Consider the following 57,671-nt stretch of genomic DNA (forward strand, 5'->3'; position numbering starts at 1 on the left):
TTCATTGAGTCGTTATTTAGGAAATTTTCAGTCTAAATATGTCGGCAAAGGCGAGAAGGGCGGAATATTATCATTAGGCATACCCAGCGTATTATTTTCTGGGTATGCCAAGTAGGCGGTTAAACCAAGAACAGGGTGGCTAAGCCTAAGAAGATAAAGAAACCACCTGTGTCAGTGATAGCGGTGATCATTACACTGGAGCCGATGGCAGGGTCTTTACCAAGTTTAAGCATAATGAGAGGGATAAGTACCCCCATAATTGCCGCCATGAGTAAGTTTAAGATCATCGCGAGCGTCATTACGGCTCCCATTGCGAGGTCGCCATAGAGGAAATAGGTGATAACCCCCATGATCCCCCCCCAAACAACACCGTTAATAAAGGCAACGCCTAGCTCTCTGAGCATTAAGAATGAGAAGCTTCCGGTTTGGATTTGGTGTAACGCAATCGCACGTACGATCATGGTAATTGTTTGGTTACCCGTATTTCCCCCAATACCTGCAACAATAGGCATTAAGGTGGCTAAGGCAACCAATTGGGAAATGGTATCTTCGAATACCCCAATCACCCGTGATGCGACGAACGCAGTACACAGGTTGATGGCTAGCCATGTCCAACGCGTTTTGACGGCTTGACCGACAGGGGCGAACACGTCTTCTTCAGGGCTTAACCCCCCCATACGACGGATGCTGTTATCGTTTTCTTCATTTAAGTTATCAACGATATCTTCAACGGTTAAACGACCCATCAATAGACCACTGCTGTCAACCACCGCGGCGGAGATCAAGTCATAACGTTCGAACGCACTGGCTGCATCTTCGCCTTTTTCATCTGGCAAGAAAGTGACCGTGTCTGTTTTCATCACGTCAGCCACAATCCGCTCAGGGGACTGCGTTAATATGGTTGTTAGAGGTAATTCACCCTGCAAATAGTTATTATTGTCGACAACAAAGATTTTATCTGTTGCTTCTGGAATTTTACCGCGCTGGCGTAAATAGCGTTGAACGGTTTTTAGCGTGACATTTGGACGTACGGTGACAAATTCGAAATCCATCATTTGACCGACGCTGTCTTTTGCATATTGCAGAACTTCACGAATACGACTTCGTAAGCTTGGATCAAGATAGGTCAATAACCTACGCATGGTATCTTGTGGTAAATGCTCTGCAATATACGCTTGTTCATCAACATGTAGGTTAGCAACAGCGCGTAGAAGTTCCCTGTCAGACATATCCTTAATCAGGCTATCCCAAACAGCGACAGAAGCTTCGACTAACACCTCACCGCGTTCGGTGTTATCGATCAGATGCCAAAGTGCGAGACGTTCATCATAAGGCAACATCTCTAAAATATCGGCGATATCCGCGGCATGTAAGTCAATCAATAATTCTTTTACAGCATTGATTTTTTCACTTAATGCTTTATCACTCAAACTAACATGTTGGTCGTGCTCAATCAGAGCTTGGACGAACTCCTCGTCATCCAAAAATAGTGTTAGGATTTGCTGGCGGATATAGGCCAGTTTTTGAGAGTGCGGATTGATTGTTTGTACCGCATCGGTTGAAAAAGCAGTTTGTGACATTTTAATCCTTAAAGCTTTATAGGCACTTTTGTACCTTTTATGGGTCCATATTACAAATAAATACCTTTATTTTGCCATTTATTGTCCATTAACCCAAATAAATATTAATAATTATAACAAATGGGCGAAAACCGATTCATTATGAGTAGTGCAAAAAAACGCCATGTAGTGCATTAATATTATAACTAATTTGGCTCTTCGCGGATGTCTAATTTCCAGCCAGGGACATCCTCCCAGTAAGCGCTTTCTTTCTCAAGATCGAGCTGCATCAACGCATTCTGAGTCAAATACTGGGCAGGTAGATACAGTGTCCAGTGGCCATCATCGGTTTCTAAGCGTAATGATGATGGGGTAGTTGTTGATTGTCTTTGATTATTCAGAAGTATTGATAAGCGTAAAATTTGTATCAAGGGTAAAAATTGTTTTCTTTTATATAAATTAAATTTAGGGATATCATCAAATTTAATAGCACGCCGATGGTTACGAACCAGTGTTGCAAGTAATAGCTGTTGCTCCTGATTAAACCCCGGTAACGTAGTATTTTGCAAAATATAGGCGGAGTGGCGATGTAACCCACTTTGGTTGATATGTAGACCGACCTCATGCAGCATAACCGCCCAAATAAGGATAGACTCAAGTTGCGGGTTGGCTAACTTTGGATTTTGCTGGCTCCACTGGTGATACAGCTCCTCCATGGTTTTTAATACACGTCTAGCTTGCTCTCTATCGATATTATAATGCTCGGCAAGGCTAAGTGCCGTACGTTGGCGAATGTCTTGATGACGGAAACGGCCTTCCATTTCATAAAGCACCCCTTCACGCAATGCGCCATCTGAGAGCCGTAACTCTTTAATCTCTAATGTATCAAAGACAGCACATAAAATGGCTAATCCGGGCACAAAAACATGTTTACGTTCAACGGATAAACCCGGTAGATCCACTGCCGAAAAGGTTTTATATTTCAGCGCCATTTGCTTAATTTTTTCTAGCCGATCACGCGTAATGATACCGTCGCGCTCACCCATTTCAACAATCACGGCATGAGCCGCTTTAATCGTACCTGATGCCCCCATGGCAACATCCCAGTGCATACGCTTAAATTTTGTGGCGGTTTGCTCAAGTTTTAAGCAGGCCGTGAGGTAGGCTCGGTTGAAATTATCTGCCGTAATGGTTTCATTGGGGAAATAGTTACGCGCAAAGCTGACACACCCCATACGGCGGCTATCAATTAATAATGGTTCGAATTTCTCGCCAATGACTAATTCTGTTGAGCCACCACCAATATCTATTACCAGTTTACGGCCTTTTTCAGGCTGGGTGTGTTCCACCCCCATAAAAATCAAACGCGCTTCTTCTTGCCCAGAAATAATTTCAATGGGATAGGGAATTATTTTTTTTGCACGGTTCAAAAACTCTTCAACATTGGTTGCAACACGCAAAGAGTGAGTGCCTACGATACAGACGTTTTCTTCTGTAAAACCTTGTAGGCGTTCGGCAAAAAGCGCAAGGCAAGCCAAACCGCGTTCCATGGCTTCTTCACTAAGCTCATTGGTATCACTTAATCCGTCAGCAAGGTGTACCCGTTTTTTTAAACGCGTCAGGATTTGCAGTGCACCGTTGACAATACGTGCAATCACCATATGAAAGCTGTTAGAACCAAGGTCGATAGCCGCAATTTCTTGAGGCCTAGGCGTCGATATATTAGTTAATGGCATAGTATGTTAGGACCTTGTCTCAGGCGTTTCGAGTGATTTCAAATAGTCGTATATAGCAAGTTGCGCCTGAATTTTGCGCTTATTACCGCGGGGAACATAATGATTACTGAGATCTTTGTCAACATAACGTGCCTTGACGGTATCGTTAAATTGGAGCTCAAGGATATCTAAAACCCGTTGTTTGAGCCGGTCATCGACTAAGCGCACCGCCACTTCAATACGGTAATCAATATTTCGAGTCATCCAATCTGCCGAGGAGATAAAGACTTTTTCATCACCCGCATTAGTAAAGACATAAACGCGGTCATGCTCCAAAAAGCGGTCAACAATACTGGTGACTTGAATGTTTTCACTGTAGCCCGGTTGCCCTGCAACAAGTGAACACATCCCTCTTACTAGTAGACGAATTTTAACACCCGCATTGGAAGCATCATACAGTTTATCAGTCAGTTCTTTATCAACCAGATTATTAATTTTTAAGGTGATCCCACTGGGAAGCCCCGCTTGCGCATTAGCAATTTCTTGGTCAATTAGCGCATTGAGGCGGATCCGTGTATTTTGTGGTGAAACCATTAAATTATCAAAGGTGACAGGACGATATGGGTTTTCAATAAAGCTAAATACCCGACGAACCTCATTGGTGATCTGTTCATTTGCTGTTAACAACGAGTAATCAGTATAGAGGCGCGCGGTTTTTTCATTAAAGTTACCTGTACCGATATGGGCATAACGAATAATTTCGCCATCTTCCATTCGCGAAATAATAAAGAGTTTCGCATGGATTTTCAGACCCGGGGCCGAGAAAATGACGTGGACCCCAGCCTCTGTCAGCCGTTTCGCCCAATGAATATTCGCTTCTTCATCGAATCGAGCCTGTAATTCAACCACAACAGTGACTTTTTTGCCGTTATGGGCCGCATGGATCATCGAATCAATAATGCGTGAATCTTTTGCCACACGATAAATATTGATCTTGATAGATAATACGCTGGGGTCAAATGAGGCTTGCCTGAGCAACTCGAGCGTGTGCTCAAAGGTGTAATAAGGGTAGTAGAGCAGCACATCGCGTTCGCGAATGGCATCAAAACCGTTACGGAAGTTATCAAACCAGCGGTGGCGTAATCGTGGCAATGGTTTGTTTAAAAGGGTTTTATTGCCTTCGTTGGGGAAGTTAATAAAATCTTTAAAATTGTGGTAACGCCCGCCCGCAATAACTGAGTCATCATTGGATAATCCCAGTTTTTCACGTAAGACGGCAACCATTTCATCAGGCATATCGCGCTGATAAACAAAACGGACAGGCTCTGCGGTTAAGCGCTGTTTTAATGTCGATGACATGATTTCCAGTAAGCTTGATTCCATTTCGGTGGCGATGTCATATTCCGCATCGCGGGTCATTTTCATGGAATAAGCGTTTAATTCATCATAATCAAAGAAGCCCTTGAAGATTTCATCCAAGGTATAGCGCAAAATGTTGTCGATAAGCACCATTGATTTGCGCCGTTTGGGCATTTCCGGTGGCAGATTGACAAACCGAGGCACCTTGTCAGAGGGGATCTCTAACAGAGCATATTGCACATTACCGCCGTTAATAATTTCAACAGCCAGATAGGTATAGTCATCTTTGAGAAACTCGACTAGGTTGGTATCTGGATTAATCAAAATAGGGGTAATGTGTTGGCGCAAATGTTGGCGAAAGTATTGACGTAACCAAATTTGTTGGCGGGGCGATATTTGCCGCTCGTTAATTAAGAAAATTTGGTTGCGCGCCATTTCAAGCAAAAGGTCGTTATAGAGAATGTCGAACTCTTGATCTTGCTTGGCTACTTTATTTTGAATGCGCTTAAGTAGGTGGCGTGCACCGCTGGCGGAGCCACGCTCCTCATTGATTAAGATACGCCGTTTCACGTCTGCAAAACGGACTTTGTAGAATTCATCTAGGTTATTGGAATAAATGCCCAAAAAGCGCATACGCTCGATAAGAGGATTTCGCTTATCTGCTGCTTCTTGTAAAACGCGTTCGTTAAAAGCAAGCCAGCTTAACTCTTTTTCGTGGTATAGGCGTTCTTGGGACATTGTTGCTCCATATTGTACTAAATACATAAACTTAAAGGTGTATAACCTAGCGACAGCACACCTTAAGTTTTCGCCATATTATGGCTATTTTTATTCGCATGAGTTACAGATTTCTGTATTTCTCTGGCGACACATTTATCTTGTGTTTAGTTGCACCTCAAATAACGTCGCGAGGATAGAGCACTAAACTTGCTGTTTGATGGTCGCATGCGGGCTGACAACACTTTCAGGATGCGTTGACTGTGCTTTACTCGCAAAATATTGGTGCTGGAAAATGCACATACGGATCGCGGTATGATAACGTCCGTTGACAAAAAACTCGTCAATTAGTTCGCCTTCTGTGTGGAAGCCCAGTTTATTATAAATGTGGATAGCTTTGATATTTTCTTTATCTACAATGAGGTAAAGCTTATATAGATTGAGCACAGAAAAAGCGTAATCCATAGCCAATTTCGCAGCGCGAGTTGCATAACCGTGGCCTTGATGGCTTGGTGCGATGATGATCTGAAACTCAGAACGACGGTGAACATAATCGATTTCCACCAATTCAACTAAGCCGACTTTTTCACTGTCATTTTCAACAATAAAACGCCGCTCTGATTGGTCATGAATATGTTTATCATAAAGGTCACTCAGCTCGACGAAAGCCTCATAAGGCTCTTCAAACCAGTAGCGCATAACACTGGCATTATTATCAAGTTGGTGGATAAACGCTAAATCTTCACGTTCAAGTGGGCGCAACCTAAACGGATGAACTTGCCCGGTCGTCATATAACACCTCAGTTTTGTTTAAAAAGTAGATAGTTAATTATCGATTTTGCAGATCATCACGATAAATAACAGAGCAAATTTATTTTCACTCTCAGTTGATAAGGATACCACTAATTTACGATAAAATAATGACACAAAGCAGTGACTCTTTCTAACTGGTGAAGATTAATGCACTTTATTTATACTGCGACTTTTCGTGAACAGCAAAAAGGGCAGAGATTTCTCTTTGCCCTCAACATAAATCAATGTGGAAATAACCAAGTGTTATTCATTTACATAGCCTTGGGGCGGTAAACACTGACCATCTAAGTAAGCATGGTTGCCGACCATGGCCAAACGACCACTGACGAACCATTGTACAACTTGGGGGTAAATATTGTGCTCTTGCGCCTTTACCCGCTCAATGACCTCTTTTTCGGTATCATCCGGGAAAACAGGAACTTTAGCCTGTAAGATCACTGGGCCGCCATCCAACTCCTCGGTAACAAAATGCACTGATGTTCCATGCTCGCTATCGCCGTTTTCTATCGCTTTACGATGGGTGTGTAGGCCCGGATATTTAGGCAATAGAGAAGGGTGGATATTGAGCATTCTTCCTGCATAGTGTTTAACGAAGCCCGCGGTCAAAATTCGCATAAATCCAGCTAACACAACCAAATCAGGCTGATATTCGTCAATCATCCCCATTAGTGCAGCATCATATGCTTCGCGGTTAGCAAAAGCGCTCGTGCTGAGTGATAAGGCTGGGATCCCAGCCTTCTGCGCACGAATAAGCCCGTAAGCCTCAGGTTGATTACTGATCACTGCCACAACTTGCGCTTGAAGATCATGCGAAGTGGCATCCATCAGCGACTGTAAATTACTGCCGCTGCCTGAGATAAGCACGACGATTTTTTTCATTAGCGGATAACAACCTGCTCTTCACCAGCAGGCAATTCAGCAATGGTACCTATCTGCCATGCGGTTTCACCTAAACCATTAAGTAAAGTGAGTGCCGCATCGACTTCAGCTTGTGGCAGCGCGATGATGATACCGACACCACAGTTAAATGTGCGATACATTTCGTGAGTGGTCACGCTGCCCGCCGTTTGTAGCCAATTGAATACCGCCGGCCACTGCCAGCTATTTTCATCGATTTGTGCTTGGGTGTTTTCAGGTAATACACGAGGAATATTTTCCCAGAAACCACCACCAGTAATGTGCGCGATGGCGTGAATATCGCATTTTTCAATCAGCGCTAATACATTTTTGACGTAAATACGTGTAGGCGCTAACAGGTGATCTGCCAGTGATTGGCCTTCCAGTTGCGTGACCTCTGGGTTAGTTTGACTGACTTCTAAAATTTTGCGGATCAAAGAGTAGCCGTTAGAGTGAGGACCGCTTGAGGCGAGGGCGATCAGCGCATCACCAGCACTGACTTTGCTACCATCAATGATCTCAGCGCGTTCGACCACACCAACGCAGAAACCCGCTACATCGTAATCGTCACCATGGTACATGCCAGGCATTTCAGCGGTTTCCCCCCCCACGAGGGCACAACCTGATTGTTTACAACCTTCTGCGATACCTGTGATCACGCTGGTGGCAGTATCAACATCTAGCTTACCTGTTGCGTAGTAATCAAGGAAAAATAGAGGCTCAGCACCTTGGACAATTAAGTCATTAACACACATCGCCACTAAATCGATACCGATAGTGTCATGACGTTTTAGGTCCATCGCAAGGCGTAGTTTAGTGCCTACACCATCTGTACCTGAAACTAAAACAGGTTCACGGTATTTTTGTGGCAGGGAACATAATGCGCCAAATCCGCCTAATCCTCCCATAACTTCTGGTCGGCGAGTTTCTTTCACTACACCTTTAATTCGATCAACCAATGCGTTACCTGCATCAATGTCAACACCGGCATCTTTATAGCTGAGAGAGGTTTTATCAGTCACTACGGCCCCCAAGGCAATTGCGTTTCGGAAAATAAACTTCAATAAATACTATTCTAACAGGCAAAGCAAACGTTTGCGATAGCTTTGTGAATGAAAAAATGAGGGGATTTTGGCTGGTGGGAAATAAGGCATTGCCGTTATCTGGTTCCTGCTTTTTATGGCAAGAATTTATGTCTATCACATTAGGGTAAAATAATGGGATACATCTATAATCTTAAATTGAGATTGGTGTGCGTATTTATCATGGCATTGATATTGCTGCCATGTTCAATCAAACAGATAAAATAGTGGTGGATATACTTACAGTGTAATAATAAAAATAGGTTATTTCTGATTGTTTTGACATCAATCAAACGCTGCCTAGTGGCATCTTCTGTAAAAAGAGTTATAATCCCGCGATTTTTTTGTGCGCTGGCGACTAAAATAGTAGGAGAATCCCATGAAGATCGTTGAGGTAAAACACCCTCTCGTTAAACATAAACTCGGCCTGATGCGAGATCATGATATAAGCACTAAACGCTTTCGTGAACTGGCCTCAGAGGTTGGTAGCCTACTGACTTATGAAGCAACCGCTGACCTAGAAACTGAGAAAGTCACCATTGAAGGTTGGTGTGGTCCTGTAGAAATAGAGCAAATAAAAGGGAAAAAAATCACTGTCGTACCTATCCTTCGTGCCGGTATTGGTATGATGAACGGGGTTTTAGAAAGCATTCCAAGCGCACGTATCAGTGTGGTGGGTGTTTATCGTGATGAAGAAACCTTTAAACCTGTCTCTTACTTCCAGAAATTAGTTTCAAACATTGATGAGCGTATGGCGTTGGTTGTTGACCCAATGTTAGCAACGGGTGGTTCAATGATTGCAACTATCGATCTATTAAAAGGCGCAGGTTGTAAATCTATTAAAGTACTCGTACTTGTTGCTGCTCCTGAAGGAATTGCAGCATTAGAAGCTGCCCATCCAGATGTTGAGCTATATACCGCGTCTATTGATCAATATTTAAATGAACACGGGTATATTGTTCCTGGGCTAGGTGATGCTGGCGATAAGATATTTGGTACTAAATAATAATTAGCCGACTTTAGAAGTCGGCTTTTTTTTGATTATAAAAATATATTAAGGGGATGAAAAGAAATGACACGTCGTGCAATTAGTGTTGAAGAAAGGCCACCATTATTACAAACCATACCGCTTAGTTTTCAACATCTGTTTGCCATGTTTGGCGCGACTGTAATTGTACCGATCTTGTTTGGTGTTAACCCAGCAACTATTTTGCTGTTCAATGGGATTGGCACCTTACTTTATTTATTTATTTGTAAAGGGAAAATTCCTGCCTATTTAGGGTCGAGTTTTGCTTTTATTTCACCAGTCATGATTTTGCTACCACTCGGTTATGAACTTGCATTGGGTGGCTTTATTATTTGCGGAATACTGTTTTGCATTGTGGCCTTGATTGTTAAGGTGGCGGGTCGAGGTTGGATTAACGTCATGTTTCCTCCTGCTGCGATGGGAGCGATTGTCGCGGTTATTGGCCTCGAATTGGCTCAAACGGCCGCCGGTATGGCAGGGTTACTGCCAAAAGAAGGGGTCGCGGTAGATCCTAATACGTTAATTATTTCTATCACAACACTGTCAGTGACTATTTTGTGTGCTGTCGTGTTCCGCGGGTTCTTATCCATCATTCCTATTTTGATTGGTTTCTTAGTTGGCTACGCCTTATCCTACTTTATGGGCATTGTGGACTTTACGCCTGTTATTGAAGCACCATGGTTTGCAATTCCAACGTTTTATACGCCACGTTTTGAATGGTTCGCTATTTTGACTATTCTACCTGCCGCATTAGTCGTTATTGCTGAACATGTAGGCCACTTGGTGGTAACTGCAAATATTGTTGAGCGTGACTTATTGAAAAACCCTGGCTTACATCGTTCAATGTTTGCAAACGGTTTCTCTACGGTGTTGTCAGGGTTCTTTGGTTCAACACCTAATACCACCTACGGTGAAAATATTGGTGTAATGGCGATCACTAAGGTGTATAGCTCTTGGGTCATTGGTGGGGCAGCAATCATCGCAATTTTACTTTCTTGTGTGGGTAAATTAGCGGCGGCGATTCAGTTAGTGCCAGTACCTGTAATGGGAGGGGTGTCTTTGCTGCTTTATGGGGTGATCGGGGCTTCAGGTATTCGTGTGCTAATCGACTCTAAAGTTGACTACAATAAACCCCAAAACTTGATCTTGACCTCTGTGATCTTGATTATTGGTGTTAGTGGTGCGGTTATTCATATTGGTCAAGCCGAATTGAAAGGCATGGCATTGGCAACCATCGTGGGTATTGTCATGGCACTATTATTCCGTTTTATCACTTTTGTTCGTCCTGAAAAGCAGTTTGTAACCTCAGATATCGAAGAAGTTGATACGAAACATTCCACGAAATAAAACAGTTGTCTCATTGCCGATGTGATGAAAGCATCGGCAATTAAGTTTCTTCTTGTTCATTTATGCTTGAAATTTATGGTAAACTTGCAAGTGTTAATTGTTTTGCACAGTCAGAGGTGCTTCTGAACACACCATCGCAACTTTCACTACCACTGTATCTACCCGATGACGAAACGTTTGCCAGCTTTTATGCAGGCGAAAATGAGGCGTTGCTATCTGCTATTAAACTCGCCATTAACCAATCGCATGGTAGTTATATTTATTATTGGTCTCGTGAAGGGGGCGGTAAGAGTCACCTACTGCATGCCGCATGCGCTGAATTATCAGAACAAGATATGGCCGTGGGCTATGTTCCGCTTGATAAGCGTGCCTATTTTGTACCTGAAGTCCTTGATGGGATGGAACACCTTTCACTGGTTTGTATTGATAATATTCAATGTATCGCAGGCGATCCTGAATGGGAAATGGCCGTTTTCAATTTGTATAATCGCATTTTAGAAATTGGTCGAACTTGTTTGCTGATCACTGGTGATAGACCACCAAGACAAATCGATCTCTCACTGCCTGATTTAGCCTCTCGGTTGGATTGGGGGCAGATTTATAAACTCCATCCACTTAGCGATGAAGATAAAATTTGTGCGCTACAATTGCGGGCAAGAATGCGAGGGTTTGAATTACCCGAAGATGTATGCCGTTTTGTATTAAAACGGTTAGATAGAAAAATGGGAACATTGTTTGATATTTTGAACAAACTGGATCATGCCTCGATCGTTGCACAACGCAAACTGACTATCCCGTTTGTTAAAGATATCCTCCAATTATAAAGGCAGTGATCCACTGCCTTTTTTTGAGCCATTAGAGAACATCAAGAACCTGCTCTGGCGGGCGACCTAATTTTGCCGTTTTCCCTTTGACAACAATAGGGCGCTCAATTAATTTTGGGTTGTCATGCATGGCTTGAATTAATTGCTCTTGCGTTAAAGCGTCGTTTCCAAGACCCAATTCTTTGTAGATATCCTCTTTGCTACGCATTAATTGCCGTGCATCAGAGAAGCCTAATGCCTTTAATAACCGTTTGATTTCAGCAACGCTAGGGGGATTTTTTAAATACTCAACGATTGTTGGTGTGACCCCTTTAGATTCTAATAATGCAAGCGTTTCACGGCTTTTAGAGCAACGAGGGTTATGATAAATGGTAATTGTATCCGTCATGGTCATCATTCCTTACGGTTTAGCTTTACTGTCTCTTAATTGTAATTTTCTTAGCTCATCTATGCGAGCATCATAGCGTTGTTGCTCATAACTTCCCAGACGACTTTTTCGACTCGCTTCGCTGAGATAATTAATCGCGTTATCATAGTTACCTCGAAGCGCCATACCTTCTGCATAAGCGGCTAGCTCTTCATTACGCTTACCTGATTTCGCCGAGGCTTCAGCTAACAGATCCCAACCATTAGGATCTTCGGGATAATTGAAGGTATATTTGTTCAGTAATGAAATAGCCGTTTGATACTGCTTATTGTTAATTAAAGCGTTGGCAAGGTTGATTTGTAATACGGGGTTGCTTGGTGATTTTTTTAATGCATTTTGTAAACGAGTCACCGCTTGGGCTGCACGATTTTGCTCAATATCCAAATCTGTCATAACATCGATAAACCAAGGATTATCGGGTTGTTTTTCCAGTAGGTTGCTCATGATCTTGGTCGCTTCGGCATATTTCTTATCTTGCGATAACTTCAAAGCACGACCATAGTCAGCCGCTATCCTTTCTTGAGGAGTGCCTCGACTATAATTATCCAGAATTTGATCTAATGCATGCTGTTGTCCTGACGTATACATGGATAAAATACGAACACGGGCTAGCATAAAGTCTTCTGATGAAGGTATGGTAACCTTTGGATACTGATTAGAGCGGTTACGCGCATCCGCTAAACGGCTATCTGGTAGTGGGTGAGTCAGCAATATTTCAGGGGGTTTTGACATATAGCGGGTTTGATCTGACATCACCTGCATAAAGTCGGCCATAGAGTGAGGATCAAAACCTGCTCGCCTTAAGGTCTGTAAGCCAATACGGTCTGCTTCTTGCTCGTTGGCTTGAGTAAAACTGATCATTCCTTGTTGGACGCCTGCCATGGTTCCCGTTAAAGCGGCGAACCCTGCTTGTGGGTTTGCCATAACTAATAATAACGACCCAATCGTACCGGCAATCGCAAGGGGAGTGGTGCTTTTTTGGTCTTCCATCATGCGTGCTAAGTGACGCTGCGTTACGTGAGAAATTTCGTGCGCTATGACAGAAGCTAATTGGCTCTCATTTTGGCTATAGCGAAATAGTGCGGAGTGCAGCACCACATTCCCCCCAAAATAGGCATAGGCGTTAATATTGGGGTTATTCACCAAATAGAATTTAAAGGGCGTTCTCACGGAGTCGGCACTTTTCACTAACCGCATCCCCAGCTTATTGATGTATTGATTAAGCAGTGGGTCGTAAATCAATGGTGTACTGGCACGGATCTGGCGAGTGATAGCATCACCCATAATAATTTCTTGATTGATGCTCAGTGTACCACCCGCTGTCGTACCGATATCAGGAAGTGTGTCCTCAACGGCACTGTAAGCAGGGAGCACAGCGCCGTTGACGCACGCGGCTATCAATAAAACTAGAAGTGGATTTTTCAGTTTTTTATTCATGAAACAATTGCATCCCGTACAACGATTAATTTTGAGATCAATCCATGATAGCAAAAGCTACCGAAATGTCTGTTAATTGGTATAATTTTCGATAATTTAGGAACTGTCTTTAAAGCATTAATTTCCAAGGAGCTAATAAATGCTGGAAATGTTATTACAATGGTATCGGCGACGTTTTGCTGATCCACAGGCTGTTGCACTGTTTACGTTGCTCATTGTCGGCTTCTGTATCATCTTTTTCTTCAGCAATATCTTAGCCCCTTTATTGGTCGCGATAGTATTGGCTTATCTCCTTGAATGGCCAACACACTTACTTGAGCGTATCGGTTGCTCGCGTGTTGTTGCAGTCAGTATTATTTTGACCTTATTTGCTGGAATTAGTGCCATGGTTATTTTAATTATTGCACCAACGGCGTGGCAACAAGGGATCAATCTCGTTGGTGACTTACCTAAAATGGTAACGCGTTTTAACGAGTTCGCGCAAACATTACCAGAGCGTTACCCAGCGTTGGTTGATGCGGGTATTATCGATATGATGGCAGATAATCTCCGCAGCCGTTTATCTGGAGTGGCGGAATCGGTGGTTAAAATGTCGGTGGCCTCGCTCATTGGCGTATTTACCTTGGCAATTTATACCGTACTCGTGCCTTTAATGATGTTTTTCTTATTAAAAGATAAACAAAAAATTATCAGTAGCGTTCAAAAGGTATTGCCAAGAAACCGCTTGTTGGTGGGGAAAGTTTGGGTCGAGATGAATCAGCAAATCACCAACTATTTACGCGGCAAAGTGACCGAAATGGTGATTGTCGGGGTCTGTACCTACGCTGGGTTTGCCTACTTTGATTTGCGCTATTCAGTATTGTTGTCAGTGCTGGTTGGGGTTTCAGTTTTGATCCCCTATATTGGTGCGGTGGCTGTGACGATCCCGGTGGTATTGGTGGCGCTATTCCAGTGGGGAATCGGCAGTGATTTTTGGTCATTAATTATTGTTTATCTTGTTATTCAAGGGTTAGATAGTAATTTATTTGTTCCATTACTCTTTTCTGAAGCGGTTAACCTTCATCCGTTAGTGATTATTTTATCGGTCGTGATTTTTGGTGGCTTATGGGGTTTTTGGGGCGTTTTCTTTGCTATTCCATTGGCAACGCTGATTAAGGCTGTTATCAATGTGTGGCCAGAGGATACGTCCGAGAGTCAGCAAAAATTGGAATGATGGAGAGGGAAATGCAAACTCAAATTGAACTACAGCAAGGTGATATCACGAAAACTGCCGTCGATGCGATTGTTAATACCGCGAATCGTGCTTTACTCGGTGGTAGTGGCGTTGATGGCGCGATTCATCGCGCGGGTGGTAGTGCAATCCTTGATGAATGCCGGCAAATTAGAGCAAAACAGGGAAGTTGTAAGCCTGGAAACGCGGTGATCACCACCGCAGGTAAGTTACCTGCTAAGTATGTTATCCATACGGTAGGGCCTGTTTGGCAAGATGGAACCCATGAAGAGGCGCAAATCTTAGCCAATGCGTATTTATCTAGTTTGAGGTTGGCGAGCAAATATCAAATCGAAACCATCGCTTTTCCCAATATCAGTACAGGCATTTATCGCTTTCCTAAGCCATTAGCGGCACAGATTGCCTGTGAAACTGTGGCTAACTATCTCGCCGCCAATAGCTTGCCAAAGAAAGTTATTTTTGTTTGCTTCGATGAGGAAAACTACCGTTTATACCAACAACAGCTTCAACAAGTCTAAGTTGAACCTGTATTTGGCTATCTTTTCTATCTTCCCTTTCATTACCATCAGTATGCCATTTAACTCAAATGATTCAGTCAATCAGATGACTAAAAATCTTTTAGCTTTTAGGTTAGTCAGTAATGAAAGATATAAAGGGAAGGGGGATGAGAAGGGTTGCATAAAGCTAAACAACCCTATCAAATTAAATGTTAAGCGTGAGTATTTATGTACTCGAGAACAATTTCATGGTGATTGCTTGTTTTGAAATTATCGAATACATGTTCAATAGTTCCATTTGCATCAATGAGAAAACTAATGCGGTGAATGCCGTCATAAGTTTTACCCATGAATTGTTTTTCACCCCATACACCAAATTGTTCACATACTTGATGATCTTCATCTGATAATAGTGCGAAGTTCAATAGCTCTTTTTCAGCGAAACGAGACAATTTTTCGGGTTTATCTGTGCTAATGCCTAAAACTTCAACACCCTTTTCTCTTAGTGTCTCCATTTCGTCGCGCAGGCCGCATGCCTGAACGGTACACCCTGGGGTCATAGCTTTAGGGTAGAAGTAAACTAATACGCGTTGACCCTGATAATCTGAAAGATTGATGATTTCACCATCTTGGTCAGGAAGGCTGAATTGAGGCGCCTTATCACCGGCTTTCAATGGGTTCATTACATATATCTCCGTTAACTCTGCATTTTGGGATTATTTACAATGCTTATGTTGCCTTTAGCGTTGAGCATTGTACATAGTTGTTGAAATTTATTCTTTATAATTATGCCATTATCATCCAATGGATGATGTGCCGTGATTTGTATTTCAAGTTGCGCCGGCATACCATTACTTGCAGGCTGTGTTTTTGACACAAGCTCCGCGATATTACATTGCTGGGTTGTAAATAAATTCGTAAATTGTTCTACGATGCGTGGTGCATCATCGACGACGACATTGACGGTTACCGTTGATGGGTAATCTGTCGTCTGTACGCTCTGCGTCCGTTTCATCACAATGAGTAACTCTAATTCAGCCCCTTTTAGTGGCAAAATAGCCTCAATTTGTGCAATCGCATTCCAACTACCCGAAAGCATCATAATAAAGGTAAATTCTTTACCAAACATCGCTAAACGGCTGTCTTCGATGTTGCAATCACATTCACTCACCAATCGAGTGATGGTATTCACAATGCCCGGACGATCGGTACCCAGCGCAGTAATTACAAGAAATTGCTGTTCAGTCTTAGGCAAAGTCTGTTCCTTATTTTTTAATTTGCAGATTCGCTTTTTTGCTCAATGTTTTCAAGCACAAAATCTGCTTGATGATGATGGTAAGGAAACCACAAAAATAAGAATCTGCCAAGAGGGCAGATTCACTCTTGCGAGTCATGATCGAGAATTATTACTTCTATTTAAGTTAATCCTAGCGGTATTAACAAAATTCATTAAAAACCTGTGGTTGGGTGGTTTTCTTCTTTGAAATGAAAAAGTACCATGGAGACTAAACTATTTAGGGGGTATAGCTATGTCTCACTCAAACACAAACTATAAACAATTTTTAACTGGCAGTATTGTTGCGGTAATTACACCAATGGATTCAAATGGTCGTTTGGATAAACAAAGTTTGAAAAGATTAGTTGATTACCACGTTGAGAGCGGCACTTCTGCGATTGTGTCTGTTGGGACAACGGGTGAGTCTGCCACCTTAACTCATAAAGAACATGTTGAAGTGGTGCATACAACTCTAGAACTGGCAGACGGACGCATCCCCATCATTGCAGGAGCTGGCGCAAATGCCACTGCAGAAGCTATCTCTCTGACAAAAGAGTTTGAAAATTCAGGTGTTGTTGCTTGTCTGACAGTCACACCTTATTATAATAGGCCTTCACAAGAAGGGTTGTATCAGCATTTTAAAGCAATATCAGAAAACACGAGCTTGCCACAAATTCTCTATAATGTACCATCACGTACAGGTTGTGACTTATTGCCTGAAACGGTAGGTCGCTTGGCTAAATTGGCGAATATTGTTTCAATTAAAGAGGCGACAGGGAACTTAGCAAGGGTTCACCAAATCAAAGAACTGGTTGATGATAATTTTGTGTTGCTCACCGGTGATGATGCAACGGCACTCGACTTCATGCAGTTGGGTGGTCAGGGCGTTATTTCTGTTACAGCTAACGTTGCAGCCGCACAAATGGTAAAAATGTGTGACTTAGCGCTTGCGGGCAAATATACTGAGGCTCGTGAATTAAACAAACGTCTGATGGGTCTGCATCATCAGTTATTTGTTGAGCCTAATCCAATTCCAGCGAAATGGGGCTGCCACCGTCTTGGCTTGATTGCTGACGCTACATTACGGTTACCAATGACACCGTTAACAGAGTCAGGCCAACAAAAAGTGGAGCAGGCCCTGAGATTCGCTGGGCTACTGTAAAATTTAGGGAATTTTAATGGCAACATTATTGCAAAAATCGAAGGTTATGAAGGTTGCTGGCCTGTCACTCGTTGTGTTACTGGCAGCCTGTTCCAGCGATCAGCGCTATAAACGTCAGGTCAGCGGTAACGAAGATTATCTCGATGCCGCGCCATTGAAAGTGTTGAATATACCTCAGGGAATGACATTACCATTGCAAAATGGCGAATATGACGTCCCTAAAGTTGCCTCATCTGGCCCAGTAGGTAAAGCACTCGATATTCGCCCTCCTGTACTGTCTATTTCGCAATTAGCGGGTTCACGTACTGAAGATAGCGCGGAAGCAAGCCGCTTGTTGCTTGAAAATACACCTGAGAATAGTGCGCTATGGTCACAAGTCACTATGATTTTGGAACAGCGTAATATTCCAGTCACGACAAAAGACGATGGGTCGCGCTCGATTGAAACGGATTGGGTAAAATGGGAACGTGCGGATGAAGACGTTCCATTAGAAAGCCGTCATAAAGTCACTGTGCAACCTCAAGGGGGCATGATCGCGCTGACGGTAACGAATTTAGGCCTACGTCAAGGTACAGAAGCGGTGACGGATCAGGCTGAAATTCAGCGTTATAACAAATTATTGCTAAATGAGTTAACCGATAGCCTGTATGCTTTACGTGATACATCCAATAAAAATAGTATCCAAAGTGCATATGGCATTATTGATGTTCAATCTGGCAGTGATGCCACGGGCTTGCCTGTTGTCATCGTACGTGCACCATTTGATGCTGTTTGGGAGCGTTTACCACGTAAACTGGAAAGCATCGGTATGAAAGTGGGTGATCGCAGTCGTTCAAATGGCTCTGTGATGGTAACTTATAAAGGCCTGAGCAGTTCAGAATGGCAAAATTTAGGGATTGATGACCCATCAATTCCAGAAGCGGATTATAAAATTCAAGTCGGTGATTTGAATAACCGCAGTAGCTTGCAGTTTATTAATACTAAGGGTACACCACTGACTCAGAAACAAAATGATGAGATGGTGTCTGCACTGAAAGCGGCTTTCAGTAAAGTCGGCGACAAGTAATTATTACTTTGTTATGGAGCCGCAGCCTCTATTTGAGGTTGCGGCTTTTTTGCATTTAAGTCATACCTACAACCTTTCTTTATGCCAATCGATTAATAGCTTCATTTTTATGGTCAGCGAAATGGACAAAAAACCAGTGTTTAAGCTTAAGTAATCGTTTGCGTCTGTGCGTGGATTTTATTATTATAATTAGGTACAGTAGATAAAATATTGAATATCAGTTAGTTAGCTTGTCAGGTTCTTTTATTCAATAACTTATTGAAACAGAGCAGAAAAGTAACGGTAAAAGGGTAAATTTCAACCATTTTATTGTTACTTATCTGGATCTGCAGACACAATTTTGCAGGTTGATACCCTAATTGAATAATCCCATCTCTGGAGTGTGTAAGATGCAAAAGAAAGCTGAGTTGTATCGTGGTAAGGCGAAAACGGTCTATACCACTGAGGATCCTGACCTTTTAATTCTGGAATTCCGTAATGATACATCAGCACTCGATGGCGAGCGTATCGAGCAGTTCGAGCGTAAAGGGATGGTAAACAATAAGTTTAACCATTTTATTATGAGCAAATTAGAAGAGGCGGGTATTCCAACACAGATGGAAGCGTTGCTCTCTGACACAGAAGCATTGGTAAAAAAACTGGATATGGTGCCCGTAGAGTGCGTTATTCGTAATCGTGCAGCAGGCTCTTTGGTTAAACGTCTTGGCGTCGAAGAAGGGATGGAATTAAATCCACCATTGTTTGATTTGTTCTTAAAAGATGATGCAAAACATGACCCGATGGTGAATGAGTCGTATTGTGAAACTTTTGGGTGGGTGAACAAAGAAAACTTGGCGGAAATGAAGCGCTTAAGTTATAAAGCCAATGAAGTGTTATCAAAAATTTTTGCGGATGCAGGGCTGATCCTCGTTGATTTTAAATTGGAGTTTGGCCTGTTCAAAGGCAAAGTCGTACTTGGTGATGAGTTCTCTCCAGATGGTAGCCGCCTGTGGGATAAAGAGACCCTCAATAAAATGGATAAAGACCGTTTTCGTCAAAGCCTCGGTGGCTTAATTGAAGCTTACGAGGAAGTTGCGCGTCGTATCGGCGTAAAATTAGATTAATTTGTTATCTAATCGGTTTTAAAAAGTCGCTTAGAGTGCTGACAAAGCCTTCGCTGTTTAGTGAGGGCTTTGAACTAATCAGTATGAATAATGCACTAAGCGGCAACCTAAAAAACCTTCCCCTCAATGATGTCAGTTCGAAACCATGGCATTAGGTCGAAAATCATCTCACTCGCAAAATCGATGCTGTGATGCTGTTGTACACCGACACACCCCGAAGAACGACCACCTATCAACTATCGTGTCGTAGATGAGAAACATGGCATTACAATGGACACGCATGTTGCTCATTTTTCGTTTTCAAGGAATTTCCTTTTTCTAAAAATCATGGTGTAAAGGGCGAGTTGATTACGTCAGCGATGAGTTGGTTTGGTGCCTTTAGCTGCTCATCTGTTATTCATGGGCGATAAGGAGAATGATGGCTGTCTTATCAACACTTTTAGCTTTGAAAATACGATGCGCAACTTTGCGAATACACTCGACATTCGATTTTTTGGACGAAATGCCCTTAAATGAGGGGGATGTCAGAAAGCTAAGCCGCTATTATTGGTGCTATTTTTTGTTGGTCGTAAGGTCATGAGCAGCCGCAGATGGATTAAGATCTTTGCCTTGCTCTGCTAACCATAACTGTAGTTGCTCAGTGGCAGGTATCAGGTTATAGGCTGAATGTGTGGGTTCAATATGCTTTTCACCATACTCTACCAATTTGTTATCAAGGAAAATAAAGTGTTGATCAGTATTTTGCATTTTAAGCATGGTGGGGCGCTTGGTATAGAGCAATAGGGTGGCATTTTCTATCGTTGCTGAATCAGAAGGTTCCCCCATAATAGAAACCACTTGTTGCGAAGTCATACCTGCAATAACTAAGGTTAACTTATTGTCAGCAGAGTATCCTATCACCGAAAATAGTAGGGAGAAGATACAAAATAGCGTTTGGATTGCCCGCATGATTAAACCTTAGTCATCTGTTCGAAGATCAGATCATAGAATACAAAGTGATATTTAAGGAATTCATATTTTAGTTTCATACATATAACACAGATAATTGTGACCACTTTTCATTATACAACTGTATTGACGCTTTAACTAACATCTTGGCGTTTAGGTTATCGGTTTTACTGAGCTGTTTTAGCGGGGAAGTTGCATAATGGATGTTTACAGCTTTTACTTAGGAAGATAATTAGTTTTCTGGTTTTAATTCGTCTATACAGCCAAAGTTCTCTTACGGGTTATTTATATACATCGGACCTATCATGCTACAAATAATAAAACAGAGCAGCATGACACACACTTGCCCAACCTTGACTCGGGATAGTTTACCATTAACATGGCATTTTTTACCTGTCTGATATCGATATCTAGATATAAGCTAAGACGTTATCACCGCAATAAATCAAACCTTAGTGTTGATATCAAGGGTCGACAACCATATAAAAACTGATAACGTTCAAGCTGAAAAGTCAGATTGGCTCGCGGCTAATACGGATAAATTTATCAGCCCAACGTTTAGGGTCGCTTTCTAACGCGATATCCAATGCGTGACTCAATGAATACAGTGTTGGTGTTGGAAGCACGGATTCTGGTTGTAAATCAGGGTGGTTAAGTACGGTTTCAGGCGGACCATCAGCAATGATTTTACCTGCTGATAGATGAATAACCCGCTTGAAATGGCGAGCAACAAAATCAAGATCATGGCTAATGGCGAGTAGCGTCGTGCCCATCGTACGCTGTAATGCCAACCAACGCTCAAAGCAAGCGAGCCAACGTGCATCAAAGTCACGAGTAGGTTCATCTAATAGCAGCACTTTGGGGGAAATCGCACTCAGGCTGGCGACAGCCACCATACGCCGTTGACCTGCATCTAAATCAAGAGGGTGACTATTGGCAACATCTTGCAAATGGCAACATTCAAGGGCTTCCAACGTCCGTTTTTCTATCTCTGATTGAGATAGCTTTTGTCGTTTAAGGCCGAATGCGACTTCATCTTTTACTCGACTATGGAAAACTTGTTTTTCGACCTCTTGGAATAAAACACCAATTTGACTGGCACGTTGTATAGCGTTCAGTGCGGCAAGTTTTTGGTGATTAAAGTGGATCTCACCTTGTGTTGGGCGCAATAGACCCGCAGCAAGCCGCAGGAGTGTCGATTTTCCAGCACCATTGTCACCAACTAATGCAACCCATTCGCCCGCTTCGAGACGCAAACAAAGCTGTGAAATGGTCTCTTGGGTACTTTTAGGCCAACGATAATCAATATGTTCAAAAAGTAGCATAATACTCCTTAAATGCCTTAAGTAATGCGTTGTTATCATTGGGAATGTCAGTAGGCCAAGCATTTTGATTGATTAAATAACCAAGTGCACGCCAAGCATCGGGCATATTAATGGTGGTTTGTGCCGCCGAAAAAAGTTTTTTTCTATCAGTACCTGTGGCGATGACGTTACCTGCATCTAATAACATCAGTTGCTCACAAAAACTCATCGCAGGAAGTAGTTGGCGCTCAAACAGGATCACACTGCAATTGGTACGTTGAGAATAGCGTTTCAACGCAAGTAGCAGGGTATGGGCGGCTTTTGGTGTGAGGCGACTAAATGCCTCATCCAATAATAATAACTTAGGCTGCATGGCGAGTGCGCTTGCGATGACAACGCGTTGGGCTTCTCCACCTGATAAGGTCGCGGGGTGTCGATGGCGTAAAGCTTCGCAGTCCGTAAGCGCAATGGCTTCGTTAACCCGCTGCCTGATTTGTGCTTCAGGTAACCCAAGGTTTTCAGGGCCAAAGGCAATTTCTTGTTCCACATTGAATGTGCAACCGGATAATTGTAATTGTGGTGATTGTTGGATCAGTTGGCGTTGCGCACTGAGTATTGCTAAGTGGCCTTGTGATATGGGTTGTGATAAAACCTCAGCGACACCACTAAATTCACCTGTAATCAATTCAGGTAACCAACCACAGAGCAGTTGAGCGAGTGTACTTTTACCGCTACCGTTGCCCCCTAAGATGGCAAGCCACTGTCCTGCTGCTAATTGTATATCAATAGGGCCTAAGGTGGTTGATCCCGCACCTTTGTGGGTAAAACATAGTCGTTGTAAATTTACCACCACCAGTCGATCCCTCCTTCAATGATGATAATGACTAAAATGGCATAACGACAAATGGCTTGAAAGAGGTTGTCTTTTGGGGCGCCCAACGTTGTTCGCTGACTCACGGCACGAAAACCACGCATATCCAAGGCAGCTCCACGGATAGCCAGTTCACTGAGTGCTTGGGTCGCGAGTGGCAGTATCAATGCCGGTAATGACATAAATCGTTGTAACAGATTGCCATCAAGGGGGACACCTCGTGCCAACTGTGCCTCTTTGATACTGCTGATTTGTTGCCGTAGTTGTTCAACAAACAAGAGTGGCCCAGCTAATAAATATGAAAAGCTGGTTGGTAAACGGCTAGCAAATAGCGCTCTAATCAATTTTTCAGTCGACACATACTGTAGCCACAGTTGTGCACTACTGATAATGGCTAAAAGCCGAAACCATAAAGCCAAGGCTTTTTGCTGCTGTGTCGCAACAGAAAACTCGCCTGTCAGCCAGTAGGTTAGCCAACCACTATGGATCAGCCATAGCCCTAATGCCATTGGTAGCATCAAGCCAATAACATAGCGATAGCGGTAACGTGCTTGGCTCCATGCGAGTAGCATAGCAAAAGTCACCAGGCTGACGACAATTAACGGCCAGTCAAATGGTAATAGAACAACAGTAAAGCTGAGCCAGAACCATAATGTCAGCGAGGTAAAAGGATGCATATTTATCTTACTCGCGCCATATTTGGAAAGTTTTGTTGTGCACGCAGCGGTAAGCGACGCACTAATAACCACGCAATGAGTGCCGACACTATTTTATCTGCAATGTTGGCTCCTAATACGGTAATGGCAACAGATTCAAGTAGGTTTTCTCCCACAGCATGGAAGTAAGCGACGAAAAAATCGGCTCCGCTACCTGTTGTACCTGCAAATAAATAAGTACGGATAGGCACAGCAACTAACATCAATGCTAATGTAATGACGATGCCGGAAAAGATAACTCTAGGTAACGTCCGAAAAAATCCAGCATGAGCGAGTAACCCTGCACTGAGGCCTATCATCATCGCAACAGGGGCAAAAGCGGCGGCAATTGGGCCACTGAGTAATCCCCATAATAGATTGGTTAATAATCCGGTTAATGCAGCGATCCAAGGGCCGGCTAATAAAGCACAAATGATTGTGCCAATTGAATCAAGAAAAATTGGCAACTTAATGCTTGAGCTTATTTGCCCAACTAACATGTTAATAGCGATTGAAAAAACAATTAACGCTAAAGTACGGCTCGAAAGAGTAGATGATTTTGGCATGAATACACCGCTCCTTAGCGATGAACAGAAGAATGGGAGTTGTGGGGCGTGCGTTCAGAAACTGCTAATTCGTCATATCCAGATAATTCGCAATATTGACGAGTGAAAGTGATATGCTCTAATTCCCCAATAACAAGCTCTAACGTTGTTCTAACGGTACAGTCAAGCATCATATGCCCCCCTTGCACATGACCATTTTCATCTGAAATGGCTAAATGCAAATGTTCGCCTTCGCTATCTAATGTGCCGATAAGTGAAACAATTTCGTATCGACCAACAAATTGATCGGTTGTCTCTTTTCCTGCAAAACGCAAATTAACGCGAGTTAAGCTACCAACACAGCCAGCAATGAAAGCGGCTTTTAAGTGGTTCTGCTGAATAAAATGACGCAGTGTTGGAATAACATCCTCGCCGGGCCGTAATCGCAGGGCAAAATAGCGCGCATTGGAGGCGGGAGGGAAAGCTACATTCATATGAGTGATCCTAATTATATGACGACTTGAATATAAGGTGATTTGTCAACTCGGCGAAATACAGTGATATCGTCAGTGATAATAATTTTATATTGACCTCATATTATTATAAGTAACAATCAAGGAGATATCAGTAACGAAGTGTTTTCTATCGCTTATTTAATTGGAATTGCGATTAATTTGCGTTAAGTGAAAAACAATCAGTTAAAAAACAATATATCCACTTAATTAATAAGGTTAAAATGTTGAACATCTGTGTTAGTTCAGAGTGCTAAGCAGGCGATGACATGGTATGAATAAAAATAATTAAGTCAATTGTAACGATTTTGAGTTTAAACTGTGACTAAACCGTTTATTTGCTGATTATAGAGGTGATTATGCGTTGGCAAGACCGTCGTCGTAGCGACAATATTGAAGATAGAAGATCAGAAAATTCATCAGGGGGTTTTCAAGGCAATGGTCGGGGGATGCGAATTCCATTACGAGGAAAAAGTGGCGTTGTTATTCTGATTGTTATTGTCGTAGCTGGCTATTATGGCGTTGATCTCACGGGGTTAATTACCGGAGAGCCTATCGGTAATCACTCTTCGCAACAAGCCCAAAATCGTACCATTAGCCCACAAGAGGCACAGTTAGCCGACTTTACGTCAGTGATGCTTGCTTCCACAGAAGATGTTTGGCAAACGGAATTTAAAAAGCTAGGCAAACAATACCAGCAGCCTAAATTAGTCATTTATCGCAATGGTACTTCGACAGCGTGTGGGCAAGGTAAAGCATTTATGGGGCCGTTTTATTGTCCAGCTGATAATAAAGTTTATATCGACCTGTCATTTTATAATGACATGAAAACCAAATTAGGGGCTGGTGGTGAATTTGCCCAAGGGTACGTCGTGGCTCATGAAATCGGCCATCATGTGCAGCACTTATTAGGCATTGAGCAGCAAGTAAGAAAATTACAGCAAGGTGTAAGTACAAAAGAAGCCAATAAACTGTCGGTGAAACTTGAATTACAGGCCGATTGTTTTGCGGGTGTTTGGGGGCACAATATGGATAAAGAGGGCATCTTAGACGATGGCGACTTACAATCCGCGTTGAATGCGGCTCAGGCAATTGGTGACGACAGATTACAGCAGCAGAGCCAAGGTCGCGTGATCCCAGATAGTTTTACGCATGGCACCTCACAACAGCGCTATTTTTGGTTTAAAAAAGGGTTTGAGACGGGAGATATCAATAGCTGCAACACCTTTTCAGCGCAAAATACATTTTAAGGAGGCTCAGATGAAGCTCAGCCATAGCGTTAGTGGGGCGATTAGAACTTTCAGCTATTTTATGGCAAGTGGTTCACATTACATGCTCGAGGGGATTGATTATTTGTCGCTGTATGGCGAGGAGCCGAGTGCTATTGAACAAGCGTACGCAATATTTATCAATACACTGGAAATTGATGAGGCAGGGGAAGTATTGAATTTTACTCATGCGCAGAAAAGAGCAACGGATTATATTCGAAGTTACTGTGATGCTTCTTTTAACGTTGACCCTCCTTTTGAAGAGTGGGAAGTCGCTCTATATTAATGTATGGCCTGCCCAAATATCATTTAAAGATAGAGGTTAAAGTGTTTCATTTGACGCGTACCATATTGATAACCACGCTTTTATTTTTCGGGTTGATAAATGCGTCAGCGAAAACCCATTATACCATTGATGATCTATCAACGGAGGGGATGTTAACGCTCTCCATGGATTTACCTAAATCCGAGCAGGAACAAAAATTGATCGTGAGAGGGGAAGCGTGGGGGTTAAAACCGCAAATTAACCATCCTCAGTGCCAAGGTACGTTGTTAAAGAAAAATACCGAAAATGAATGGATTGTGCCTATAGGTTGTGAACGGGTTTCGTGGCATGTCCTCCCTAATAAAGTTGCAAAAGGGCATGTTGACGCCTCGAAGCAAGCGACTATTTTCATTACCAGTGAATATCAAAACAAAAAACAGATATTGCTTTCTGAGCCTACGTCATTATTGCGCTTAGTCAATGATGAAGAAGGGATTATTCGTGCTGCCGATGGGATCGCTATCTATGGCGCGAAAGCTGAAAATACAAGCGCGTGGTCGGTTCCTGCCTATTATAAGGCGCCTGAATTTTATTTAGTGGGGGATATTCGATTGCAACAAGTGGACTTAACGAATATGAAAGTTCGCTATTTTAGTGACAACGTCACGTTAACCGATCAATATCAGCTAAATGGTTATCACCAACAAGCCTTAAAGTATTTAACCAAAGCGTTATCAATTTCACCTCAAGACAAGCGTGATAATACATTGTTGGTGATTTGGCTCGGCAGTAATGAAAAAAATGGCTTTATTGGTGGGGCGGCGGGTGGTCGCAGTTTCGTGGCTAACTATTTATATTCTGATAAAAAGGATGATAAAAACATTAATCTCAATAATGCAAAAACCCAACTTGTTATTGCCCATGAGCAATTTCATCAACTTATTGATATGGTAAGGGAAAATAAATCAACGCAGCCAGCTTGGGTTGAGGAAGGCCTTGCCCAATATTATGCTTTGAAAGCATTAAAACAGATGGAAAGCCAGCCACAAATTGTTTCGTCAATTGAATCTGCAATGATGCCATTAAATGCTCCAGTGACACATACTTTTATTGAACTAGATAAGCGATTTAAAGCAGGGGATCGCTCTGTTTATGCTGAGTTCTATTCTCAAGGCGCTACATTTTGGCGAAAATTAGATACTATTTTACAGAAGGTCGCCAATAATCCATCAGGATTAGACCCGTTCATTACTGAATTAATGACATTACCTTCCGAGTCGAATGGTGATTTACCCGCATCTTTCAAAAATAAAATGATCGCTATCGGAGGAGAGCCTGTAAATATCTTATTTCAACAATATATCGGGCAATAATATGCCGTGACGTTTGCTTCTTATTCGGTGAGCCAATAACATAAGCCGTACTTTTTATCTTTCGCTAATTTTATAAGCAAAAGCAGCACGTTTTACAGGGAATACAATATGAGTCAAGTCGATCCTACCTTGATAATTTTACTGGTTTTAGCGGGTCTTGGGATCATCAGTCATAATATGACGGTGACATTAGCTATGTTATTTTTGCTGGTGGTGCGGATCACACCTTTAAATAATTTCTTTCCTTGGGTAGAGAAATATGGGTTAACGATTGGGATATTAATATTAACTATTGGTGTGATGGCTCCTATTGCTAGCGGTAAAATTTCAGCACAAGATGTATTAGGTTCCTTTTTAAATTGGAAATCACTGCTTGCTATTGTGATCGGGGTGTTAGTTTCTTGGTTGGGAAGCCGTGGTGTTACGTTAATGTCACATCAACCTTCAACAGTTGCAGGCCTACTTGTTGGCACGGTTATCGGCGTAGCACTCTTCCGTGGTGTTCCTGTTGGTCCTCTTATCGCAGCAGGGATCTTGTCATTATTGATCGGTAAATCTTAGCGGGTATATGAATTATTCACTTCCTAAAATCTGTGCTCAACTTAATGATTGTGGTCATCGGCGCTTGTTGGTGCTCTCTGGTGAGAGCTTGTGGATAGATAAACGATTAAATGAAATTCAATCAATTATCGCGGGTGATTGGCAGGCCCTTTCATCAACAATAACGGGGGCATTGCCCGTTAAAAATGCACATTTATTATTAGGCAGAGAGTTTTTACATGGGGTCTTTGATGCAAGAGAAGGTTTGCATAGCGAGGCTCTCGCTATGCTTGCTGGGGCATTAAAGGCTGGGAGCTTGCTGGTTTTATGTACGCCACCACAAACTGAGTGGGCGTATTCATTGGATAACGATAGTATTCGATGGAATGAGCAAAATGGCATGATCGCCACGCCTAATTTTGTGCATCATTTACAGCAGTTGATACAGGCGCAATCTGACGTGCTGGTTTGGCAACAAGATAAGCCAGCGCATTTTTCTCTTTTACCCGAAAAAGAGCATTGGCAACCACCTTCGGGTGAGGCGACACCGGCTCAGCAATATGTACTGGAACAGTTGTTATCCGCAAATGACGGTGTTTGGGGGATCATCGCTCCCCGTGGGCGAGGGAAATCGACCCTTGCAGGAATGTTGATCCGCAACTGGCAAGGGGAGTGCTGGTGCTGTGCGCCTGCTAAAGTCGCGATACGAACACTAGAAAAATCAGCCGGTCAGCCGCTCAATTTTTGGGCGCCAGATGAATTATTACGTTACTGTAAGAAGAATGGTGACATAAAAGCTGACTGGTTGATTATTGATGAAGCGGCAGCGATTCCAAGTTATATTCTGCGCCAACTGGTCAATTATTTTCCACGTGTTTTATTAACGACAACGGTGGATGGCTATGAAGGAACAGGGCGAGGCTTTATCAATAAGTTTTGTGCGCAATTGGGCGGTTTTACTGCTCTCGATTTAGTCGAGCCTATCCGCTGGGCTAAGCATGATCCCCTTGAACATTGGCTCAATCAGGCATTATTACTAGAAGAGCCTGAAGGTGTAAACGATCACTCGCCATTACAGCTAATTGAGCCTATCAGCCAGCAACAATTAGTTGATGATCCTAAACAACTGAAAAGTTTTTATGGATTACTCACCAGTGCACATTATCGAACATCCCCTCTCGATCTTCGTCGGTTACTTGATGCAAGTCGCCAGCAATTTATGTTGGCCAAATCGGCGACGCAATTGATTGGAGCCTTATGGATGGTTGAAGAAGGTGGGTTAGATAGCCAACTAAGTTGGCAAATTTGGGCTGGTCTCCGCCGCCCTAGGGGGAGTTTAGTGGCCCAATCCCTTGCTGCTCATTATTACTTCCCTGAGGCGCCTCAGATGTCATCACTACGTGCAACGAGGATCGCGGTTGAGGCTGCTTATCGCCGACAAAAAATTGGCTCACAACTGCTTGACGCTCAAAAACAGCAGGCCGTTTACCAAGGCAAAGATTTTTTATCAGTGAGTTTTGGTCTGACACCGGAGTTATTACGTTTTTGGCAACAAGCGGGTTATCAATTAGTACGTGTTGGTGAACACCTTGAAGCAAGCAGTGGATGTTACACGGCGATGGCGATTTTACCACTATCATCACAAGCACAACGCATGTGTGAGCAAGCCAAACACAACTTGCCAAGGGATCTCTTTTGGCGTCGTGACCTTGAGCTATTTCACTTGCCGACATGTGACAAACAGCATTTAACGTCTGAAGATTGGATTGAACTGGTTGGATTTGGCTTTTATCATCGTACGTTGGCAGCGAGTAGTGCGGCGATACAACGTTTATTAGCGCATCAAGAAGGTGGGTTGAAGCTGCTGCGTTTCTATTTTCAACTACAGTTATCTTTGGAAGAGATTTGCCAACAGCTATCATTAACGGGGCAAAAAGCGTGGTTACAACAAGCAAGGGCAGAAGTTAAAGACGTTGTGCAACGTGACCACCCTGAGCTTGTTAAAACGATAGCGCAAAAAATTAGCCCTTCTTATCTTTAGGCCAATCATCGTTATCATCCCAAAGATGATTGTTATCTTTATGAGGGGGAAGCTCGGGTTTATTATCAAGAAATTTTTTATGATCTACTCGCATCATCTCTTTGATAGAATTCCAGATGACGCCAACTAAAATCAGTAGGATCACCCACCAATAATCTGCTAACCAATGCATATGTCGCCTTTGTGCTTGCTAATAAGAGGTGATTAAAAAGGTGGATGAAAAGTTGAAACTTTTACAGGCACACATTTGGCATCACATTACTATTTGAATTTCGATAGGGTATACCCTAGTCATTGGGTTTATTTAATCATGTTTTTGAAGCCGTTGGGAGAGCCATTTTGAATATAAAAAAAGGATTGTTGATCCTAATAGGTTGGCTCGCGGTAATATTAGCATGCTTAGGCGTTGTATTGCCGGTACTGCCAACAACCCCCTTTCTCTTATTGGCGGCATGGTGCTTTTCTCGCTCATCGCCGCGTTTTCATCACTGGTTACTTTATCGTTCATGGTTTGGTGGCTATATCCGACATTGGCAAACGTATAAAGGTTTGCCAAAAGGCGCTAAACCTAAAGCGATAGCCGTGATATTAGTTACGTTTACGATTTCAATTTGGGTTGTGAACTTTTGGTGGTTAAAGTTAGGTCTATTTGTCCTGTTATGCTGGCTAGTGATTTTTATGTATCGATTACCGGTGATAGATAAACCTGTACCGAATGATAATAAAGCATGATGGTGTTAAATGAAAAAGCGCCAAGAGATTTGGCGCTTTTTGAGGCTATTCTGGAATTTTAATGTAGCGATTAAAAACATATTCTAGATTCGCTAATAGCCAATCTTTACCCAAGATAACTTCTTCTTGTAAAACAGATTGAACCACTTGAGGGGTCAACAGTTGCTCAGCGTCATGGGATAAGGGCCAATAGCTAATATGCCAAGGTTCATAGGCAACACCTGCATTTTTAGCGGTGAAAGGGCGGTAGAAGTCATATGTGGCCATATTGTCACTTAACCACTGATTCAGCTCAGCAAAATAGCCGCCTTGTTCGTATTCCCATGGCTCAAGTTGCAGTGATTGCCCTTCAGGGAGACGCAATGGGTCATAGACGTCAATTTCCGTGCCCCAATGGTGGCGGCTTGCGCCCGGCAGGGCGGACCAATGCAAAATAGCTTCACATAATTCGCCTTCGCTTAATACGCTAATATCTAGCGGATTACTTTGTTTATCAAGAATGGGGCGCTTTCCGGTAAACTTCTCATTCCAAATCAGTTGCTGACGTGAAAAATCACGGAATGCACTGGCGGATTGGAGCTTGAAGCCAGCCTTCGCCGCCGCTTGTTGCATGGACAAAAATGCTTTTGTCGCATTAAATTGTAGGCGGTGATTACCGCCTAATGTCACGAGATGGTCGGTTGAACGGCCGGTGAGCATGGCGATGGTCATCATAGTAACAGTAGCTCCATTATGCGTTCATAAATCCGTGCCAGTTGCTGTAGGTCATGTACACTGACACACTCGTCAACTTTATGAATAGTGGCATTGAGTGGCCCTAATTCAATGACCTGTGCCCCCATCTGAGCAATAAAACGCCCATCAGATGTCCCACCACTCGTTGAGAGCTCTGTAGTGCGCCCCGTGAATTCATGAATGGCTTGCACGGTGGCGTCGACTAATTTCCCTGTACGGGTTAAGAAAGGCTGGCCCGAAAGCTTCCATTCAATTTCATAGCGTAATTGGTGTCGTGCTAGCATCTCTTCAACACGCTCACGGATGATTTTGTCGGTTAATTCTGTGCTAAATCGGAAATTAAACTGAACGAAAAACTCACCCGGAATAACATTTGTCGCACCAGTACCCGCATGAAGATTGGCGATCTGCATACTGGTCGCGGGGAAAAATTCATTACCTTGATCCCACTGTGTTGATACAAGTTCTTGTAAAAAATTTGTCGCTCGATGTACTGGATTATCGGCAAGGTGTGGATATGCGACATGCCCTTGCGTGCCTAAAATCGTTAAATTCGCTGTGATAGAGCCTCGGCGGCCATTTTTAACGATATCACCGAGTTGAGTTTGGCTAGAAGGCTCGCCCACTAAACAGTAATCTAACCGCTCATTACGTTGCATCAACGTTTCAACGACCTTAACCGTACCATTTGTCGCCTTTGCCTCTTCATCGGATGTGATTAAAAAGGCTAACCGACCACGATGATCGGGATGTTTTTGTACAAAACGCTCGGCAGCGACGACCATAGCTGCAACGGAGCCTTTCATATCCGCTGCACCACGACCATAAAGGTGTTGGTTGATAATGGTTGGTATGAAAGGGGGCGTTTGCCATTTTGTCTCATCCCCAGCGGGAACGACATCCGTATGGCCTGCAAATGCTAAGGTCTCGCCGTCGGCACCTCGATAAGCCCAGAAATTAGCCGTATCATCAAATAACATTTTTTCAACGGTGAACCCTACTTTTTCGAGTCGTTCAATTAATAATGCCTGACACCCTTGGTCATCAGGGCTAATTGATGGGCGAGAGATAAGCTCTTGAGCGAGTTGTATAACAGGACAATCCATCACTGCGCTCCGGCTTATTGAGTAAATTGTTGATATTCATCAGCGGAAAAACCGACAAGATAGCGGTTGTCTGCTGAAACGAGAATTGGGCGCTTGATCATCGCAGGTTCAGCCAATAACACTTTTTTGGCGCTTTCAGCATCAACAACGGCATTTTTTTCAGCATCACTGAGTTTACGCCAAGTTGTGCCTCTTTTATTAACTAAAACTTCCCAACCGAGCTGAGCGATGAACGTCGATAATAAGGCATCATCAATCCCCTCAACACGGTAATCATGAAATTGATAATTAATGCCATTATCTTCCAAGTAGCGACGCGCCTTTTTGATCGTGTCACAATTTTTAATACCATACATAATGTAAGGGGAAGAAGTGCTGTTTGACATAAAATTTTCCTTTGATGATTTACTGTTAGCCCTACATAATGCGCGAAAATCTATTCAGGATCTAGCTTTCTGTGGGAAAGAAAAGTTAATCTAATGATTAAATTAATAGTTAATTAAATTATTTCATAATAAATTAATTATAGTAAATATATTATTTTGCTCTCATGTATATTAGACTTGCTTCTAATCGGGAGCGTACATTTAGTTTTTTAAGTAAATTACGGATGTGCACTTTTACTGTTTCTTCTGAAATAAAAAGTAATTGGGAAATTTCCCTATTTTTTAATCCAGCCGCCATTTCATGCAATATTTCGCATTCTCTGCGCGTTAATGATGATAATGGGTCATTAATTTTATGGCGATTAACGAGATATTGATAGACTTTTTCGCTAAATACATGGTGCCCAGCCGCTGCTTTTCGCATGCTATTCATCAGCATATCAAGTTCACTATTTTTAAGCAGATAGCCTTGTGCGCCTGCATCAATAGCATTGTAGATATCTGTTTTTAAAGCTGAAAATGATAAAACTAATAAATACGACTTAAGGCAGCGTTTACGTAATAAGCGAATTGTTTCGAATGTTTTAGTACCATAAATATTGATATCAGTTAGTATTATGTCAGGTTGTAGTTTGTCAGCAATATCAAGTGCTTCAGAGCAATTACAGCATTCAGCTGCGACAGTGAAATATGCATCTGAGTCGATAAGGTGCCGTAAACCATAGCGATAAATAGGATGTTCATCAATAATCATAACGGTTTGGGAAGACATAGTAGATTCCTTTTTATGCCTGACAATAATAAAAGAGGACAGCTTAATAGCAAACACGCCATTACATTAAATATGTTATAGCCTTCAATTTTCGCCTTTATTACTATTTTTTAATGCTCATTGTATTTAATTATTAATTTATATAATTAATATTCAGAACCCCGAAATAGAAAACCAAAAAAATAATAACTCGATTTTTATATGATTAAAATTATCAAAAGTAATTATATCTATAATATATAATTGGCCTTCAAGTATATTGATTGAGTGAGAGTTTGAGGTGATATTTTAGGCTAACTCGTATTACTAACTGATGTAACCGAAAGAATTTTCTGGAAATTGTCATCAAGATCATGATTTGCTTGTCTGAACTGTTTATACTGTTTACTGCTTTTACCCTACCTACTTTGAAAGGACTTGATGATGGATGATAAATTAAAACAAAGTGCTCTTGATTTTCATGAGTTTCCTCATCCAGGAAAAATAACTGTAACACCGACTAAACCATTAACGACTCAACGCGATTTAGCTCTTGCATACTCACCAGGGGTTGCGGTTCCATGTCTTGAAATCGCCTCAGAGCCACTATCAGCGTATCGTTATACCGCGAAAGGGAACCTTGTCGGTGTGATCTCAAACGGTACAGCGGTTTTGGGATTAGGTAATATTGGGGCCTTGGCGGGTAAACCCGTTATGGAAGGGAAAGGGGTGCTATTTAAGAAGTTTTCTGGCATTGATGTGTTCGACATCGAAGTTGATGAAACCGATCCCGATAAACTTGTTGATATTATTGCTTCTCTTGAGCCAACTTTTGGGGGTATCAACCTAGAAGATATTAAAGCGCCTGAATGTTTTTATATTGAGCAGAAGCTGCGCGAAAGAATGAATATCCCTGTGTTCCATGATGATCAGCACGGAACCGCAATTATTTGTACGGCGGCGGTGATCAACGGCCTTCGTATTGTTAAAAAAGATATCGGTGATGTTCGCCTAGTCGTTTCAGGTGCAGGTGCAGCGTCAATTGCATGTATGAACCTGCTTGTTGCACTAGGCTTAAAACACGAAAATATCACAGTCTGCGACTCCAAAGGGGTGATTTATAAAGGCCGTGATGAAAAAATGGATGTCACAAAAGCCGCCTATGCCATTGAAGATAATGGCGCAAGAACCCTTGCGGATGTGATCCCAAATGCAGATATTTTCTTAGGTTGTTCTGGTCCTGGTGTGCTGACCCAAGACATGGTGAAAACCATGGCGAAAGACCCGCTTATTTTAGCACTTGCTAACCCTGAACCTGAAATTTTACCGCCATTAGCAAAAGAAGTACGTCCAGATGCCATTATTTGTACAGGCCGCTCTGATTATCCTAACCAAGTGAACAACGTATTATGTTTCCCGTTCATCTTCCGTGGCGCGTTGGATGTTGGCGCAACGACCATCAACGAAGAGATGAAACTCGCTTGTGTTTATGCAATTGCTGATTTAGCGTTGGCAGAGCAGAGTGAGGAAGTTGCTTCTGCTTATGGCAACCAAGACTTATTCTTCGGCCCTGAATACATTATTCCGAAGCCTTTTGATCCACGTTTGATAGTTAAAATTGCGCCAGCAGTGGCAAAAGCGGCGATGGATTCAGGGGTTGCTACACGTCCAATTGCAGACTTTGATGCTTATATCGAAAAACTGAACCAGTTTGTCTATAAAACAAACTTGTTTATGAAGCCTATCTTTTCACAAGCCAAAAAAGAGAAAAAACGTATTGTTTTGGCAGAAGGGGAAGAAGAGCGCGTATTACATGCGACACAAGAGTTGGTTTCCCTTGGCTTAGCATTCCCAATTCTAGTTGGACGCCCAAGTGTGATTGAGAAACGTATTCAAAAACTTGGCCTGCATATTGAGCTAGGGAAAGATTTTGAAGTGGTTAACAATGAAAACGACCCACGTTTCAAAGAGTACTGGCAAGAATATTACCAAATCATGAAACGCCGTGGTGTTTCACAAGAGATGGCACGTCGTGCGGTGATAGGTAACCCCACTTTAATCGGCGGTATCATGGTACTTCGTGGTGAAGCGGATGGTATGATCTGTGGAACCGTTGGTAGTTACAGCGAACACTATAGCGTAGTAAAAAATCTGTTCGGTTTCCGTGAAGGCGCTCATGCAGCAGGGGCGATGAACGCACTATTATTACCAACGGGTAACACGTTTGTTGCCGATACCTATGTGAACGAAGATCCAACACCAGAAGAGCTAGCGGAAATTACCTTAATGGCAGCCGATACGGTGCGCCGTTTTGGTATTGAACCGAAAGTGGCACTGTTATCCCGTTCCAGTTTCGGCTCTTCTGATTGTGCATCCGCACAAAAAATGCGTGATACATTAGCGCTGGTCAAGGCTCAAGCACCGCATCTTGAAATCGATGGCGAAATGCATGCCGATGCTGCATTGATTGAATCTATCCGTAAAGATGTCATGCCTGATAGCCCACTAAAAGGGTCAGCAAACTTGTTGATCATGCCAAATATGGAAGCGGCACGTATTAGCTATAACTTATTACGTGTAACAAGCTCTGATGGTGTGACGGTAGGTCCGGTGTTAATGGGGGTTTCAAAACCTGTACACATTCTCACCGCGATAGCTTCTGTACGTCGTATTGTTAATATGGTGGCATTGGCTGCTGTTGAAGCACAAACACATCCACTATAATTTAACTTAATATCTAAAGGCCTCTAAATTTTAATATTTAGAGGCCTTTTTAATTGAAAATCATTCTCATTATCTGTATTTTGGGTAATCCTGTACTCAATAGATGGAAAAGATAATGATATCAGTAACATTGAAGGCAAAGTCCTCCCTTATCGCAATGGCGCTATTGTTGGTTGCGGGTTGTGCACAGCAAATAGAACAAAAGCCGGTAGAGCTAGATAGTCAGCTTACCGGACAAGGGCAAATCATTGACTTACAATCAGGTCAATCCATTACACCTCAACAGCTTATTGAGCAGTTATCTCAATCATCTCGCGTTATTGTCGGTGAAAAACACGACAATATGTATCATCACCAAATAGAGCAGTGGCTGGCTCAAGAGATGCACAAAACGCGTCCACAAGGCTCAGTGTTACTTGAAATGCTCCAACCAGATCAGCAAAAAAGTATTAACTCAGTGAAAGCACAAATGCAGGGAGATCCGTATATTCGCGATGAAAAATTGCAGTCGTCAATTAAATGGAACAGTGGATGGCCGTGGGAGCAGTATGGCGAGTTGACTAAACAACTATTAAAAGCCCCGTACCCACTACTTTCAGCAAATTTGAATAAGGAAGAGGTCAAGGAAGCATACAAAAATCCGCCAGTATTAAATGGCGTATATTCGACTCAACCTGTCGTGCAGGAGTTGATCAGTAAGACGATTGAAACCTCTCATGACGGCAAATTAACACCGGAGCAGGTTGAAAAGATGACGGTTATTCAACAAATGCGTGATCGTCGTATGGCTAAATCACTGTTACAAGCACCAACCCCAGCCTTGTTGTTTGTGGGGGGATATCATGCGACACGAGCTATTGGTGTACCGTTACATGTGCAAGATCTGGCTCCTGATGCTGAATTTACTGTGCTGATCATTTCAGAAAAAGGGAATGCTATCGATAATCTTCATGCGGATTATGTTTGGTATACGCCTAGTGTAAATCAAGCGGTTGAAAAATAATCATTTTATAATTATTTGTAATGTAATTGTGATAATGAAACAAATTTGAATAAAAATAGTTTTCATTTGCATATGTAATTGATTATCATTTGAGTTTTTGGCACAGCAAATAAGATTAAAATGAGTACGATTACATTTGAGCACTACCAGAACCAAAGTATGAAAATGGGTAGTGCGGTTATTGTTGCAATTGCATTACATTTTTTAGTTATTGGACTTTTTTTACGCAGCTTTGACGATCAACAGTGGGATAATCCCGTGCCACCACCATCCGTTGTGGTGGAAGTTTCCATGGAAGCGGAAGCTAAACAGGTCACAGAAGTGAATATCGGCCAAGTGCAGGAGGTCTCTGTAGCAAGTAAAGCCCAAGAAGCTGAACCTGAGCAGTCTGAGCTACCTACCGCACCCGTAAATGAAAATGCTGAACTGTTAGTAACCAAAACCGAAAAGAAAAAGCCGCAACCGACGCCTAAAAAAGAGAAGAAAGAACCGCCTAAAAAGCCTATTAAAAAGCTTGAAAGTGATAACTCAAAATCAAATTCAGCGCCTGTGACTAGTGATGCTGCTGCATTGAAACAGAGCAATAAGATTGCGGCTGATTTCAATAGTCAATCACAATCGCAACTGGATGCAGAAAAAGCGTGGCAGGCTCTCGTTCTCGGCCAATTGAATAAATTTAAACGCTACCCTGATGATGCTCGGCGACGTAACCGCACAGGAATTCCTGTGGTTGAATTTGACGTTGATGCGCAGGGCTATGTTATTAAAAGCTCACTGATTAAAGGGTCAGGAACTCGCTCTCTTGATAGGGAAGCCGAAAAAGTCCTTTCTCGAGCACAACCACTTCCCATCCCTCCAGCCGAAATGCTTAGGAATGGCAAAGTTACGGTAAGAATGCCAATAGACTTCACACTTGAAAACTAACGGTTAATCAGGGTAACAGAATGATTATAAGAACAGATTTATTGTCAGTATCCACTCGAATCGCTAAATTCTGTCTAATAGCATTTATTGGACTACATGCAGGCCATGCCCTTGCGGAGGAACAGATGTCAGCACCAAAAGCGAAAAAGCAGCCATATACAATGACGACACACGGTGATGTGCGTGTCGATAACTATTATTGGATGAGAGACGACCATAGAAAATCACAAGAAGTTATTGATTATTTAGAAAAAGAAAATGCCTATAGTCAACAGCAACTGGCGTTGGGCCAGCCATTAAAAAAACAGATTTATGATGAATTACTTTCACGCATGAAACAAGATGATGAGTCTGTACCTTATGACTTTAATGGCTATACCTATCGTAGCCGATTTGAAGCAGGTAAAAACTATCCTATTTATGAACGCAGACCTGTGAATAGCGAAGGAGAGTGGCAAACACTGGTTGATGGTAATCAACGAGCGGAGGGGAGCGAGTACTACCGTTTAGGTGCGCTCACCGTTTCACCAGACAATAAAATCGTGGCGATTGCGGAAGATAGAGAGGGTCGTAATAACTATGCGGTCTCTTTCCGTTCATTAGACAGCCAAGCGTGGAAAAATGATGAGTTAACGAATACATCGGGCAATATTGTTTGGGCCAATGATAGCAACACTTTATTTTATGTAAATAAAGACCTACAAACCTTGTTGCCATATCAAGTGTTCCGCCACCAAATCGGTGAACAACAGCATCAAGATGTCATGATGTATGAAGAAAAAGATGATACTTTTTATGTCAGCATCTCTAAATCAACTTCCAAAGATTATATTTTTATTGGAATCACAAGTACTGAGACGTCGGAATATCGCTTAATTGATGCAAACAAGCCACATAATGAGGCTAACGTTTTCCAACCTCGTAAAACGGGCGTTGAATATTATCCTGATCATTTTCGCGGTCAATTTTATATTCGTTCGAACCATCAACACCCATTGTTTGGTCTGTATATCACAAGTCATGATGGCAAAAGCGATTGGGAGACTTTAGTCGCTCCACGTGATGATGTGGATTTGGAAGATTTTGAGCTATTTAACCAATGGTTAGTACTGGAAGAGCGGCAAAACGGTTTGGTTAATCTCCGTCAAATTAATTGGCAAACCAAAGCTGAAAATTATGTCCGTTTTGATGATCCCGCTTATATGGCATGGATTGATAACAACCCAGAGTCTGATACCGATAAGTTGCGCTATGGCTATTCATCAATGACGACACCTTCTTCTGTGTATGAAATTAATATGCAGACACAAGAAAGGCAGTTATTAAAACAGCAAGAAGTGAAAGATTTTGATAAATCCAAATATCAAAGTGAACGTTTGTGGGTGACGGCACAAGATGGTGTGAAAGTTCCTGTTTCATTAGTTTACCGAAAAGATTTATTTAAAGAGGGGCAAAATCCATTATTAGTCTATGGCTACGGTGCGTATGGTTACAGCATTGATCCCTCATTCAGCTCTTCACGTCTGTCACTGCTAGATAGAGGCTTTGTGTATGCGATTGCCCATATTCGCGGTGGTGGTGAACTGGGTAAACGGTGGTATCTACAAGGGAAAACAGTGAATAAAATGAACTCATTCACTGACTTTATTGACGTGACAAACGCACTGATAAATCAGGGGTATGGAAAACAAGGCCATGTCTATGCCATGGGAGGAAGTGCAGGTGGACTGTTAATGGGAGCCGTGGTGAATATGGCGCCTGAACTGTATGAAGGGGTTGTCGCTTCTGTTCCATTCGTTGATGTGGTGACGACAATGTTAGATCCATCAATTCCATTGACCACCGGTGAATATGACGAATGGGGTAATCCTGAAAATGAAGAGGCATATTGGCGTATTAAGGCTTATAGCCCTTATGATAATGTCAAAAAACAAAAATACCCTCATATATTAGTGACAACGGGCTTACATGATTCTCAAGTGCAATATTGGGAGCCGGCAAAATGGGTGGCAAAATTGCGTGAATATAAACAAGGAGATTCATTATTATTGTTAGAGACAAATATGAATGCAGGGCATGGTGGTAAATCAGGCCGCTATAATGCATTGGATGATATTGCCCTAGATTACAGCTTTATTTTAATGCTGGAAGATAAAAAACATTATTTTCCACAATTGAAAAACGAATATACTAATAACTAATTATTGTAAAATGGTTCGGCTATTGTTTCTTAACGATAGCCGAACAGTTGCATGGCAAAATTAAAGCATTAAATTTTATTTGGATGCATGTGAGCGCATGTTTAATTATCGCGTTTACAGGAATGGTTTAATGAATAATAAATTAAAAATAGTAGGAGCCAGCTTATTATGTGCTGGGCTTCATAGTATTGCTTTTGCAGAAGATACACAGCAACAACAAAATAAAGGTATCGTACAATTTAGTAAATTAAAAATTTCAGGTACTGAGAAACAAACGCCATTAGTTAAAGCCTTGGAAAAGCCTGGGGCATTTAGTGCAGTAGGTACGCAAAATAAACTGGAAGGATTAGATAAAATTATTCGTACTATGCCGGGAACCTACACCCAAATGGACGCGAGCCAAGGTACAGTCAATGTCAATATCCGCGGTTTGAGTGGATTTGGTCGTGTTAATATGATGGTGGATGGTATTAGCCAAACATATTATGGCATTTCACCGAGTAACTACACCCATGGTCAACAACCAAACAATGATTTTGGGGCATTAATTGATCCCAATTTTATTGTTAAAGTTGAAGTTGAAAAAGGGCAGTTAAATGGTGGAGAGAGTGTCAATGCACTTGTAGGTAGCGCTAATTTTAGAACTATCGGTATTGACGATGTGATTTTTGATGGCAACTTATATGGCTTAAGAAGCAAAGCCCGTTGGGGGGATAATGGATTAGGCTATAATGGCATGGTTGCCGTTGCAGGGAAAACACCAGTTAATACCAATGATGGATACTTAGGTGGCTTAATTGCAGTCAGTGGTCATAATATCCCCGCGAATTATAAAAATGGAGCAGGTTATGATAGTGATGATTTTGCCACTGATCATACTTTTAAACAAAAACCCCAATCGCAACTCACCAAATTGAAATATAAACCTGATGATAGCCATGAATTAGAATTTAGTGGGCGTTTTTATCAAAATAAATTAACTCGCCGTAAAATAAATAGCGAGGATTATTATCTTAAATATAAATATACGCCACTTAATGAGTTAATTGATACTGAGCTTATTATTAGTCATGGAGAGAGTAAGCAGACATTTGAAGGGGATTCATTGGGTTGGGCATTACGTCAAGGTGAATCCAAAAATAATGCAGATGGGATCAATCTTGCCAATACGAGTCGTTTTTCTTATGGGGAGACGGACTATGAATGGAAAATAGGTTCTAAGCTGTTAAAAAATAAATATGAACGTAAAGTAAGTTCGGTATCTGACCAAAATACAATCATTTATAACCAGTTCTCACCCAGTGGCACATTAGACTTAATGAGTTTGTATACGCAATTCAATGCTAAATATGATATTTACTCAGCCACTTTTAATCTGAATTATGCACATTACAAGCTAAAAGGGTTTAAACCCGCTTGCGATGATGACGTTAAATGTTTTCCTCAAGGCGACGCATCAATAAACTTAAAAGAGGGAGGCTTCAACCCGGGGGTATTGCTTTCGGCAGAAATCATTCCTGAATTTCAACCTTTTGTAAGTTACGCACACTCAATGCGAGCACCAAATTCCCAAGAGGTATTTTTCTCTCAGAATGGCGGTAACTCAATGAACCCATTCTTAAAAGGAGAAAAAGCGCAAACATGGCAAATTGGTTTCAACAGCATGAGACCTGATCTCATCGTGCAAGATGACCAATTCACGATGAAAGCGCTTTGGTTCCATACTAGAATTAAGGATTATATTACCAGTAAGCCTTATTTGTTGTGTCGACCAAGATCATACGCTGAATTTACATGGTGTTTGATGAATGAAAGTGTCTGGGATAAAGAGTTCCCGGATTTTATGCAGAAAAGTTATATCTATATGAACGATCCACGCGAGGTCAACTTACGGGGTTATGAATTACAAGCTAATTATGATGCAGGCGTTTTTTATTCAACATTATCTTATACCAAAGAGACGGGTGACCAGCCTAATTCGATAGCCAGCGTTGCTGATTTTAGCGCGGGGGATTTTACTGAGTTACCAGACTATTATTTGACGCTAGATACAGGTGTTCGGTTATTAGATGAAAAGTTGACATTAGGCTCAGTCATTACTGTTACAGGGCCAGCAAAGCGTATTGGCGTTGAATCATTAGTTGATAATAATGGTGATGCATTGAAAGATAAATATGAAAAGCAACCGACAGTTATTGACTTGTATGCTGATTATGAAATCAATAAAAATGTCACATTGATGTTTACAGTGAATAATGTGACCAATGAGGTTTATTCTGACGCCTTGAACCGTTCAAATTCGACGGCCATTATGGAAGTGCGTGGTAATAATAACGCAACGGCAAGAGGGCGTTCATATATGCTAGGTGGTGTCGTTCGCTTCTAACTCGTAATCAATATCAGGGTATCAACGTGTTGATACCCTTTACGCCTATTTTAAAACAGAACGAGGTGCACGTTTCATTTTCATTTTAGTGATATCAGTGACTTCACTTTCTACCCACCCATCATTTAGGCGTGTTTTAAGCTTTTGGCCTAATTTCACCTGAGAGGTTTTTTTCAATACTGCACCGTCAGAGGTTTCACTAATACTAAAGCCACGAGCCAATGTAGCCAGTGGGCTGACCGTTTCCATTTTTGAACAAGCGACCGCAAAACGCTGCTTATAGCTATTCAGTAACTCGGTCATCATATTCTGTAAATGGTATTGTGTCTGTTGTAGCGACCGATGTTGCCGTTGTAATTGAGGCCGCAAGTCTTGTTGTGACAGCCGACGTTGCAATTGGTCATGACGTAGCTGAGCGGTTTGCAACCGCCTTGTGATAGTTTGGGTCAGTTTCTGATTAAGCAGGCTCAATTGATGTTGTTGCCTTGCTAAACGGAGTTGTGGATGTTGTTGCTGTAAGCGATGCTGTAAACGACTAAAACGTTGCTGCTGCCCTGCAAGGTAATAATCCATCGCCATTTCAAGACGCTGTTGAGCAGAATGTAATTGGCGAATTAATTCCACTTGGTTACGGCTAACCAATTCAGCGGCAGCCGAAGGCGTCGGAGCGCGAACATCGGCCACAAAATCGGCGATCGTGATATCCGTTTCATGACCTACCGCACTAACAATAGGTAATCGGCTAGCAAAAATAGCTCTAGCGACAATTTCTTCATTAAACGCCCACAAATCTTCTAATGAGCCACCACCACGCCCCACAATCAGTACATCACACTCCCCTCGTTTATTGGCTAACTCAATCGCTCGGGCAATTTGTGCAGGAGCTTGATCTCCTTGAACGGCTGTTGGGTAGATCACAACTGGGAGTGATGGGTCACGGCGACGTAAAATATGCAGAATGTCGTGTAATGCAGCGCCTGTTGCTGAGGTAATAACACCAATGCGTTTTGCAGGGGAGGGTAAAGGCTGCTTATGTGTTACATCAAATAAGCCTTCTGCGCCTAACATTTGTTTGAGTAACTCAAAACGCTGCTGTAGCAGACCTTCGCCAGCCGGTTGCATGCTTTCAATGATAATTTGATAGTCACCACGAGGCTCATAAAGTGTGACACTTGCCCGTACTAAAACTTGTTGACCATTTTGTGGACGAAATGTGACGCGTGCATTTTGTCCGCGAAACATAGCCGCACGAACCTGAGCTTTGTCATCTTTTAATGTGAGATACCAATGACCAGAGCTAGGTTGCGAAAAGTTTGATATTTCGGCTGTCAGCCATATTTTACCCATTTGGCGGTCTAGAAGTTCACGGACAGCTTGATTGAGTTTGCTGACAGAATAAATTCCACTATTTTGTTGAGTCGACATGTGAGCTAGATCAAATTCTAAAACAATGACTTAATTGGTTGATACTAACCTAGTCAGAGGAGTTATCAAGTTTTTTTTCAAAAAAGGACTGGAGGCAATCGGTTTCGGTGTGTATAATGCCGCGGCAATATTTTATACCTTTCCATAACGCTGCCTGGTGAGATATTGCCTATGTTACGCATAAAAAAAGAAGCTCTAACTTTCGACGACGTATTGCTCGTTCCTGCACACTCAACCGTATTACCAAACACGGCCGATCTATCAACCCAACTGACTGCAACTATCCGCCTGAATATTCCTATGCTTTCTGCAGCGATGGATACAGTGACTGAATCTGATCTTGCGATTGCACTGGCTCAAGAGGGTGGCCTTGGTTTTATCCACAAAAACATGTCTATTGAGCGCCAAGCGGAAGAAGTTCGTCGCGTGAAAAAACATGAAAGTGGGGTTGTAACTGATCCGGTTACCGTTACCCCTGAGACAACGATCCGCGAAGTTCAAGAAATGGCAGAACGTAATGGTTTTGCTGGTTATCCTGTTGTGGCTGCGGATAAATCGCTTGTGGGGATCATTACAGGTCGTGACGTTCGTTTTGTTACCGATCTGGATCAGCCTGTCACTGCGGTAATGACACCGAAAGAGCGTCTCGTTACGGTAAAAGAGGGCGAAGCTCGTGAAGTTGTACTGCAAAAAATGCACGAAAAACGCGTTGAAAAAGCCCTAGTGATCGATGATAACTTCCACCTGTTAGGGATGATCACAGTTAAAGATTTCCAAAAAGCAGAACGTAAACCAAATGCTTGTAAAGACGAACAAGGTCGTCTGCGTGTTGGTGCGGCAGTTGGTGCTGGCGCGGGCAACGAAGAACGTGTTGATGCGCTGGTGGCTGCGGGAATCGACGTATTATTGATCGACTCTTCACACGGTCACTCTGAAGGTGTATTGCAACGTATTCGTGAAACACGCAAAAAATACCCAGACTTACCGATTATCGGTGGTAACGTCGCAACGGCTGAAGGTGCAAAAGCACTAGCGGAAGCGGGTGTGAGTGCCGTTAAAGTGGGTATCGGCCCTGGTTCTATTTGTACTACGCGTATCGTGACGGGGGTCGGTGTACCGCAAATTACGGCAATTGCTGATGCTGTCGAGGCATTAGAAGGAACAGGTATCCCTGTAATTGCCGATGGCGGTATTCGTTTTTCTGGCGATATTTCTAAGGCGATTGCCGCAGGGGCAGCCTGTGTTATGGTTGGCTCCATGTTTGCAGGAACAGAAGAATCTCCGGGTGAAACTATCCTTTTCCAAGGACGTAGCTATAAAGCCTATCGTGGTATGGGCTCATTAGGCGCAATGTCTAAAGGCTCTTCAGACCGTTACTTCCAGTCTGATAATGCGGCTGACAAATTAGTTCCAGAAGGGATTGAAGGGCGCGTTGCTTATAAAGGCCGTCTAAAAGATATCATCCATCAACAAATGGGTGGATTACGTTCCTGTATGGGGCTGACAGGTTGTGGTACTATTGATGATCTTCGTACTAAAGCCGAGTTTGTCCGTATTAGTGGTGCGGGTATCCAAGAAAGCCACGTACATGATGTAACCATCACTAAAGAGTCCCCGAACTACCGTCTGGGACAATAACAGATAATGATTCAGGGTAGCTCCGTAGTTAATTACGGAGCTACCAATTTTTTATTTTTGACTTGAATTTTTGGAATTCTCCTCAAATGACAACAAATATCCATAAGCATCGCATTCTTATCCTTGATTTCGGCTCACAGTACTCACAACTGATTGCTCGCCGTGTTCGTGAAATTGGCGTTTATTGTGAACTCTGGGCGTGGGACGTTTCAGAAGAGCAAATCCGTGAATTCAATCCGAACGGTATCATCCTTTCTGGTGGTCCAGAAAGCACCACAGAAAATGATAGCCCACGTGCTCCTGAGTATGTATTTAATGCAGGTATACCCGTTTTAGGTATCTGCTATGGTATGCAAACCATGTCAATGCAACTTGGTGGTGCCGTCGAGGTTTCTGGTGAGCGTGAATTTGGTTACGCAAAAGTTGAAATCACTGAGCAATGCGATTTGTTCCGTGATATTCAAGACTCACTCAACGAAAATGGTACGCCAGTGCTGGATGTCTGGATGAGCCATGGCGATAAAGTGACTGCGATCCCCGCGGATTTTAAAACTATCGCAAGTACACCAAACTGCCCATTTGCAATCATGGCAAATGAAGAGAAAAAATTCTATGGTGTTCAATTCCACCCAGAAGTAACACACACTTACCAAGGCCTCAATATTCTGAAGCGCTTTGTGCAGGATATTTGCCAATGTGAAGCTCTGTGGACGCCAGCGGCGATTATTGATGATACTGTAGCACGCCTCAAAGAGCAGATTGGCGATGATCATGTGATTTTAGCACTGTCTGGCGGTGTCGATTCTTCTGTAACCGCTTTGTTGTTAAACCGTGCGATTGGTAAACGACTCACGTGTGTATTTGTTGATAACGGCTTGTTGCGTTTAAACGAAGCTGATCAAGTGATGGAGATGTTTGCAGGTAAATTTGACCTAAACATTATCCATGTGAAAGCAGAAGATCGTTTCCTGAGTGCATTAGCAGGTATTCACGACCCAGAAGCAAAACGTAAAGCGATTGGTCATGTATTTATCGATGTGTTTGATGAAGAAGCTTCAAAACAAACGCAAGTTAAATGGTTGGCACAAGGTACTATCTATCCAGATATTATTGAATCTGCGGCGTCAGCGACGGGTAAAGCGCATGTCATTAAATCTCACCATAACGTCGGTGGGTTACCAGAAGATATGAAGTTAGGCCTAGTTGAGCCATTGAAAGAGCTGTTCAAAGATGAAGTTCGTAAAATTGGTCTTGAACTTGGCTTGCCATACGACATGCTATATCGTCACCCATTCCCAGGTCCAGGCCTCGGCGTACGTGTTTTAGGTGAAGTGAAAAAAGAGTATTGTGATCTTCTGCGTCGTGCCGATGCTATCTTTATTGAAGAGCTACACAAAGCAGAGCTTTATCACAAGGTTAGCCAAGCATTTACGGTATTCCTGCCTGTGCGTTCTGTTGGTGTGATGGGTGATGGTCGTAAATACGATTGGGTTGTTTCTTTACGTGCAGTTGAGACAATTGACTTTATGACCGCACACTGGGCTCATTTACCATATGATTTCTTAGGCCGTGTTTCAAACCGCATTATCAATGAGGTCGATGGGATTTCAAGGGTCGTGTATGATATCAGCGGTAAGCCACCAGCAACGATCGAATGGGAGTAGTCCCTCAATAAGAATTAGCTGGCATTGACTAGCAAAATAACGACGTAAGCCCATGTAAAAATGGGCTTTTTTGTTTTGTTGCTTGTTGTGTCTGAAGCTCAATTACGCTAGTTAATATTGATTATCTATTTGAACTACGAGCTTCTATTTCCAATTAATGGGATGGACTACCTCCTCCCTCTGAGGTTAACTGAACAAAATATACTCAGCAGGAGCATTATCATGAATGTTATCTATCTCGGTATTGATTTGGCTAAAAATGTTTTTCAACTTTGTGGATTAAATCAGTCGGGTAAACCGGTTTATAAAAAACGCCCTGATCGTAAAACGTTGCTACAGACCGTCGCGAATATTCCGGCTTGCCTGATTGGTGTGGGAGCCTCCACGGGCGCATTTTACTGGCAGCGTGAGTTCGAAAAACTGGGACATAAGGTAAAAGTGATCAGTCCCCAGTATGTAAAACCCTTTGCCCGCGGGCAAAAAAATGACGGTAATGATGCACAGGCTATCGCAATTGCTCTGATGCAGCCAACAATGCAGTTCGTTCCCCCAAAAAGTCCGGAACAGCAGGATATTCAAGCCCTGCACCGGGCAAGACAGCGTATTGTTAATCACCGCACTGCGACAGTCTGTCAAATCAGAGGATTACTGCTTGACCCTGGAATAACAATCGGTACGGCAGTCTCAAGGGTTCGTCACGCTATTCCGCTGATTCTGGAGGACACAGAAAATGGTCTTAGTACCAGAATGCGCAGGACGATAGCAGAACTCTATGATCTTTTTAACGACCTTGGTCGTCGTATAAACTTTTTTGATAAAGAAATTGATACTGTTTTCCGACAATCTGAAGCCTGTCAGCGGATTGCCAAAGTTAAAGGTATTGGCCTTAAAACAGCGACTGCAGTTGTTGCTGCGATTGGCAAAGGAACTGAATTCAAAAATGGTCGTCATTTCGCTGCCTGGTTAGGAGTTCACTCCAGTGGCGACAGACAGGTGCTGATGAACATAACCAAAAAAGGCGATAAGCATTTACGACCCTTATTTATTCATGGAGCCCGGGCAGTCGTCAGAGTGGCTGCAAATAATAATGAGGGTTACTTAAACCAATGGGTTAATCAGCTAAAAGAGCGACAGGGATTTAACAAAACGACCGTTGCAGTTGCCAACAAAAATGCCAGAATTATTTGGTCAATTCTTCACAATGAAACAGAGTACAGACCGGCAGTGTAATAGCATACCTTTAAAAGTTGCAAGGTATTGAAAAATGGATACAGGTTAAACCTGCACGATCGGAACCTGATTATTATATTGGCCTTCGTGGCCGTCCAGTTGTTGAGGCGATTGTGTGCGGATCACCCATTTGGGCACAGATATTTCTGATGCCGGATAGATGTAAGCAACAGCCTAAAACTTGATTCAGTACTTGCAAAACGGAGGTAGTCCATAGATATAATAAGTCACATTACTGATCCCATTTTGGCGACAAATGTCTTTGAATTTCATGCCAGAAAATCTAATTATAGCTGTCTTATTTTAGGGGGAAGTGGACATATAGCTTGAAAGTGTTAAAGAGGAGGATAGATTTGGCCTCTAATGTGTTGATAGTTTTCTCTGATGTAATATTTGAAACAAAGCTTTGTGCAATAATACTCATAGTTATTCTTTTTAACCTAAATTTAAAGTACTTTATGAACATAAAGGCCACAATATCGCTTTTTGATTAAAGCTCGGATGTCATCAAGTGAATTAATAGCCCGAATATCGTCCATGGTAATTACGATAACTCTGATTCCATCTTGCAAGGCACTAGTTAAAATACCAGCTGCACCAGGCTCAGTGCCATCACCTTTAATAAACCCCCCTGTAACACTATTAGCAGCTACAAATATACCTGTGCTTAAAGATCGCCTCCTAACCTTATTTACAAAATTATCTAATATGGAAGCTCCAACTGCGGTACTCCAATTTTTACATTCTACTAATATAACTGAGTCCCAAGGACGTAATACTTCTTCTGTTTGAGCATTCCAAAGAACGATATCTATTTCTTCTGAAGGCATTCTTATATCATGTTCCGTTACATCTACACCATTTAAGTGCTCAAACATATATATTGAAACAAGCTCAAATGATTGGCCTTTTTCTTGATTTGTAATGGCAGCATCAACATTTGCAATTAAAGTTTTAAATTGGTTTATATCAAACATTTTAGAACTCCTGACCATATAAGAGTTCTCTTACCTTTGATTTAACTAAAAATAATAAATCGCTAGGTTCTCTTACATTTACGAGATCATCCCGGTCAAGTGCGATTGCATTGATGCCTTCTTCAACTCTGAACTTATTTAGTAAGTGTTTAGTCCTGTTATCATTCAATCCTGTAGTTGCTAAAATAAGACCTTTAATGCCAGATATCTTACTCATATGAAGGAACTGAGATAGTGATGAAGAATTCATTGAACTAATAGCTTTCAGCTCAACAGCTATTGGATTCCCTAAAATAGCTAGTTCTGAGTCTTCTTGGGAGTTCCAAATGACTAAGTCAAAACCTTTTTCATGCCGAGCATTTGAATCTGACTCAATTACTTCCCAACCATCAACACCTCGAGCAATTTCTGCAAACCATTGCTCAAACAGTCGTCCTCTACGAGATACTTCTGCTGAAAATAAATCGCGGAAACTACGGGAGATTACAAGATGTTGAGATGTATAATATTGTTTTAGCTCTCTTCTTGGTCCTAAATAACCTATTTTTTTACAGGTTGAATCTTCAATTGCTTCTTTAAGTTGAAACATGAAGTTACTATCACTTAAGCTACGTTGTGATGTGCTAAGTATTCGTTGACCTCTGAGTTCAGGAGGAAGTATATATTCGTGTTCGGTCACAATAACTACAGGCTTCTTTGCTCCATGGGCTAATCCTATTTGATAGTAAAGACTTTCGTCTTTATTACTAACATAGGCAATTAAAACATCACATAGATTAATTAATCCCCATATAGCATCAATAATAGTTTCTTGAGCTGAAAAGTCTTCAATAGTCTCAACTTTATAGCCTTCAATTTCAGAAATATATTCAAGGCTTTTTTTTAGCTCATATTTTTGATGAGAAAATTCATTTAAAATTCCAATTCTTTTCATTTATACCACCAAAATTTATAGATTATTTATTGGAGCTCAAAAGTACATTATTTAACTTAAAAATGTTTAGTGCTGTTACTATGAAGCTTGATTAATATCTTTTCACTGAAGTAAAATAAAGTGATAAATACTATTTTCTAACTGGCTTTATTTTGTATGGAGTAAAAAGTCATTGTTTATCTTTAAGAAAACGCTTTTTCAATGGGTTTTTTGTATATTCCCACTCTTCTTTGAGTAAGAATCTAGCTTCTTGAACAGCTTTGTCTGAAAGTTCTCTCCAGCGTGAATATGCATTACTTTGTTCTGTATCTAGTTTAGAAGGATCAAGTAAATCCAGAAGATGTTTTAGTAACTGATTGGCTTTTTTGTTGCCAGGTTTAAAGCGAAGAGATATCCGATTGTGAATATGTAGGGCATCATATTTTAAACGTTCAAGTTTTGGTGTGATTTCTATTTTTTTTTCTTGAATTGTTTGATTATTGAACTCCAAGTATATATCGATCCACTCATGAGCTTTACTCGTATATTCAGCTATATCGCTTCTTAATCCGTCAATCCAAGCCTGTCTAAACTCTGATATTTTAACTCCACGAGTAATCAAAGCAGCACCAATTACTCCTAAAGCAACCCAAAGTGTAGCTGTCAACATAATGTTCTCAATCACCGTAATTAGTTAGATTGTCAGTACTTTAACATTTTAACTTAACATGTAAAATTAAAAATTATCCTATATAGTATAAATAATGGGACAAAGAGTGATGGTTTGCTCAAGTGATTGTTATTAAACAAAAAACATTCCCCATCAAAAACTTAGTGGGAGTGAGATATATTATTAATTGAATTAAATAAATATAATTCAATTATTGATTTTTTGTATTATTAATGCATTTTATTGGGTATGGTAGATACATTATGGCATCATACTGATGCCATAACTGGGATAGTGGTTCTTATTTGATATTGATGCTCTATTATCTAGAATTTCCTCGGTCAAATTTTTGGTTTAGTCTTTCCTGTTTAATTAATCTTCTTTCGTATGAAATATGAGGGTAAATACTTTTTCCCCAGTTTCTTGAACGTTGCATTCTGCTTCATATAAAACTGATGCAGGTTGGTTATGCTGGAATACATTTAGAAAATATTGAGCAGCGTTGAAAGCTGTGCGAGGTGTGAGTTTGGTTCCAGGCATAGTGATGTTGAACTGATGGTGCCTATCAAAAGCTTCTTCCGGCTCACGGAATCTAAATTTTACTTCAAACACAAGTTTAGCTCCTATATGTATCGCATTTTCAAAGTGGCGTTTCTCTAGCTCAGGAATGAATAATGGATCTGCAGCTTTTATTGTAATTGTTGTTGCAATACCTATCGCGAGAAGTGCCAAAGATTCCGCAACGTTTTGTTCATTGGGATTCCAAGCGTCCCTCCGTTTGATATTCCCGTGAAAATAAAAACCTCTTTTTTCGACTAAATGATTGATAATGCTATCCACCTCTGGCTTTGCCATAAGGAGTTTTGCTGTATCCGAATTGTTGTCGTTTTTTGCCGGAATAACATCTTTAATAGCAAGTTCGACAATAGCACGAAAATCATTGTTTGACTTGAGTGCAGTTTGTAGGCTTTGTGTTTTAAACTGACCGTTACCGTAAAGGGATTCGATAAGTAGGAATGAGTAGCGGAAGGAATTTATGAATTTTTGTTCTTTAAGCATTTTGCGAGCGCTTTTTACGAAGGCTACTTCAAATTTCGGACCATCATATTTCTCCGCAGCCATAACTGCTCGTGTTAGCATATCAAAATTAAGAGTCAATGCAGGATCATGACGTCCCATAGATAACCCTTTTATGGATAGTTGGGTTTCTTCCTCTGGGGTTTCTCCTTCATATTTGGCCTCAATTTCCTCTGTGATAAGTTCAATATCATGGAAGCATTCAAGAAATGCTGATGCGTCATCAAGTTGACGCTTTACAAACATTATACGCTGATCGTGATTGCTAATTTTTGTCATGCTCTCATCAGCATTAGTTTTTTGAAAAGACGGTGCGTATTCCAGTGGTTGTTTTTCGAAGGTGAGCTCAATAGCTGTAGCATAATCGTTCTCTTCAATGATACGAAGCCTTCCGCCTTGCATGGGAATTTCCCAATGATCGTCAATGATTATTTTGCGTTTGAATGGAATGGTGTAACGAATTCTCACGGGGTTTAGCCTACCAATATTACCATTAAAGCTTGAATGATATCTGAAACTGTTAACTATTACATAACCAATACGATAATCAAGTTTGTTTAACGCAATAAAATGTCGTCATTAAGAGAACATATTACAGTCAGTAACTGTGGATAAGTTCCAAATAGAGTTGAACTCACAGATCCCAAGAGCACTTTCAATTTGATAGGATGATGTGAAATATATCGCCTATATTCTTATAGTTCATTGTTTAGACCATCAAAGTCGACTTCACCTGTTATTTTATCAATATCAAAAAAAGCAACAACGGGAGTGGTTGCTGGATCACCACCTCCTCCTCGACAGTGCGACGACTGGTGATCTTCACGTACTAATAAACGAAACCTATTATTATCATTTATACCTTCATAAAAGTGGCAGGAATATTCTACATTCATCCAGAGCGAAACAACTCTAATGGCTAAATCAAGGCTGGATGGATTAATATCATTGCGATAACTGTCACCATGATTTAACTGCCACAACCGCTCTTTTTTTATCCATCCTCTAACAATTTCACCCGTTGATGTATAATAATTAACAAGAATAAATGTACCTTCAGCATCTTCTTGCCCTGAAACTTGGTCTCCAGGGATAACAAATACGTCGTCAACGATGCATGAGTCATCAGGTGCTGAGTAAAAATTCGCTTTTTTATTACCGATAATTTGATAGTGATTATTCTTTACAGGAAAACTAATACCGATTTGTTGTTCTTTTATATTCGCACACTTTTTAGAGGTTGTGATTTTACTTTTCAGACTTTGAAAAAATTGTGCTTGTACCCATCCTGTGACAAATTGATTATTTATATCTCGATAACGAATATATAAATACTCTACACCCTTTATTTCACCAATTTCACGGAAGACTTCTACTTGATCACCTGAAATAATAAATGTTGCTAATCGGCAATTCTTATCCGGTGCAGAATAAAAATAAGCTCTACTTCCGTCTTTGACTACCATTGTTTGGTAATTAAATCCAGCTTCAGCACCATATATAGAAGCGATAAGATCGCATTGCTCATTGGCATGTAATGATATTGAAAATAATAACAAAAAATATAAATAGAACCGTTTCATTTTATTCTTTGAAATTCAGGATAGAGAGTTTCCTTTTTATCAAACATATAATGAATTTGCTTTAGGATTATGATTAGTTATTGCTAAAGTACGCTAAACTCCCATCTGGGCTAGTTTTTCCATCTGGTGAATAATGTTCCTTATTTTCTACAGAGAAGGCTCTAAAACAGACGTATAAACTTTTGTGATCCAAGAAGAATAGACAACACGTCAGGCTAGGGGAGGTCTATTTCAATAAATACACCTGCCGCTATTGTACATAGAACAAAACAAGCAATCGTAGCGTAGAGATAATCGTGCTCACGTAAAAATAGCACTAGCATGAGTATGACTCGAGCAACAGGAAGAAAAATAAATAAAATAATACCTATTTTTATGATGGGATAACCGCCGAATGATAATGGGAAATAGGCAGCAAGTGCATTGATAATAACGCCGATGGCTATCAGTACTGTCGCAAACCATGTACCATACCAGAGCAAATTCGCAATAAGTTGATCCCGTATTTCTATATTTCTTGTGAGCTTCTTCATTCTACACAGACTCAACCAAAAGTTGGATATCAAAAGCACTTAACAGCATTTGAACTGCCAATAGCGCGAGAATGATAACGAAAAAGATCCGCAATTTTTCCGCTGGTAACCACATCAGTAAGCGCGCGCCAATGAGCGCACCAATAACCGAGCCTAAAGTGATAGGCCCCGCAATATCAATATCGATATCACCACGAACAAAATAAGCGCAGGCACTGGCAGTCGCAGTAACACCGATCATAAAGTTTGATGTGGCAGAAGAAACTTTAAGAGGGAGTCGTAAAGCAGAATCCATCGCAGGAATTTTAAGAACACCAGAACCAATACCGAGTAGTGCGGAAAGTAAACCTGCACCGTACATAAGTAACATACCGAGTGGTAAATGCCCTATTTGATAACTGACTTCTTTTCCGACACGGTCAGGGTAGCTGGCGTGTAATTGTAATCGACTTGCCCAGCTTGTAGGTGGAGAGGTGACATGATGTGTTTGATGCCTTCGAGTCAACATTTGTTTAGCAGAAAGCCCAAGAATAATAGCGAATAGCCCATATAACACTGGCGTTGAAATTATTCCGATAAGAAACACACCCGTTAATGCTCCAATCGTTGTAGCCGTTTCAAGAACGATGGCCAATCTTACATTTGCAAGGCGTCTTTTAAGAAAGGGAGCAGCACTTACACATGAGCAAGCAATCACAGAAATAAGACTTGCTCCGATCGCAATATGAATATCAATACCAAAGATGAATATCAGGATGGGTACAATAAAGATACCACTTGCCATACCTAATACACCGCCAAGGGCGCTTGCGCTAAACGCAGCTAAAACTAGCCATAAAGATCCCATGACTTAATTTCCCTATCATGAACGGTCACGTGGACGTCGAACCAAGCGAGTCACAAAACGAATTAGATCGCCACGGTAATAGAGTTTTTCGTAATCAATAGGGCGATGCCCATGAGTATAGGATGTACGTTCAATCATAAAGACAGCACCCCCCGGCTGAATATTGAGAGCCTGTGCGACTTCAGCAGAAGCGGTAACCGCTTCAAGTCGATATTCTGCTTCGGTCAGTGGTAAGTGATATTTATCTTCCAGTAGAGAAAAAATTGGCTCAACATCAAGGTTATGCGTAGTGATCTTTTCACCAATCTCCTGTGGTAGGTACGTCTCATCAAAAGACATTGCGACACCATCGGCTAGACGGACGCGTTTAATTTGCATCACCAAGCTGCCTGTTGAAACTGAAAGCTGCTTAGCGACATCAGCTTTAGCGGGCACGACCTGTGTTCCGAGCAAACGAGCCGTTGGTGTACGGCCTAGAGCCAACATATCTTCAACAAAGCCTGTCAATTCGGTCAACTCTTGTGTGATTTTAGGCTCTGTGACGAAAGTGCCTTTGCCTCTTCGGATTTCGACTTGCCCACGAGAAACTAGGTTTTCAATAGCCTTACGGATAGTCGTGCGGCTGACATTGAACCTTTCGACCAATTGTTCTTCGGATGGGAGCTGACTACCGGGGGGTAAAATACCGGTAGAGATGTCAGCAGCTAAAGCCGCTTGGACTTGAGCATAAAGTGGTGTGTGTTCTTGTTCAATTTTCATTCGCTAATCATGACATCATGATGTCGTAATGTCAATTTACTAGGCGTAAGATAATTGAAGATTGAATTTTTTATTAGGTGATTAAGAACAAGGCTAAGCATCATTAAAGAGGCGATAAAATACAAAGCGTTAGCTAAGAGAGGGAGTATGGATAGATGGTTTTTACGCGTGAAGAAGTATTAATCGAATGGTCGGAAAGTGATTGCCGCCTTATTAAATGTTCAACCTTAAATTCGCGTTTACCTCGTCGATTAATGACTTTGGCACATCCCATTCCTTCGCTAACGTTGGCCATTTCGAGACATGTTCAATCGTTTCATCGATGACTGCATTACCGAAGTCATCGGGTAGGGAGTCTGCGATTAAACCAGGAAGGCCTTTAAAGGTGTTAAAGTCTAATTCTGGGAAGCGAAATATTGTTGAAGACAAAGGCATTTTTAAAGGGGATAGTTCAATCCTTTTTTGAGAAAACTGGGTTCGTATTCAAAAGCACCAATCTTTCTCTCTGTATCAAAACTGAGTGCACCGATGGTTTGATTATGATAATTGACATTAATAACTTCCATTACCATTCAATGTGCTCCTCTTCATTCTCTTGTCGCTGACCAGATGCTCTTTGGCGCTTTTTTCCTTGTAATTTAGCTAGTTGTATAGGTGAAATAGGTTTTGAAGGTAAAAATAAATCAAGTTGCTCCGTTAAATTTAAAGCCTGCATGATAGCGATAAAAATTTCTAGTTGCGCTTTACCTTTCTCAGCATTGATAACTGTTTTACGTGCGACACCAGCAAATTCTGCGACCTCAGATTGCGTTAGGTTTTGATTCAAGCGAGCCTGTTTTAATCGTTCTCCAAGTTGCTCTGCAAGTGCAATAGCACTTATTTTATTATTCATATAAAGACCCTATTTGGTGACTTTAAATGCAAAAATAACCGATAATGTAACTATTATGGTACTTTATTTTTATTAAGTAAAGGTTGCTGGTAGTGTAACCAAAAAAGAACTTTAGCATAAAAATACTTATTTAAAGTAACTAAAATGGAACTTTATAAAGATTAGTTTATTTGTTGTTGATAAACCGCGTAAAGGCAAACACGCTTGAAAGCCCCTTAATTGAAAAGGGGCGGATGGACTAGATAACTTTTACCGTGCAAAGGGGTAATTAAGTTATCGGCAGTGAACTATTCTAAGGAAATGCTTCACCAACCATTTGTTCGCTTTTTAGCCATAATGCTTTGGCAAGTTGTGGGTCGATAGCATAAGTGCGAAGACCGAAAAAACCCGGTCCATCATTAACTTGTGCAACTTGGCAATCTTCGCAATATTGACCACCAATTTCATCCGCATCAGCGACGGCAGCAGCCCATACGGTGGTTGCTGCACCTTGTGGGATTGTTTTAGTTTCTAAACTGGATAAACCGGCTTGCTGGTTAAGTGAATTGATCATGGTGCCAATTTCGGCTTGATCTTCGGCCGACATATTGCGGCTCAAGTTAGTAGCAATATTA

The 57,671-nt window shown here is 41.7% G+C and carries 56 protein-coding genes (1 of these 56 running past the window's edge); 22 read left to right on the forward strand and 34 right to left on the reverse strand.

Features of this window, described 5'->3' with window-relative positions; genetic code table 11:
• Window positions 1-119: 119 nt before the first annotated feature.
• The 6 genes from mgtE to purM form a co-directional block, all read right to left on the reverse strand.
• Entirely contained in the window at window positions 120-1,580 is a 1,461-nt protein-coding gene (gene mgtE / locus PR699_RS04410; RefSeq protein ID WP_004920674.1) for a magnesium transporter, read from the reverse strand.
• A 185-nt stretch (window positions 1,581-1,765) separates the two neighbouring features.
• Window positions 1,766-3,295 (reverse strand): exopolyphosphatase, encoded by a 1,530-nt coding sequence (ppx, locus tag PR699_RS04415; protein WP_004920671.1) that lies wholly within the window; start codon window positions 3,293-3,295, stop codon window positions 1,766-1,768.
• A gap of 6 nt (window positions 3,296-3,301) precedes the next feature.
• Window positions 3,302-5,371, reverse strand: coding sequence for a polyphosphate kinase 1 (ppk1, locus tag PR699_RS04420; protein ID WP_014656128.1), 2,070 nt, complete (start codon window positions 5,369-5,371; stop codon window positions 3,302-3,304).
• A 183-nt stretch (window positions 5,372-5,554) separates the two neighbouring features.
• The gene (gene speG / locus PR699_RS04425; RefSeq protein ID WP_004920666.1) at window positions 5,555-6,142 is read right to left on the reverse strand and encodes a spermidine N1-acetyltransferase; all 588 of its coding nucleotides are present in this window, start codon (window positions 6,140-6,142) and stop codon (window positions 5,555-5,557) included.
• Window positions 6,143-6,406: 264 nt separating this feature from the next.
• Entirely contained in the window at window positions 6,407-7,042 is a 636-nt protein-coding gene (gene purN, locus PR699_RS04430) for a phosphoribosylglycinamide formyltransferase (protein ID WP_014656127.1), read from the reverse strand.
• Window positions 7,042-8,082: a phosphoribosylformylglycinamidine cyclo-ligase gene (gene purM, locus PR699_RS04435; protein ID WP_014656126.1), complete on the reverse strand. Its 1,041-nt coding sequence runs from the start codon at window positions 8,080-8,082 to the stop codon at window positions 7,042-7,044. Before purM ends, purN begins: the two co-directional genes overlap by 1 nt.
• Window positions 8,083-8,521: 439 nt before the next feature.
• Between purM and upp the strand changes: the two genes are divergently transcribed.
• From upp to hda, 3 genes are all read left to right on the forward strand, one after another.
• Window positions 8,522-9,148, forward strand: a complete 627-nt coding sequence (gene upp, locus PR699_RS04440; RefSeq protein WP_004920648.1) for a uracil phosphoribosyltransferase — start codon at window positions 8,522-8,524, stop codon at window positions 9,146-9,148.
• Window positions 9,149-9,214: 66 nt separating this feature from the next.
• Window positions 9,215-10,516, forward strand: a complete 1,302-nt coding sequence (gene uraA / locus PR699_RS04445) for a uracil permease (protein WP_004920645.1) — start codon at window positions 9,215-9,217, stop codon at window positions 10,514-10,516.
• Between the two features lie 62 nt (window positions 10,517-10,578).
• Window positions 10,579-11,340, forward strand: a complete 762-nt coding sequence (gene hda / locus PR699_RS04450; protein ID WP_004920642.1) for a DnaA inactivator Hda — start codon at window positions 10,579-10,581, stop codon at window positions 11,338-11,340.
• Between the two features lie 31 nt (window positions 11,341-11,371).
• Here hda and arsC read toward each other — a convergent pair whose 3' ends face one another.
• Window positions 11,372-11,728 carry an arsenate reductase (glutaredoxin) gene (arsC, locus tag PR699_RS04455; RefSeq protein ID WP_014656124.1) on the reverse strand — a complete coding sequence of 119 codons (357 nt, stop codon included), beginning with the start codon at window positions 11,726-11,728 and terminating at the stop codon, window positions 11,372-11,374.
• A 12-nt stretch (window positions 11,729-11,740) separates the two neighbouring features.
• The gene (locus PR699_RS04460; protein WP_014656123.1) at window positions 11,741-13,204 is read right to left on the reverse strand and encodes a M48 family metallopeptidase; all 1,464 of its coding nucleotides are present in this window, start codon (window positions 13,202-13,204) and stop codon (window positions 11,741-11,743) included.
• 139 nt (window positions 13,205-13,343) lie between these two features.
• Between PR699_RS04460 and PR699_RS04465 the strand changes: the two genes are divergently transcribed.
• Window positions 13,344-14,417, forward strand: coding sequence for an AI-2E family transporter (locus tag PR699_RS04465; RefSeq protein WP_004920629.1), 1,074 nt, complete (start codon window positions 13,344-13,346; stop codon window positions 14,415-14,417).
• Between the two features lie 11 nt (window positions 14,418-14,428).
• The gene (locus tag PR699_RS04470) at window positions 14,429-14,953 is read left to right on the forward strand and encodes an O-acetyl-ADP-ribose deacetylase (protein ID WP_014656122.1); all 525 of its coding nucleotides are present in this window, start codon (window positions 14,429-14,431) and stop codon (window positions 14,951-14,953) included.
• A 191-nt stretch (window positions 14,954-15,144) separates the two neighbouring features.
• On the opposite strand, the gene bcp is transcribed toward PR699_RS04470, so the two are convergent.
• Both bcp and PR699_RS04480 read right to left on the reverse strand, forming a co-directional pair.
• Window positions 15,145-15,615 (reverse strand): thioredoxin-dependent thiol peroxidase, encoded by a 471-nt coding sequence (gene bcp / locus PR699_RS04475; RefSeq protein WP_004920623.1) that lies wholly within the window; start codon window positions 15,613-15,615, stop codon window positions 15,145-15,147.
• A gap of 14 nt (window positions 15,616-15,629) precedes the next feature.
• Entirely contained in the window at window positions 15,630-16,187 is a 558-nt protein-coding gene (locus PR699_RS04480; protein WP_004920620.1) for a glycine cleavage system transcriptional repressor, read from the reverse strand.
• 274 nt (window positions 16,188-16,461) lie between these two features.
• Between PR699_RS04480 and dapA the strand changes: the two genes are divergently transcribed.
• The 3 genes from dapA (at window position 16,462) to purC (ending at window position 19,539) form a co-directional block, all read left to right on the forward strand.
• Window positions 16,462-17,370, forward strand: a complete 909-nt coding sequence (gene dapA, locus PR699_RS04485) for a 4-hydroxy-tetrahydrodipicolinate synthase (protein ID WP_004920614.1) — start codon at window positions 16,462-16,464, stop codon at window positions 17,368-17,370.
• 16 nt (window positions 17,371-17,386) lie between these two features.
• On the forward strand, window positions 17,387-18,436 hold the full coding sequence (gene bamC, locus PR699_RS04490; RefSeq protein ID WP_004920611.1) for an outer membrane protein assembly factor BamC: 1,050 nt from the start codon (window positions 17,387-17,389) through the stop codon (window positions 18,434-18,436).
• 389 nt (window positions 18,437-18,825) lie between these two features.
• Window positions 18,826-19,539, forward strand: coding sequence for a phosphoribosylaminoimidazolesuccinocarboxamide synthase (gene purC, locus PR699_RS04495; RefSeq protein ID WP_004920604.1), 714 nt, complete (start codon window positions 18,826-18,828; stop codon window positions 19,537-19,539).
• Between the two features lie 552 nt (window positions 19,540-20,091).
• Here purC and PR699_RS04500 read toward each other — a convergent pair.
• The 6 genes from PR699_RS04500 to PR699_RS04525 all read right to left on the reverse strand — a co-directional run bounded on the left by PR699_RS04500 (window position 20,092) and on the right by PR699_RS04525 (window position 24,396).
• The gene (locus tag PR699_RS04500) at window positions 20,092-20,487 is read right to left on the reverse strand and encodes a hypothetical protein (RefSeq protein WP_014656121.1); all 396 of its coding nucleotides are present in this window, start codon (window positions 20,485-20,487) and stop codon (window positions 20,092-20,094) included.
• A gap of 512 nt (window positions 20,488-20,999) precedes the next feature.
• Window positions 21,000-21,812, reverse strand: a complete 813-nt coding sequence (locus PR699_RS04505; RefSeq protein ID WP_004920586.1) for an energy-coupling factor ABC transporter ATP-binding protein — start codon at window positions 21,810-21,812, stop codon at window positions 21,000-21,002.
• Window positions 21,799-22,644: an energy-coupling factor ABC transporter ATP-binding protein gene (locus PR699_RS04510; protein ID WP_014656120.1), complete on the reverse strand. Its 846-nt coding sequence runs from the start codon at window positions 22,642-22,644 to the stop codon at window positions 21,799-21,801. The genes PR699_RS04505 and PR699_RS04510 overlap by 14 nt, the downstream gene beginning before the upstream one ends.
• Window positions 22,635-23,339: an energy-coupling factor transporter transmembrane component T gene (locus tag PR699_RS04515; protein WP_014656119.1), complete on the reverse strand. Its 705-nt coding sequence runs from the start codon at window positions 23,337-23,339 to the stop codon at window positions 22,635-22,637. Before PR699_RS04515 ends, PR699_RS04510 begins: the two co-directional genes overlap by 10 nt.
• Window positions 23,340-23,341: 2 nt before the next feature.
• Complete coding sequence (locus PR699_RS04520; protein WP_014656118.1) at window positions 23,342-23,923, reverse strand: membrane protein; 582 nt, start codon at window positions 23,921-23,923, stop codon at window positions 23,342-23,344.
• A 14-nt stretch (window positions 23,924-23,937) separates the two neighbouring features.
• On the reverse strand, window positions 23,938-24,396 hold the full coding sequence (locus tag PR699_RS04525; protein WP_014656117.1) for a PPC domain-containing DNA-binding protein: 459 nt from the start codon (window positions 24,394-24,396) through the stop codon (window positions 23,938-23,940).
• A 377-nt stretch (window positions 24,397-24,773) separates the two neighbouring features.
• Between PR699_RS04525 and PR699_RS04530 the strand changes: the two genes are divergently transcribed.
• The 5 genes from PR699_RS04530 to PR699_RS04550 all read left to right on the forward strand — a co-directional run bounded on the left by PR699_RS04530 (window position 24,774) and on the right by PR699_RS04550 (window position 29,901).
• Window positions 24,774-25,664 carry a neutral zinc metallopeptidase gene (locus PR699_RS04530; protein WP_014656116.1) on the forward strand — a complete coding sequence of 297 codons (891 nt, stop codon included), beginning with the start codon at window positions 24,774-24,776 and terminating at the stop codon, window positions 25,662-25,664.
• Window positions 25,665-25,674: 10 nt separating this feature from the next.
• Window positions 25,675-25,968, forward strand: a complete 294-nt coding sequence (locus tag PR699_RS04535) for a hypothetical protein (RefSeq protein ID WP_004920570.1) — start codon at window positions 25,675-25,677, stop codon at window positions 25,966-25,968.
• Window positions 25,969-26,009: 41 nt separating this feature from the next.
• Entirely contained in the window at window positions 26,010-27,320 is a 1,311-nt protein-coding gene (locus PR699_RS04540) for a hypothetical protein (protein ID WP_225829660.1), read from the forward strand.
• A 108-nt stretch (window positions 27,321-27,428) separates the two neighbouring features.
• Window positions 27,429-27,881, forward strand: coding sequence for a DUF441 domain-containing protein (locus tag PR699_RS04545; protein WP_004920564.1), 453 nt, complete (start codon window positions 27,429-27,431; stop codon window positions 27,879-27,881).
• A 7-nt stretch (window positions 27,882-27,888) separates the two neighbouring features.
• Window positions 27,889-29,901: a tRNA(Met) cytidine acetyltransferase TmcA gene (locus PR699_RS04550; RefSeq protein ID WP_014656114.1), complete on the forward strand. Its 2,013-nt coding sequence runs from the start codon at window positions 27,889-27,891 to the stop codon at window positions 29,899-29,901.
• Here PR699_RS04550 and PR699_RS04555 read toward each other — a convergent pair.
• Window positions 29,882-30,073, reverse strand: a complete 192-nt coding sequence (locus tag PR699_RS04555; RefSeq protein ID WP_004920559.1) for a YpfN family protein — start codon at window positions 30,071-30,073, stop codon at window positions 29,882-29,884. The two genes, PR699_RS04550 and PR699_RS04555, sit on opposite strands and share 20 nt — an antisense overlap.
• Before the next feature lie 173 nt (window positions 30,074-30,246).
• Between PR699_RS04555 and PR699_RS04560 the strand changes: the two genes are divergently transcribed.
• Window positions 30,247-30,633 carry a DUF454 family protein gene (locus PR699_RS04560; protein ID WP_169342229.1) on the forward strand — a complete coding sequence of 129 codons (387 nt, stop codon included), beginning with the start codon at window positions 30,247-30,249 and terminating at the stop codon, window positions 30,631-30,633.
• Window positions 30,634-30,678: 45 nt separating this feature from the next.
• Here the strand turns inward: PR699_RS04560 and PR699_RS04565 are convergent, their stop codons facing one another.
• The 4 genes from PR699_RS04565 to PR699_RS04580 form a co-directional block, all read right to left on the reverse strand.
• Window positions 30,679-31,347 (reverse strand): M15 family metallopeptidase, encoded by a 669-nt coding sequence (locus tag PR699_RS04565; RefSeq protein ID WP_014656113.1) that lies wholly within the window; start codon window positions 31,345-31,347, stop codon window positions 30,679-30,681.
• Window positions 31,344-32,474, reverse strand: coding sequence for a succinyl-diaminopimelate desuccinylase (dapE, locus tag PR699_RS04570; protein ID WP_004920549.1), 1,131 nt, complete (start codon window positions 32,472-32,474; stop codon window positions 31,344-31,346). The genes PR699_RS04565 and dapE overlap by 4 nt, the downstream gene beginning before the upstream one ends.
• A 14-nt stretch (window positions 32,475-32,488) precedes the next feature.
• Complete coding sequence (locus PR699_RS04575) at window positions 32,489-32,860, reverse strand: ArsC family reductase (protein WP_014656111.1); 372 nt, start codon at window positions 32,858-32,860, stop codon at window positions 32,489-32,491.
• A 151-nt stretch (window positions 32,861-33,011) separates the two neighbouring features.
• Window positions 33,012-33,632, reverse strand: a complete 621-nt coding sequence (locus PR699_RS04580) for a LuxR C-terminal-related transcriptional regulator (protein WP_014656110.1) — start codon at window positions 33,630-33,632, stop codon at window positions 33,012-33,014.
• Window positions 33,633-34,055: 423 nt separating this feature from the next.
• Between PR699_RS04580 and maeB the strand changes: the two genes are divergently transcribed.
• From maeB to PR699_RS04605, 5 genes are all read left to right on the forward strand, one after another.
• Window positions 34,056-36,335 (forward strand): NADP-dependent oxaloacetate-decarboxylating malate dehydrogenase, encoded by a 2,280-nt coding sequence (maeB, locus tag PR699_RS04585; RefSeq protein ID WP_014656109.1) that lies wholly within the window; start codon window positions 34,056-34,058, stop codon window positions 36,333-36,335.
• A 115-nt stretch (window positions 36,336-36,450) separates the two neighbouring features.
• Window positions 36,451-37,338 (forward strand): ChaN family lipoprotein, encoded by an 888-nt coding sequence (locus PR699_RS04590; protein ID WP_041704990.1) that lies wholly within the window; start codon window positions 36,451-36,453, stop codon window positions 37,336-37,338.
• A gap of 120 nt (window positions 37,339-37,458) precedes the next feature.
• Window positions 37,459-38,262, forward strand: a complete 804-nt coding sequence (locus tag PR699_RS04595; RefSeq protein WP_014656107.1) for an energy transducer TonB — start codon at window positions 37,459-37,461, stop codon at window positions 38,260-38,262.
• 20 nt (window positions 38,263-38,282) lie between these two features.
• The gene (locus tag PR699_RS04600) at window positions 38,283-40,463 is read left to right on the forward strand and encodes a S9 family peptidase (RefSeq protein WP_080574237.1); all 2,181 of its coding nucleotides are present in this window, start codon (window positions 38,283-38,285) and stop codon (window positions 40,461-40,463) included.
• 130 nt (window positions 40,464-40,593) lie between these two features.
• The gene (locus PR699_RS04605; RefSeq protein WP_014656105.1) at window positions 40,594-42,849 is read left to right on the forward strand and encodes a TonB-dependent receptor; all 2,256 of its coding nucleotides are present in this window, start codon (window positions 40,594-40,596) and stop codon (window positions 42,847-42,849) included.
• 45 nt (window positions 42,850-42,894) lie between these two features.
• Here PR699_RS04605 and xseA read toward each other — a convergent pair whose 3' ends face one another.
• Window positions 42,895-44,274 (reverse strand): exodeoxyribonuclease VII large subunit, encoded by a 1,380-nt coding sequence (gene xseA, locus PR699_RS04610; RefSeq protein ID WP_004920526.1) that lies wholly within the window; start codon window positions 44,272-44,274, stop codon window positions 42,895-42,897.
• 171 nt (window positions 44,275-44,445) lie between these two features.
• Between xseA and guaB the strand changes: the two genes are divergently transcribed.
• The 3 genes from guaB (at window position 44,446) to PR699_RS04625 (ending at window position 48,806) form a co-directional block, all read left to right on the forward strand.
• Complete coding sequence (guaB, locus tag PR699_RS04615; protein ID WP_004920523.1) at window positions 44,446-45,912, forward strand: IMP dehydrogenase; 1,467 nt, start codon at window positions 44,446-44,448, stop codon at window positions 45,910-45,912.
• 86 nt (window positions 45,913-45,998) lie between these two features.
• A complete protein-coding gene (gene guaA, locus PR699_RS04620; RefSeq protein ID WP_004920518.1) occupies window positions 45,999-47,576 on the forward strand; it encodes a glutamine-hydrolyzing GMP synthase in 1,578 nt (525 codons plus the stop codon).
• A gap of 222 nt (window positions 47,577-47,798) precedes the next feature.
• Window positions 47,799-48,806, forward strand: coding sequence for an IS110 family transposase (locus PR699_RS04625; protein WP_014656104.1), 1,008 nt, complete (start codon window positions 47,799-47,801; stop codon window positions 48,804-48,806).
• Window positions 48,807-49,252: 446 nt separating this feature from the next.
• Here PR699_RS04625 and PR699_RS04630 read toward each other — a convergent pair whose 3' ends face one another.
• The 12 genes from PR699_RS04630 to PR699_RS04685 form a co-directional block, all read right to left on the reverse strand.
• A complete protein-coding gene (locus PR699_RS04630; protein WP_014656103.1) occupies window positions 49,253-49,783 on the reverse strand; it encodes a restriction endonuclease in 531 nt (176 codons plus the stop codon).
• Between the two features lies 1 nt (window position 49,784).
• Window positions 49,785-50,717 (reverse strand): hypothetical protein, encoded by a 933-nt coding sequence (locus PR699_RS04635; protein ID WP_014656102.1) that lies wholly within the window; start codon window positions 50,715-50,717, stop codon window positions 49,785-49,787.
• 169 nt (window positions 50,718-50,886) lie between these two features.
• Window positions 50,887-51,366 (reverse strand): hypothetical protein, encoded by a 480-nt coding sequence (locus PR699_RS04640; protein ID WP_014656101.1) that lies wholly within the window; start codon window positions 51,364-51,366, stop codon window positions 50,887-50,889.
• Between the two features lie 372 nt (window positions 51,367-51,738).
• Window positions 51,739-52,911 carry a hypothetical protein gene (locus PR699_RS04645; RefSeq protein ID WP_144242669.1) on the reverse strand — a complete coding sequence of 391 codons (1,173 nt, stop codon included), beginning with the start codon at window positions 52,909-52,911 and terminating at the stop codon, window positions 51,739-51,741.
• A 227-nt stretch (window positions 52,912-53,138) separates the two neighbouring features.
• The gene (locus PR699_RS04650; protein WP_014656099.1) at window positions 53,139-54,026 is read right to left on the reverse strand and encodes a hypothetical protein; all 888 of its coding nucleotides are present in this window, start codon (window positions 54,024-54,026) and stop codon (window positions 53,139-53,141) included.
• A 215-nt stretch (window positions 54,027-54,241) separates the two neighbouring features.
• Window positions 54,242-54,559: a DUF1634 domain-containing protein gene (locus tag PR699_RS04655; RefSeq protein ID WP_004920497.1), complete on the reverse strand. Its 318-nt coding sequence runs from the start codon at window positions 54,557-54,559 to the stop codon at window positions 54,242-54,244.
• A 1-nt stretch (window position 54,560) separates the two neighbouring features.
• Window positions 54,561-55,406, reverse strand: a complete 846-nt coding sequence (locus PR699_RS04660; RefSeq protein WP_004920492.1) for a sulfite exporter TauE/SafE family protein — start codon at window positions 55,404-55,406, stop codon at window positions 54,561-54,563.
• Between the two features lie 15 nt (window positions 55,407-55,421).
• Window positions 55,422-56,165, reverse strand: a complete 744-nt coding sequence (locus PR699_RS04665; protein WP_014656098.1) for a GntR family transcriptional regulator — start codon at window positions 56,163-56,165, stop codon at window positions 55,422-55,424.
• A 213-nt stretch (window positions 56,166-56,378) separates the two neighbouring features.
• Window positions 56,379-56,594, reverse strand: coding sequence for a hypothetical protein (locus PR699_RS04670; RefSeq protein ID WP_230085182.1), 216 nt, complete (start codon window positions 56,592-56,594; stop codon window positions 56,379-56,381).
• Window positions 56,595-56,602: 8 nt separating this feature from the next.
• The gene (locus PR699_RS04675; protein WP_257791119.1) at window positions 56,603-56,737 is read right to left on the reverse strand and encodes a hypothetical protein; all 135 of its coding nucleotides are present in this window, start codon (window positions 56,735-56,737) and stop codon (window positions 56,603-56,605) included.
• Window positions 56,731-57,057 (reverse strand): helix-turn-helix transcriptional regulator, encoded by a 327-nt coding sequence (locus PR699_RS04680; RefSeq protein ID WP_014656096.1) that lies wholly within the window; start codon window positions 57,055-57,057, stop codon window positions 56,731-56,733. The genes PR699_RS04675 and PR699_RS04680 overlap by 7 nt, the downstream gene beginning before the upstream one ends.
• Window positions 57,058-57,349: 292 nt before the next feature.
• Window positions 57,350-57,671 carry the 3' portion of an SDR family NAD(P)-dependent oxidoreductase gene (locus PR699_RS04685; RefSeq protein ID WP_014656095.1) on the reverse strand. The gene runs 641 nt beyond the window's last position, so the window shows 322 of its 963 coding nt (coding positions 642-963); its start codon lies off the right edge, out of view; its stop codon occupies window positions 57,350-57,352.

Source organism: Providencia sp. PROV268 (assembly GCF_028477805.1).
Classification (GTDB): Bacteria; Pseudomonadota; Gammaproteobacteria; order Enterobacterales; family Enterobacteriaceae; genus Providencia; species Providencia stuartii.

What these genes read in the sequence shown, in the direction of transcription:
- mgtE (WP_004920674.1), bottom strand. Translation starts at nt 1,580, where the DNA reads ATGTCACAAACTGCTTTTTCAACCGATGCGGTACAAACAATCAATCCG.
- ppx (WP_004920671.1), bottom strand. Translation starts at nt 3,295, where the DNA reads ATGCCATTAACTAATATATCGACGCCTAGGCCTCAAGAAATTGCGGCT.
- ppk1 (WP_014656128.1), bottom strand. Translation starts at nt 5,371, where the DNA reads ATGTCCCAAGAACGCCTATACCACGAAAAAGAGTTAAGCTGGCTTGCT.
- speG (WP_004920666.1), bottom strand. Translation starts at nt 6,142, where the DNA reads ATGACGACCGGGCAAGTTCATCCGTTTAGGTTGCGCCCACTTGAACGT.
- purN (WP_014656127.1), bottom strand. Translation starts at nt 7,042, where the DNA reads ATGAAAAAAATCGTCGTGCTTATCTCAGGCAGCGGCAGTAATTTACAG.
- upp (WP_004920648.1), top strand. Translation starts at nt 8,522, where the DNA reads ATGAAGATCGTTGAGGTAAAACACCCTCTCGTTAAACATAAACTCGGC.
- uraA (WP_004920645.1), top strand. Translation starts at nt 9,215, where the DNA reads ATGACACGTCGTGCAATTAGTGTTGAAGAAAGGCCACCATTATTACAA.
- hda (WP_004920642.1), top strand. Translation starts at nt 10,579, where the DNA reads ATGCTTGAAATTTATGGTAAACTTGCAAGTGTTAATTGTTTTGCACAG.
- arsC (WP_014656124.1), bottom strand. Translation starts at nt 11,728, where the DNA reads ATGACGGATACAATTACCATTTATCATAACCCTCGTTGCTCTAAAAGC.
- PR699_RS04460 (WP_014656123.1), bottom strand. Translation starts at nt 13,204, where the DNA reads ATGAATAAAAAACTGAAAAATCCACTTCTAGTTTTATTGATAGCCGCG.
- PR699_RS04465 (WP_004920629.1), top strand. Translation starts at nt 13,344, where the DNA reads ATGCTGGAAATGTTATTACAATGGTATCGGCGACGTTTTGCTGATCCA.
- PR699_RS04470 (WP_014656122.1), top strand. Translation starts at nt 14,429, where the DNA reads ATGCAAACTCAAATTGAACTACAGCAAGGTGATATCACGAAAACTGCC.
- bcp (WP_004920623.1), bottom strand. Translation starts at nt 15,615, where the DNA reads ATGAACCCATTGAAAGCCGGTGATAAGGCGCCTCAATTCAGCCTTCCT.
- dapA (WP_004920614.1), top strand. Translation starts at nt 16,462, where the DNA reads ATGTCTCACTCAAACACAAACTATAAACAATTTTTAACTGGCAGTATT.
- bamC (WP_004920611.1), top strand. Translation starts at nt 17,387, where the DNA reads ATGGCAACATTATTGCAAAAATCGAAGGTTATGAAGGTTGCTGGCCTG.
- purC (WP_004920604.1), top strand. Translation starts at nt 18,826, where the DNA reads ATGCAAAAGAAAGCTGAGTTGTATCGTGGTAAGGCGAAAACGGTCTAT.
- PR699_RS04500 (WP_014656121.1), bottom strand. Translation starts at nt 20,487, where the DNA reads ATGCGGGCAATCCAAACGCTATTTTGTATCTTCTCCCTACTATTTTCG.
- PR699_RS04505 (WP_004920586.1), bottom strand. Translation starts at nt 21,812, where the DNA reads ATGCTACTTTTTGAACATATTGATTATCGTTGGCCTAAAAGTACCCAA.
- PR699_RS04515 (WP_014656119.1), bottom strand. Translation starts at nt 23,339, where the DNA reads ATGCATCCTTTTACCTCGCTGACATTATGGTTCTGGCTCAGCTTTACT.
- PR699_RS04520 (WP_014656118.1), bottom strand. Translation starts at nt 23,923, where the DNA reads ATGCCAAAATCATCTACTCTTTCGAGCCGTACTTTAGCGTTAATTGTT.
- PR699_RS04525 (WP_014656117.1), bottom strand. Translation starts at nt 24,396, where the DNA reads ATGAATGTAGCTTTCCCTCCCGCCTCCAATGCGCGCTATTTTGCCCTG.
- PR699_RS04530 (WP_014656116.1), top strand. Translation starts at nt 24,774, where the DNA reads ATGCGTTGGCAAGACCGTCGTCGTAGCGACAATATTGAAGATAGAAGA.
- PR699_RS04535 (WP_004920570.1), top strand. Translation starts at nt 25,675, where the DNA reads ATGAAGCTCAGCCATAGCGTTAGTGGGGCGATTAGAACTTTCAGCTAT.
- PR699_RS04545 (WP_004920564.1), top strand. Translation starts at nt 27,429, where the DNA reads ATGAGTCAAGTCGATCCTACCTTGATAATTTTACTGGTTTTAGCGGGT.
- PR699_RS04550 (WP_014656114.1), top strand. Translation starts at nt 27,889, where the DNA reads ATGAATTATTCACTTCCTAAAATCTGTGCTCAACTTAATGATTGTGGT.
- PR699_RS04555 (WP_004920559.1), bottom strand. Translation starts at nt 30,073, where the DNA reads ATGCATTGGTTAGCAGATTATTGGTGGGTGATCCTACTGATTTTAGTT.
- PR699_RS04565 (WP_014656113.1), bottom strand. Translation starts at nt 31,347, where the DNA reads ATGATGACCATCGCCATGCTCACCGGCCGTTCAACCGACCATCTCGTG.
- dapE (WP_004920549.1), bottom strand. Translation starts at nt 32,474, where the DNA reads ATGGATTGTCCTGTTATACAACTCGCTCAAGAGCTTATCTCTCGCCCA.
- PR699_RS04575 (WP_014656111.1), bottom strand. Translation starts at nt 32,860, where the DNA reads ATGTCAAACAGCACTTCTTCCCCTTACATTATGTATGGTATTAAAAAT.
- PR699_RS04580 (WP_014656110.1), bottom strand. Translation starts at nt 33,632, where the DNA reads ATGTCTTCCCAAACCGTTATGATTATTGATGAACATCCTATTTATCGC.
- maeB (WP_014656109.1), top strand. Translation starts at nt 34,056, where the DNA reads ATGGATGATAAATTAAAACAAAGTGCTCTTGATTTTCATGAGTTTCCT.
- PR699_RS04590 (WP_041704990.1), top strand. Translation starts at nt 36,451, where the DNA reads ATGATATCAGTAACATTGAAGGCAAAGTCCTCCCTTATCGCAATGGCG.
- PR699_RS04595 (WP_014656107.1), top strand. Translation starts at nt 37,459, where the DNA reads ATGAGTACGATTACATTTGAGCACTACCAGAACCAAAGTATGAAAATG.
- PR699_RS04600 (WP_080574237.1), top strand. Translation starts at nt 38,283, where the DNA reads ATGATTATAAGAACAGATTTATTGTCAGTATCCACTCGAATCGCTAAA.
- PR699_RS04605 (WP_014656105.1), top strand. Translation starts at nt 40,594, where the DNA reads ATGAATAATAAATTAAAAATAGTAGGAGCCAGCTTATTATGTGCTGGG.
- xseA (WP_004920526.1), bottom strand. Translation starts at nt 44,274, where the DNA reads ATGTCGACTCAACAAAATAGTGGAATTTATTCTGTCAGCAAACTCAAT.
- guaB (WP_004920523.1), top strand. Translation starts at nt 44,446, where the DNA reads ATGTTACGCATAAAAAAAGAAGCTCTAACTTTCGACGACGTATTGCTC.
- guaA (WP_004920518.1), top strand. Translation starts at nt 45,999, where the DNA reads ATGACAACAAATATCCATAAGCATCGCATTCTTATCCTTGATTTCGGC.
- PR699_RS04625 (WP_014656104.1), top strand. Translation starts at nt 47,799, where the DNA reads ATGAATGTTATCTATCTCGGTATTGATTTGGCTAAAAATGTTTTTCAA.
- PR699_RS04630 (WP_014656103.1), bottom strand. Translation starts at nt 49,783, where the DNA reads ATGTTTGATATAAACCAATTTAAAACTTTAATTGCAAATGTTGATGCT.
- PR699_RS04635 (WP_014656102.1), bottom strand. Translation starts at nt 50,717, where the DNA reads ATGAAAAGAATTGGAATTTTAAATGAATTTTCTCATCAAAAATATGAG.
- PR699_RS04640 (WP_014656101.1), bottom strand. Translation starts at nt 51,366, where the DNA reads ATGTTGACAGCTACACTTTGGGTTGCTTTAGGAGTAATTGGTGCTGCT.
- PR699_RS04650 (WP_014656099.1), bottom strand. Translation starts at nt 54,026, where the DNA reads ATGAAACGGTTCTATTTATATTTTTTGTTATTATTTTCAATATCATTA.
- PR699_RS04655 (WP_004920497.1), bottom strand. Translation starts at nt 54,559, where the DNA reads ATGAAGAAGCTCACAAGAAATATAGAAATACGGGATCAACTTATTGCG.
- PR699_RS04660 (WP_004920492.1), bottom strand. Translation starts at nt 55,406, where the DNA reads ATGGGATCTTTATGGCTAGTTTTAGCTGCGTTTAGCGCAAGCGCCCTT.
- PR699_RS04665 (WP_014656098.1), bottom strand. Translation starts at nt 56,165, where the DNA reads ATGAAAATTGAACAAGAACACACACCACTTTATGCTCAAGTCCAAGCG.
- PR699_RS04675 (WP_257791119.1), bottom strand. Translation starts at nt 56,737, where the DNA reads ATGGTAATGGAAGTTATTAATGTCAATTATCATAATCAAACCATCGGT.
- PR699_RS04680 (WP_014656096.1), bottom strand. Translation starts at nt 57,057, where the DNA reads ATGAATAATAAAATAAGTGCTATTGCACTTGCAGAGCAACTTGGAGAA.